Raw genomic sequence first — 46,191 nt, 5'->3', positions numbered from 1 at the left:
ATTGTCGAAGGATCGAGGGCGGTGGCATCGCAGACCGGCAGGCCGGCACTGATGGCACGGTATTTGACGGGTTGCGGCCCGTAGCCGGTCAACGTGCCATTTTCGTAGTTCAGGCAATAACCGCCGTGATTGATGAACAGATGGCCGCCTTCGGTGTCGAGGGCTTTCAGGATCCAGGGGGAAGGATCGAACATGATAAAACTCCGGAAACAGGAGAGCCGCGAAGGATCGCGGCCGTGTTGAAATAAGGAACGGGAAGGGATTAGCTGACGCTTCCGGCCGAGCGACCGGCGGCGGCCATGGCGGACGTGCGCCATTGGGCGAACCAGTCGACAAGGTCTGCGCCGCTGACCTCTTCGTCGGCGTCGAATTGCGGCCAGGCGTCGATGGCGGCGACGACGACTGACAGGAGTTTGTCGGCGAGGAAGGGGTTCACGCCGAAGAATTCCTCGGGGATGGACACGACTGGGCCGCTATAAGCGGCGTCGCGGCCTTTCCAGATGCCGGTGACGCGCGTCGGGCCGCAGGAATCGTAGTCCTTCTTGGCGCTTTCCCAATTTTCTTCGTCGATGGCCATTTGACAGGCGGTGGCGACGTCGGGAGCGTGGTAGGTCCTTTGCACGTAGACGGGCAGGTCGTAGGTGGTTTCGATCGTGAAGAGAGGCATGGCGGGTTCTCCGAAACAATGAAGGCCGCGTGGGCGTCACGCGGCCTTGGGTGAGGGGAATTGCGTGGATGAGACGCTATTCCGCGGCGTCCTTTAGAAAGGCCGGGATGTCGCCGTCGTCGTCATCGTCGTGTGCGCCGTCATCCTCGAGACTGTCGGGATCGTTGTCCGTGAGGTCGTCGGCCATCGAATCGTCGCCGGCCTCGGCGTCGAGCTCCATGTCAGCATCGGGATCGATGTCGTCATCGTACGTCGAGCCGTAGGACAGGTGATGGTTCTTGCGTTCGATGTATTCCCCGGTGAAGGCCATGCCGTCGGGCAGCCAGATCGAGGTGTGGCTGGCGATATCCGCCGTGAGACCGGCGGTCTTTTGCGGATCGTCGCCGAACGCGTGTTCCATGGCTTCGGCGATCTGGGCCTTCTTGTCTTTCGCATGATCGTCCGACCAGGTGGAGCTGATTTGTTCGCCGGCGACTTTGAGCGCGTAGCCCTTCTTGACGCGCTTCCAGTAGTGTTCAGCGTTCGGCCTCCAGCAGGATGCGACATCGACATCCATGCGCTTGCCGATGACCTCCAGCACGGGATTGGCATGAGGGTCGGTGGAAAGCGACTGGTTGACGCCGTATGCGGCACACCAGGCGAAGAGATCCTGCTTGGCACGGGGCTCGAGCGCCGACATGGCGTTGAAATCGTGCGGCTGGTCGAGATTGAGCCATTCGAGATTGAGCTTCTTCTTCAGCTGCTCGAGCATGGACTCGCCGATCGTGCCGGTCAGGACTTCTTTCGAGCGATGGACTTCGGCGGCCTTGACCGAGGTGCTGATCGGCTGGTTCGAGTAGGAGTGACCGAAGATGCCGACAACCATGGAATAGAGCAGGGCGTCGAACGCGGTATTGAAGTCGGCCGACAGATGGGCACGCAGGACCTGGTGACGGATGGCACGGATGTCGTCGATGACCGATATGGTTTCGCCGGCCGCGCTGCGGGCGGACGTCGCCGGATCGACGGAGGGGGAGTCCATTGGGGATGCCGGGCGATCTTCCGCCTTGGGCTTATCGTCGGGATGGACGAGGCCATACTCGATCCGGAACTCGCCCCTGTTGGAGTCGATGGAGACGATGACGCCGGCGATGACCTTCTGGTGTGCCGTGAAGGTGACTTCCTGGCTGTCGCTGATTTCTTCGTCGCGCTCATGGAGCTTGTTGTACTCCTGGTCGAGTTCCTCGGACCATTCGTCTTCGCCGACCTCATCGAGCTCGCGGATGCGCGAGTGGATCTTTTCCTGCTCGGCAGCGAGATCGTCGGAAAGAGGCAGAGGCTCGGGATAGACGCGGCCGTAGGATCGGAATGCGTCATAGGGGATGGAGAGCATCACGTCGGCCCATTTCCATTCGGCCTTCAGTTCGTCGGCTTTGGCCTGCAGCTTCTCCATGGCAAGCCTCTCGGCGAGGGCTGGATCATCGTAAAGGACGGAGTCGTCGTCGGAGAACAAATCGCGTGTGATGGTGCCGCCGGCGGCCTCGTAGGCGGCGTGGTCGATGAAGCGGGCAACAGACGAGGAGCCGCTGATCTTGGTTTTGGAGAGGGCGCCTTTGATGGACCATACGGATCCGTAGCGGCCTTCGCGCTCGAAGACTTCCTCCTGACGCGCATGATCGTCGGTGATGGTGTAGGCCTTGACCTGGTCGAGGTCGATCTGATGGTCGCGGAAGGCCTGGAGGATCTTGGGGGAAAGACGGGCGAGACGCATCCGGCCTTCGACAAAGCGGGCGGTGACGCCGAAGCGGTTGGCAACGGCTTCGATGGTGTTGCCCTTCTGGAGCAGACGATCGAATGCGAGAAATTCGTCGATCGGGAGCATTTTCAGGCGATGGAAATTTTCGATGAGGGAGGTCTCTTCCGCCTGCTCCTTGGATTCCACGAGGCAGGGTACCTTGTGATCCTTGGGGAGATCACCGGCGTCCTGCATGGCCCTGAGGACCTGTAGACGGCGGCCGCCGGCGTGAACATGGTATTCGCGGCCGACTTTATGGACGACGAGGTTCTGTTTGAGGCCGTTTTCCCTGATGCTGGCGGTCAGTTCGGCCATGTCGTCATCGCTGGGTGGCTGCTGACGAACGTTGAGCTTGCTGAGCTTCAGGCCTTTAAGGGGAAGCGAGACGAGCTTAGTGGTCATCATATGGCTCCTGGGAGCCGGGCGGGAGAACCTCTCTCCACTTGTTGAGCCCGGCATACCGGGCTCGCGTGCCTCTCACTTTCTCCGCTGGAGCCTGGTGCGGCGCATCAGATAGGGGATTTGCCCTGGAAGTAGGCGGGGCGCGCGGCGATCTCGCGGGCGATGAACTCGTCCGCGAAAAGGGGCGCAAGCCGCCTGACGCGCCGCTCGAGATTGCGCCGGCGCGCTGCTGCCTTGCGCTCGTCGCTCCAGCGCTTGATGGGCGCGGGAGGTGGAAAGTCGATGCAGATGGCATATCCGGCGCCTGGTTTCCAAAGGGCCATGACGGAGTCGGGACAAGGCCTGCCGGCGGGGACGTCTGCCCGTGCAAGTTCGCGGGGACCGGGCGGAGACAGGTGTGGAAGGCTCCAGCGCAAGGAATAGGTCCATAAGGCTGCGTTCATCGCAATCCTCCTGGTTCTCGGATGGACAGTTGAATGCCGTGGTGAAGATCGATCCCGTTGCCGATCGACCGGCGGCAGGATCAGGTGGTCGTGGTTCGCCGTTGCGTCAGGTAGGCTTTGAGCTCATCCTGGTTGTCGCGTACCCATTCGAGCGTTTTCAGCACGGATTCGAGCCGGAGATTGTGTTCGGCGATAACGCTTTCATCGCGGCCGCGGGCGCGTTGAAGATCACGTCGATATTGCTCGAGCAGTTCGCGCACTTCGTCGATCTGGGCATAGATGGATCGCTTCGGCATTGGTCGTTACCGCCGATTGATCCGAGCACCAGGCCGGAACAGATGAGGGCCGGCGGCCTTGACGACGCGTTCGAGGAAATGAAGGCTGAAGCGCCCGCGAGGGGTCTGGTTGGGATTGAAGACATAGGACAACTCGACGATGTCGTAATTGTACTCACTGACGGTGATCCAGGCGGGCCTGGATGGGGATAGGCCGGCGCGTCTGATTTCGGTCTCGGGGATCTCGATGGCGCGCTGTTCGGGGTGCGGCGGTTGAGATGAAACCGACAGGAGCGCGATGTGCGTATAGCCGCCCCTGTGGCGTACCGCCATGACGCAAGCGGTGCGCGGCTTTTTTGCGTTGACGGAGGTTAGAGGCCGATTTTCTGCGACAGCCTTGTTGCGTTCGTGGCCCCAGACATAGTCGTAGTGGAGAAGGGTGCCCTTTTTCAGTAGGTCGTGCGGCGAACTAGTCGTCATATCCCTCTCCACGGCCGAGCGCGTCGAATTGTTCGGCGAATAGGTCGGCGATATCGGGTGGAGTTTCACCTGCGAGGTATACGCGGCGCGGATCGTCGTGAGGGCGCAGCTCGTCATATTGTTCGGCAGTCATGATGACAAATCTCCTTTTGCCGTGACGGGTGATGTCGACAGGGCCGGTGTAGGCTGCCGCGACGACTTCACCGCATTTGTTTGCGAGTTCGGTGAGGGTGAAGGAGCGCATGGTGGATAGATCCTGCTGGGTGATGTTATCTCCATTAAATTAGGGAAAATCCCGAAAATCGGCAATGGTAGTCGGTCGATCTGCTGACCGGACACCGCGAAATTCGGGATTTTATGGATAATGTAAGTGGACGTCCGGACGGTCAGGCGGCGCGGCCGTCGAGGGCATTGTCCTCTTGCCTGAGTTGATCGGACAAGGCGATGAATCGCTGCCGATCGGCATGACCGCGCCTTACGCGGAACTCATCATCGACAACGTCGTTGACGCGTGCCCATTGGTTCCACGCGAAATGCCGGCCGAGGCCGATCGTGGTCGAGCTGCTGGGGAAACGGTCGGCGGTGTGGACCAGTTCATCCCAGCTAGCGCCGAATTCGACTGCGCTGAAGCGGCTATGCCGGCCGGTCAAGGCATTGCGCTCGAGGTGCAATGCCCGCTCAAGGAGATCGGGGTGATGGCCGGCGAGCCAGTAGAGCTCCCAGATCTTCGATGCCGGGCAGAAGAAGCAGGCAGATTTGATTGGCACCATGTCGGGGCCAAGCACATGCGAGATGATGCGCACGCAATCGGCGCGTGTCCAGCCGAGCAGTTGAAGCGGATAGACATAGTCGAAGTCGTTGTCGGCATTTGGCAAGGTCCGCGACCGGCGCATATCGGCGCGGCCGCAATCATAGCCGATCAGCTTGACGATGCGTTGGCCGCGCTGACGTGCTTCGAGCCAGATCGGATGCGGCTGGCAGGCATTGGGACCCGACTTCGCACCCTTGATGACCTGATCCTGTGGTTTTTGCTTCCATTTGATCGAGCAGGATTTTAGGCCGAAGGCCAGCGACGGCAGGGTTTCGTTGGCTATGCAGTTGCCATAGAGATCGTCATAAGCTGTCGAGGGCAGAGGCACCTTCCGGCAGATGGTGACAGGTGGCCAACCCCATTCGGCCAGGACTGCCTTCATGCGGTCGAGATGGATCATGGTCTCGGGTTTCTCGGCTGCGAGGTCGGCGAAGGAAATCAGATGTGGTCGGATGCCGGCGAGACGAAGTGCGATCAGCATGGCGGTGGAGTCGACGCCGGAGCCGTAGGAGACGGCAAGGAGCCGTCCCGCGAGCGCACGGTGCAGCCGAACGCGTTGAGAAGCTGTGAGCAGCATGAGAGTCTCCTAGCGGGCATCGACTTCGTCGGTCGGCGCGCTTGCGATCGAGCCGACGGGAATCTCGTCGATCTCCTGCAGATCGACCTGGTGCACGACGCCGCTTTCGTCGGTGATCTGGAATACGTTGGCGATCGAGCCGGGAGCACGCATCTGCTCCCAGGCCCAGCGGGCGGCTTCGACCGGATCGGCGAACTGTTCGGGACCGATCTCCCATGTGATGAGATAATTTGGCATCATTGGGCTCCCTTCGCCTTGTTTGCGAGCAGCCGTTCAAGCGCGGCCGCGCGCTGTTTTTCGTCCTTGATCAGGAACAGCGGGACGAAGCTCGGGACATCGAAGGTTGGTTCGACATAAGCGTCGTCGACCACCTTGGCCGGCAGCACCTTTTTGATGTCTGGCGTGTCAGCCAGCGCTGGATCGCACAGGCCGGTCAGGAATGCCGCCAGCTCTTCGCGATTGTCGATGCTGAGAGGGATTGTCGCGCTCGGTTTCAAGCCGAGTTCCTTGCGGTATGACTCGGCATCCTCTTTCAAGGCATAGAAGCGACGCTTGACGTTATAGACTTTCATGACGAGGCCTCCTTGGTCTGGGCGCGAGCCGCCGCCCTGGTCTTCAGGTCGATCTCCCAATCGGGGATGATCTCGACGCGAGGGCCGCGTGTCCTGGTCGCGCGCCGCCGGCGGATTCGTTTCTCTTTGTAGGCTGTGGCCCATTGTTGTGCCGTTTGTTCCTGGGCCTCGTAACGGGCGTTACGGGCTGTTTTCCAGATAGTGTAGAGCAAGGCGTATTGGACGCGTTCGGGCAGGCCGATTATGGTGGCTTCGAGATCGCCGCCGTCATAGAAGGACGGAATGCTAAGAACCTCTCTGCCGGAACCATTGTGCATCAGGATGTAGAGGTATCCGCGGGAATGGACGCCGGACATCCGCGCGAGTTTGATCGCATGGCTGGCATAAGTGACGGCGTTGCCGGAACCGCGCTTGAACACGCGGCTGTCACGCGAGGCGTTGTCGAATTCACCGAGAGGCGCGGCGATGATATCGAAGCCGTCGAAGGCTTCACATCGGCCGCGGTCGCTCTGTTCGTAGCCGTGGCCAAATCGGATAAATGCAGAGTCCATGACGTAGTCCTCTCTATTGCTCATGGGTTCAGGGCGGCATCGATGGCGATGCGCGACACCAGGGTGAAGTTGCAGGCCAGACCGCCGCTTTCCTGGCCACCGTCGGTTGTGAAGCTGATGTGGGAGCCGGCGGATTTGGAGACCGGCGTGCCGATCTCCGTAACGGTGGCGCGCATGAACGGCGCGGGACCGGCTTGCTGGCCGGTTGATCGAATGAAGGCGACAGCGTATGCGATGCGATCGCCGACCTGAAATTCGGGAGGGGTTCGCCGGGCCATCGGTCAAGCGTCCTCATTTTCAGTATCGGCCTGGACGCCATGCGTCGTAATGATGCCGATCTCGATCGCGTGGCGGATCGTGCTCTTGATGGCCTGGGGTTCGATGGTTTCGTGCCAGTCGCGCCAGAGCTGCCGCCGCCGCTTGTACTCGGCGCTGCCCTTCCATTCGTGGTAGGAGGCGAAACCGAGTTCCTTTCCCTGGTCGGCGCCAATGAAGGGAGGCTGATCAGCGAGTGGGGGCGAATTACCGGGATCAGGGAGACAACGGACATCGAAGACGCCGTCGGTGCCGTGCGCATTGTCGTCCTGGCCGTCATCATGGACCGCGAACCAATAGGTGCGTGGACCCTCGTGGAGGTCGTCGTTCCTGTAGACGTGATAGATCTCGACGCCCTTGTGTTCCATGAACAGCTCTGCGGGGCGGGATTCGGTAACGTATGGCATTTCTGGTCTCCTGAAACAGAAAGCCCGGCTCGATTGGCCGGGCTGGTGGGGGTGATTTTCGTGAAAGCTGGCTAGGTGCCGCGCGCCTCGCGATTGATGCGTGCGATCTCGCGCCGGAACGCCGCAAGCGGGCGTTCGCCTATGTCGAGCTTGCGCCCGTCGGGCAGGGGCAGATATCCGATGTAGCCGCGCATATTGTAGCAGAGCTCGCCGAAGCGGACGCCGTTAAGCATGATGTCGTAGCGCATCTTCGTTTCGAGCATTGAACGACGGCGCGCATTCTCGCGCAGAGCGACCTTGTGAGTCATGTTGAAGTCTCCTTATGGTTTAGCGGGAAGACGGGCCGCGATACGGCGATAGAGTTCGTCGCGGGCGGCATCGAGGGCATTGGCGCCGTAGGGAACAAACGTTTTCCAGAACGCGTAGCGCTCTTCCTCGGATGTGCCGATCCCGGCGAGCTGCTCGAGTTGACCGAAGGTGACAGCGTTTCGTGCGGCGTTCGGCCTCGGCACGGATAATGCGCTCCGGTGCGCCTTATGGACGGTCATGGCCGGTCTCCGGTATTGTTACGGAGATGATTGGCCAGCCAGGCGTTGGTGCTGATGCTATCGACGCATTCACGTCTGGTCAGGTCGATGAGATAGGCAGTGCCGCCAAAGGCGTCGAACCGGGGTTTCGAGCATGTTTCGGCCGTCTCGAACCCCCACAAGCCATTAAGATCGAACATTTCGGCGCAGAGCAGCACGAAGTCGACCACTGCGTCGGCACTGCCGGACTCCTCATCGTAGATCCACAGGGTCGAAGTGTTGTCGCAGAAGGGTTCGAGACGAAAACGATCGGCGTAAGGCTCGTTGGTCTCCTTCTGCAGCGAATAGGTATGAAGCTGGATGGCCGCGAGGGCATTCTCGGGCGTTTTGACGTCGAGCGTGACGGAGAAATGCGTGTAGTAATTGGCCATGGCAGGCGCTCCTCATTTGAGTTTTCGGTGTGATGAGCGGGCGAGAATGATCTAGGCGGCGTTCTGGCGCTGATCGGAGGCGGGCTGCAGGCCGTGCAGGAACCGTACGGCCTGTTCAGCGTGGGAAGCGGCCTTGAAAATGGCGCGCTTGTCGTTCTTCAGGCACTTGATCCAACTGGCGATATAGGCCGCGTGGTCTTCGCGCGGATGGTCCTCGATGCCGAGATCCGCGCAAATCATTGCAGCGCCCGTCTCTGCCACGGCTTCTTCCAGGGCATAGGCGTCATCGCCCCATTTCTTGCTGCCGAAATCGCGGGCGAGGCGATCGGCGTGCATGGTCCAGTGAACATGCTCATGCCCGAGGACGGAAATATATGAAGATGCCGATTCGAACGCCTCGAATACCGGCATGGCGATGAAGTCGCCGGAGGGCATGTAATAGGCGCGGTCTCCGCCGTGCTTAACGATTGAGCCGGTGTTTTTGAAGAATTCGTCGGCGTGCGGGATGCGTTCCTTCGCCGGCGTCTGTACGATGGGGGCGGGGTAGAACCGTTCGGGGAGATTGTCGATCTGGTCGCAGTTGAAGACTGAATACCCTTTAAGAAAGGGAATACGGCGCTCGACCTCTTCGCCGTTGTCGGCTTCCTCCGAACGTTCGATGGCTCCGGCGTAAACGACAAGGGTGGACTTGGAACCCTTGCGGACCTGCCCTCCGATTTCCTGGGACTGGCGATAGGTCATCCAGTAGGGCGAGGAGAAACCATTGGCGTTGCTCGACATCCAGAGCAAGACGGTGTTGATGCCGCGGTAGGGAACGGCGTTATGGCGAAGGGGTCGGTGCGACGTGCCGATTGCACCCCACGGCTGATGCCATGGTCGAACGCCGGCCTCGAGCTGGGCGATGATCGCGTCGGTAACGCGCTGATAGATGTCGGTGAGCGGCTTGGTCGATTTAGTCGAAGGCATGGACGGCTCCTCTGGTGAGGGCCGGAGGAGAGCCTCTCTCTCCCACGACGGCCCGTCACTGCGGGCCGGCCTGACTTTTACTCGACGGTTGAGGGAGGGCGGGGGCGGCTGCTGACGGCCGCCAGCCGGATCGGGAGCGCTCAGGCGAGATCGGTAAGGCTGAAATCATCACCCTTGTAGATTAGCCGCAGGCGGTGCTTCTTCGCTGCCGCATAACGAAGCGCGCAAAGCTGGAGCGCCAGTCCAAGCCGGGTGTCGTTGCGCCGCCGCGTTTCGAGTAGGCGACGATCATCCTCATCAAGGCTCCAGTACCGGATCAGGGTGTCGTCATCGGTGGGCAGGGCAAGAAAATTCTGCCGATCGGCATCCGTCAAAATCATGCGGCGGGGCATTGGTTCTCCGTCTGTCACAAAAAGACCGGAGATAACTGTTAACGGAGCTTACTTTGCACGACGGGTTATGTGACAATCTACAGGCTTTGGCGTTGCCTGTGACCTTGATCGCTATTTGGCACTAATTATCAGCGCTATGTGGCACCGTCGTGTAGCGCTCATTCAGCTGCCCTGTGGCTTCGCGGAGCGCATCCGATACACCAAATCTCGAAGGGATGCCCTTCAGTTGCCTCCTGCGAGCGCGCGTAAGCCACGCATTCTCACTCCGTTTTCGACCGTAATCGCGTGGCGTCTGAGCCCTGCGAAGAAGGTCGCGAAATCAGGAGATTCATAAACAAACATGTTCTTGCCAGAGCGTTCACCTTTGGTGTCATCGAACAGCACGATTTTGGGCACCGTGCGGCCCTCGCGATAGTCGAGGCAGAGCCAGATGTCCGAACCATGACTGCTGATCGGTATGAGATGATCGATGCCGGGAATATAGCTGCGCCAAGCGTCATCCGCGTCACCGAAGTCTATGCCATCAGAGAAACTGCCAAGAGTTTGCAGGCGTCCGAGCGGCGTGATATCCATACCTGGAAGCGCTGACAGCCAGATATTATAAGCTTCGTCGGTATCCGCGTCCGACGAGCCACCGAATTCATAGGGTGGGTCTTTCTCGTTGCTGGACAGATAGAAATCGGTATGCCCTCCATTCTGGAGAATGTAGAGATCGCGCAGGATCCGTGGAAATTCTATCCTAAGCCGCTGCTCTGTCGATCGGATTGCCTGTTGGGCTATCGTGACATCCCATGGCTTTTGCTCGTTCGAATAGTGCCGTGCGTAAAAGAATGTCGCGACCGTCGGGCCATCGCGCTCAATAACGATCCGCTCATCTGCCTGGGGGGCGCCACCGGCATCTCTCAATTCGACAAAGCGGTTGGTTAGAACGTCCTCGACCGCTCCGAGCCGCGTTCTGAGCTGATTGAAAACCTCGGGTGGCAGAAAAGCGCCGGGCTTCGCACCAAGCCATTCTCTGTTCAACCGCTCTCGCAACGGACCGATTTGGGCTGTCGAACTTGCGGTGTTCGCTTTGGCCTCTATTTCATCAAAAACAGTTTTGATGTGAGCCTCGAAGCTCTCCGCCGTCCACTCTGCTGCCATCGCTCCATCCTTCCAAATCGTGACAAGAGGCACTCCCGCAAAGTATGTGAGCACCGCACGTCGCGTGATCATGCCTGCCTCGCCACTTCGCGCTCTAGCGTCGCGACCTTCGCCACCTCGTCAATCTAGTCGACGATTTGACGAAGCGGAACATTGGACTGAAAGTGTTGGCTGGCGAAGGCGCGTCGATCGACACCTCGACCGCCAATGGGCGGCTCGTGTTCGGGATATTCGCCGCGCTCGCAGAGTTCGAACGGGCATTGATCATCGAGCGGACGAAAGCAGGGTTGGCGGCAGCCCGCGCGCGTGGCCGAAACGGCGGAGCACCATTTAAGATGACGCCGGCCAAACTGCGGCTCGCCCAAGCAGCGATGGGGAAGCCCGAGACGAAAGTAGCCGATCTCTGCGAAGAACTCGGCATTGCCAGGCAAACCCTTTATCGTTTTGTCGGGCCAAAAGGTGAGTTGCGAGCAGATGGAGAAAAGCTACTCGAACGACGCAAGGCCACAAAGATATGAATTTTCGGTCGTGCGCCATCGCCCCAACATTCCCCTGGGGCCTGCTGGGATTGCACTGCACCGGCGTACACATTTTTGAATTCATTTGCCTAAAGAGGAGCCTGTCCTGTGACCGACCTTGCCGTCTTTTACGGGACGACCATCGCTTTCGACCTTGACGGAACTCTCGTCGAATCGGCCCCTGACCTGATCGGGGCAGTGAACGCAGTTCTAATTGCGGAGGGCTTCAATCCCCTGACCTATGACCAGAGCCGACCCTTCATCAGCCGCGGAGCGCGATGGCTATTGCAGTGGGGACTTGAGATCGCCGGAGAGCAAGAACCAGCTGCCCGCACCGCGGCCCTTTTCGGTCGTTTCATCAGCTACTACAGTGCCCATATCGCGGATGAGAGCCTGCCGTTTCCGGGTGTCATCGACGCCCTAAGAATTCTCAAGGCGGCAGGTGCCAAGCTGGTGGTCTGCACGAACTAGCCTACAGATCTATCGCGTAGTCTACTGACCAAACTAGACATGATGGGACTATTTGACGGTGTGGTAGGCATTGACGCCGTCACAGCGCCCAAGCCTAACGCCGCGCACCTGATCGAAGCCGTAGACGCCGTGGGCGGCGATCTGGCCCGCACTGTCATGGTTGGTGACGCTGATACCGACGCCGGAGCCGCGAGAGCCGCAGGAACGGCGTTGATCCTGGTCAACTTCGGTTATACCGAGATCCCAGCGGCCGAACTTGCGCCCGACATTCTGCTACATCATTTCGACGATTTGGTGGATGCCTGTGCCGCCCTGCTCGATGGGTTGCGTCCTGTCAATCTGCCTTGCGAAAGCACCTCATAAAGGCCGGTTCCGCACCCAATCCGCAGACTACCGTATATCTATGCCCCTTTAATGTTCAGAGGCCAGATACGCCTTCATGCAGCCCGTGACGGCCTCGAAGCGCACCATCGGGGTGACCTAGAGCATTGCCTTGGCTTCCCTGGAGCTGTTTTTCGAATTCTTCGTAACCAGGTTCTTCAAGGAGGATGGCGCAGAAGACGGAGGCGTCAACGAGGCTCATGCGCCATGCTCCCACAGATCGTCCATGATCTTTTTCATGTCGAGGTCGCGGGGCGGCGGCCCGAGTTCGTTTCGCAATTCCTTGCGGATCGCCGCAAACTTCTGGCGCAGAGGCACCTCGGCTTCACCTCTCTCCTGTTCGTGTCGCAAAGCTGTCCTGACCGCATCTGTCTTCGTGCGTGCGCCGAGTTGCACGCGCACTTGTTCAGCCAGTTCGTCGACGGTAGAAACCTTGATGTCGAGCGGCATTGGCCATCCTTCTTTTCATATCCGTATATTCTATAAGGATATCCTCAAAAGGCAAAGACGCGATACAGGTGCTGGTTGGCGCGGTGGTATGCGAGCGCGATGGCGCAGATCTCGAGTACGGTCGCCGGCGTGGCTTTATTGGAGCGCCGCTTGAAGTCATCGAACAGATCCTCGTTCGTCGTGGAAACGTGTATCCGACCGACGAGCCAGGATATCTCGCTCACCGGGATTACCGGGTCGGGCGTGAATTCCTCGACATTGAGGGTGCCGCCGCGGATGCTGGCATGTCGGGAGGCTTCCATGGCGTGTCCGCTCTCGGTGAATAGGGCGAGCGGCAGCTTCTGATTGGCGGCGAAGCCGTCGGGCACGAAGACGTTCTCGCCGTTCGGAGCGACGTAGAGCAGCCGATCGTCATGGACGCGGCCGTCATTGTAGAATTCTTTTGCGCAATAGAGGGTCATGGCGCGGGCCTTTCAGGATCAGGCGCCGGCCTGGAAGAGCCTCTCTCTTTCCTCAAGGGCCGGTCGCTGGACCGGCCTGCCTCTGTCTCTGATGGTGTTGGGAACACCCGGAGGTTGGTGCGAATCGGATGAAAGACCCTATTTTCGCCAAAGGAATCTGCACGCAAGGCACTTACATCGAAGATCGGTTCGAGTCATAACGCGTTTGGGCTTGAAAGGGTGATTTGGAATGCCGCGACATCGAAGTGATGGCAAGCACAAGGCAGATTTTGCAGCAGACTGGAATGACGATGAGCGGCTGCACAAGCGCTTGAGCAAGGCACTCATTCATATTCGGGATTTGAACGGCCTGATGAACAAGGAGTTGGCCGTGCGGCTTAAAGTGACGGAAGGGTATATGTCTCAGGTCCTGCATGGCCGGCGCGACGTGCGCTTATCGATGTTGAACCGAATGTCGAAAGAGTTCGGGATCGAGGCGTACGAATTGCTCGAAGACAAATGGGGAGAGGGAGAACCGCGGAGGCGACGCGCTAAATCCTCGCGAAAGCGAGGGGAAGCGGCCTAGAACCGCGCGGTTTCTACAGGAAGCCGCATGTGAACGGTTGTTCCTTTCTGAATGGCGGAGTGTAGGCGGAGCTTGCCTCTTAGCGTTTCGACGATTTCCGTGCAGCTGGTCAGGCCGAGCCCCATATGGCGGCCGGACTTGGTCGAAAAGTATGGGGTCCGGGCTTTGCTTAAAATCTCAGGCGACATGCCGCGGCCGTTGTCGGTCACTTCGAGATTGAGTTCAGACCCCCGCCATAATCGAGCGGGTTTGACGTCCCCTCGGATCGTGATCGAGCCGTTTGCAACGCCGTTGACGGCGGTGCGGGCGTTCGACACGAGTTCGCTCAAGAGCAGGATAAAGAGCCTGGATGGTATCGGCAGATCGCGGGCGGCGGGGCTCACGTCGATGATGAGACCGTCGGCGTCGTTCTGTCTAAGCTGCAACAGAATGTCGCCAAGGGGTTTCGTCTGATTGTCGCGCCTGGCCGCCGTGATGGCGAGGAGCGTATCGTTGATCGTTTCGAGTTCTGTTGCTGTCCGATGAGCGGCCTCGACGAGCGTTGGAGAGGGCTTCCGCGATCCAAGCGATTCGGTGAAGAGACGCAAGGCGCTGACACGCGTATGGGTCATATGCTGATAGAGGACAGCGAGCGACCGCATTTGCTTGTTATGGCGATCCTTGAGCACGTAACGCTGATGCAGCGCCAGGGCGCAGATCGCGACCAGGGCAAGGGCAATGCCGAAGTAGTACCAATTCCGAGTAGCTGCGATATCGATCAGGGTCTGTTGCTGCAGGGTCGAGCTGTGATTGACCGTCGAGCTGGATATCTCGATCATTTGTTTTTCCAGAGCCTGCATGGTCGCAAGGGCATTCGGAAAGTTCTTCCGAGCTGTAAGCGTAGGGGCAACTTCGGCATTGATCCTTGAATTCAGCTCCTTCAGCATCTGCCGCTCTCGTGTCGGCATGAAGGTTTCGACGTAGGGCAGCGCCAACAGCTGCTTCACATTGACGTCGATCAATTGAATTTGGCGGTGAATGTCGGGGTCCAGAATGCCGGCCTTGTCGGCCACTTGCAGGTAGCCTGAGACACGGATGAGCCGCTCGCGGACCTGGGCGACGCGCCACTGGATTTCATAGGTCTCGCTGAGAATTTCTTCCGATTTCAGGCGGTACTGATCCGCGCGGAAGTAGGACCATGCTCCAAGGCTGAGAGCGACGATAAGGCCGAGATACGGGACAAGCATCAACGGCGAGAGTCGGGGGAGGCTCATTGTGGCGATGGCCGAGCGGCAACGGGAAAGAAGACCCAGATCGAGTTTCTGGCCGGGACATAGGAGGAGGGGAGTTTGTCGAGCGGCCACACGATAAAGTGCGGGCCTTTCTCATCGAGGTCGATCGCCCTGAATTGCTGACCTGCCTGACATTTGCCCTTGGTGACGTCCGCTCTTGTGCAGCTGCGTTCGAGTGCCAGGATCGGCCCATATGACCGTATTTCGTCGAGCGTGATATCCGAAATGAAATCGTCGTAGGCGACGATCTGGACCGATGAGAGCGTGTCCAGGCCGCCGCTATGAAGAAGGTCGAGAAGCGGCGGGCCGCGCCATTGGATTTTCGCACCGTCGGTGCTCCAGGGCGTTGTTGTGGTGATCGTCACAGTCTTGAACTCGGTGCGGAGCTGGTTCGACGAGAATAGTTTGACGGTTTTTCCGCTGGCGTCTTCGATTGCAAACGACTCCGGGTCGACGCTTGCACCCTGGGCGGATGTTGCGACCATGATCGATATGCCGATTGCCGCAAATGCAGATGCCTTCATTCGAGGTCGTCTCCTGCCTGATATGTGCGTGGACGGTAGTCTTTGGAAAACAGCACGCACGGGCCGCTGGATCCGCGAGGATCATAGGCAAAGCCCTTTGCGGTCATGCTATGCATGATGTCGCGGACCCCTTCGAGACCGTAGAGGTGATCGTGCAGCTCCAGCAGGATACGCTCGACGCCATTCAATTTGGCGTCTCGGAGCAGCTCGCGCTCGGCGCCCTCGATATCCATGACCAGGACATTGATCTCGTGGGCGTCGATCTCCCGATCGATATCGCGCGATTGAAGGGTGATGACGGATTCGTATGGTCCCTGCTCCGCGATCAGGGACGACATCCACAGATCGCGGCGGACGTAAAAGTCGTAGCTGCGTGGAGCGCCAGCGGTCAGCAGGCCAGCTTCGATCCGGATGTTGTCGACATCGTTGGAGGCGATGATGCGTTTTGCGAGGTCAACGGTAGCTGGATTGGCCTCGTAAGCCCGCACGGTTGCGTCTGTGAGGGAGGCGATGACACTGGTGACGATACCAAGGCCGGCGCCGAGCTCCAGCACGCGGTCGGTGACTAGAATGGACCGCCTGATGGCTTTCACTTCCTTCGCCTCATAGCGGCCGGACACGAGCTCGTCCCAGATGACCGGGGAAACGTCATCTCGGCTTAGCGGAAGATGGATGTCGTGTACGACCAATTATATGTCTCCAAGAGGGTGTCCGCGCATTCGCAGTTTGCGAATGGCGCTTTTGAAATACTGCTCGGCGGTCGAGGGCTCGATCTTGTATATTTCGGCCGCAAGTTGGTAGACGTCTTTTCGTTTCTGGCCTTTTGGGCGTTCCATCATCAATTCCATCACCTGACGTTCCCGCCGCGTGAGATCCGTGAGGCTGAATTGCCGAGGTCGCGAAGAAGTATCGGCCAACTCCTCGGCCAACTGTACGGTGAAGTTGCCGGGAGTGGCCTTGGCCAGCTGAGCCAGGAGTCGTGTGCGCGACAGGCCTCTCTTTGCCAGATAGCCGTTGATGCCGAGCTTCAGCATTGCCCCTGCCTCCGTCTTGCTGTCAGTGCTGGTCAAGACGATGTGTTTGGCCCCATGTGATGCCTTGACGATCCGCGAGACGACGTGAAGCCGGTCTTCCTCGACGTCGACCCTGAATCCCGGCAGACCGGGATCGATGATCACCAGATCGAATGAATTGCTGCCGATGGTCGAGAGCGCCTCTTCCAGCGTTTGCGCCCCTTCCACGTAACAGCCGTCATAATGCTCGGCCAGGATGTCGATGACCATCAGCCGCATAAGGTCTTCATCTTCGATGACGAGAGCGCGATCCATCCTCCACCATGCAAATAGCACTGCGGTGTAAGCGCCCCGATCTGAAAAATAGCCAGACTGGAGGAGAGGGGCAAGTCCGGGGAAAATTAGGAGGGAAAACGCCCCTTTCCTTTTTTGCAACTTTTCGTAGTAGTTCGCTCATGCGGCTCGAACTTGTAAGCACGAATTCGGCGGAAGATGTGGGCGATGGTCTTGATGCGGTCATAGCTGCGCATCGCCGCAAAGTGCGCGATCTGGTGAGTTTCGCGCGCGATTGCGATCAGAACCGCAAAGCCGACCGCTTTTCCGCCCTGCGGATGGAACGGCTTTCAAAAGATGAGCAGCTTGCACTGACAGTTGTTGCGGAGGCGGTTGTATCATCCGCTGCCGAGCGTCGGGCAAAGGCGATGTATCTGGCGGAACTGCTCCATGCAGATGCGGAGTGCATGAGACCGGAGGATCTCGTAGCGGCTTTTCGAACGCTGGCCTGAGCCATTTTTTAGGGCAGTCAGACTTACTCATTGAACAGGCGAAGCCGACGGAAAGCAGCGTGCTCGAGCACCCAGTGCTGCAGATCAGCGCCGAGCGCCTGGGCGTTTCTCCGGCCCATGTCGTCCGGCGTGATTTCATAGAGTGGCCCGATTTCCTCCATGCGCGGCAGCGTTTTTGCCTTGGCTTCGAGGTATTGGTCGGTATCCATGCCCATGGCTTCGATGACCAGGCGAACCGGAGGATGGTAGCCATAGGCCGTTTCAAGGATAAAATCCGGGCGGCAGAGACCTTTCGGCGTCGAGATGGCAAAGAGCGGCTTGGTGATGGTGATGCGAAGTCGCGGGGCGGCCTCGAAAAGGGACTTCTGAAGCCAGATCAGCAGATCGGTGACATCGCGCTCGAACCCGGATTCGACCGGAAACAGCGTATCGCCGTTGAAGACGGGCTGTGCATAGGATTGCACTGCGCGCAGTTCACCGTCGTCCTCGTCGCCGAAATCGGTGTTGGCTATCACAAGATAGGGACCGCGGCGTCGGGGATCACCGCGCAGTGGCTGGCGCACGCGCGAATGAAGCTCGATCGGTTCCGAGATGGCGGCTGGGCGGATGAGCTTTTCGGTCACGCTGGGAGCAAACAGGATCATGAAACCGGTGCGGCGCTGGTTGGGCGCCCAATCATTGCGCGACTTGCGCAACAAGCGCTGGAACCGGGAACTCTTGTCTCTGTAATCGCCTGCCCAGGTGGTCGACAAGGCGCTGAAGCGCCAGGTGCGCGTGACACGCCAATTGACGCCGGCGTTGTGGAGCGCGGCGAGTTGGTCCTTCAGACGGTAAGGGGAGGGTTGGTCCTGAAGCGCCTTGAGCACATTGACGGCGGCGGCATCCATGAGCCGCCAAAGCACGATAGCGAGCTTCGAGGGACGGTCGTTACGTTCACGGTCCCGGTCGGGAGGGGTGCGGTTCGGGTCGGCGAGCCGGGACGGAATGGCCGGCAATGCGTCGATATAGGCCGTGTCGCGATGGCGCACGGGTCGCAGATTGAAGGCGCGATCATGTGCCGGTGGCTCGAAGTCGCGGTCGACGTGGAACGGGCAATTATCAGCATGGTTCGGTCGATCGACGCGCGCATGGGGATCGCCGTCGGCGGGCGTGAGCCGCCGCAAAGTAAACGTCCGCTCTTGCTGTTGCGGCGCGAGGAGGGGTTTGAAGTCGCCTGCGATGCAATCGCACTCGATCCAGCCATCCTTGGTTTTGGCGCGGCGAATGACGGCGAGCGCAATGGCGTCCTGCTCGGCGGATGAGGAATGGCCGTACCAGGATCGAAGCGCCTCGGCTTCACCGGCCGTGATCTGGTCGACGTGGTAAGCTGGGGTGCCGCGAAGAACGATGCGCATGACGGCTCAGTTCAAATGACGCGAGAAGATCTTGCGGGCCTGGGATTGCAGTTGCCGGCGCAGATTGAGGCTGCCGGCGGCATAGCGATCGCACAGGTTTCGGAAGAGCCCGCCGGCGGATCGGGTGATCTCGCCGTCGGCTTGGCGCTGCAGGACGTGCGCGAGCAGGACCGCCGCCGGCGCGCGGCCGATCGTTTCGCAGGTTTCGGCCCAGAATTCTTGTTTGATGCCGGCGCCTGGGCGCATTTTCGCGGCGGCATCGACCAGATCGTGCATCGTGCGCAGCCTTCCAAAATGATACTCGCGTAAAATCGGGCAGGCGTCCAGCACAAGCGCGACCTCGATGACCGGCGCACTTTTCATTCCCGGCTTGCGGCCGGAGGCCGCTCCACTTTTTTGACAGGATTGTGGATGGAATGCTTGGTTGTCTATGTGGCTGCCGTCCAAATTGTCAGGCGCGGCCGTCACATTTTCAGAGCATGAAGCATCGTCGTCATGCTCGTCTCTGGCGGCATCGACGCGATCATCGAGCATTTGCAGTTCCGCCAGCAGCTGCCCCAGGACGGCAAGGTCGGCGTGGATGTGGCGGCGCGGCCGTCTTGCCAGATCTCCGTACCGATTGATGATCTGATCGAGGTGAGTGGCCAGATCCGGCCAGTCAGGGGCATCGGGGTGATCGTCGGTCGCGGCCATGAGCTTCTGCTTGATGGCGGTGCGGGTGGCAACGATCAGGGAGACAAGCTCGTGGCGCTGCTGGCGCTCGGCCGACATGCGTGCGGCCAGAGCCTGCAACTCGGCGTAGCGAACCGCTATAGGCGCGAGATTGAAGCCGTAGGCGGTGCCGTCGCTTGCGCGATAGCGCTTTCGGGTGGCGCTGTCGTTCATGGCGACCAGGCCGGCGTCGATAAGGCTGTTGGTGGCGCGTGCGAGGGTGCGTTCGCTCATGCACAGCCGGGCGCAGATGATGCGGTTTGACGGGTAGGCGACCGGCGGATGTGCCGGATCGGACCAGTCCTTGTCGCTTGTGACGCGCAGCAGGAAGTCGAGGAGCTGGCGCGCGCTGGCATTCAGGTTGAACGTCGGGATCACGTCGTCCCAGATCGCCCAGATTTCGGCTTTCGTTCGAATATGCTCGCCGCCGTACTGGCGCGCGACTTCGGCCGCTTGATCGTGGGCGGCTGTGGCTGGTCTTAGGCCAAGATACATCGTTGTCCCCTTTCCTTGCGGTGCGGGAACGCAGGCAAAAAAAACCCGTGGCGCCTGAAGCGCAGCTATTGATTCTTTGGAAGAGATTTCGTAGGATGGACCCAAGATTTTTTCAGAGCTCGCAATTCTGAAAATATGGGTTCGGGTTGCCACCCTACGAAAAGCTCCCAAAAAGAAGGTCCGGCAATGCCGGGCTTTTTTTTTGCGCTCTCGTCTGTCTCCATGAATGTGTTGTTGTCGAACCAGCGTTGTATACGCTGAGTTGCGACCGTACGTGATTCACCCCGGTGCTGTCCATAACGGATTACACTATGGTAGAATTATGGGATAGTGTGTTAGGATCCGGCGGAATCAGGCATGGCGATTAAGCCGGCTTAGCAAGGCCGCGTCACAAATTCATCTGAACGGTTGATGGAACTGAACCTAATGATATCCGAAGATGATGATGGCCGGGGCTATCTTTCGCCGGGTTTCGGAGTCATACATTTTGCGGCGGATGGGCACGAAAGCGAAGGATCGTGATGCCGCGTCATCGGGGAGAGGGTGGACGGAAGGCAGGTTTGGGCAAGGTAGCGGACGACGAGAAATTGCATCGACGGTTGAGCAAGGTGCTCAGCAGGATTCGCGATGAGCAAGGGCTTCTCAACAAGGATATGGCGGAGCGCCTTCAGGTGACGGAAGGCTATATGTCCCAGGTTTTGCGGGGCCGGCGGGACGTTCGATTGTCAATGCTCAATCGCATGTCCAAGGAATTCGGGATTGCCGCATCGGACCTGATCAAGAACGAGGATGGGGACGATGATGACAATGGGGGCGGCAGCGACGGACCCGCGCGCGAACGCAAGAAGCGCTCGAAGCCGCCTGAGCCCACGTCGGGGACGGAGGCGGTAGCCAGCTGGTAAGGTCCGGGAGATCGGTTCTCGAAATTGAAAATGCCCGCCGAAATGGCGGGCATTTGCGTGATGGGCGATGGAAAGTCTCAGTGCCTCAGATTGAAGAAGAAGCGCTGGACCTTGCCGGTGTCCTTGTTGCGGATATCGAAGTACCAGGGATCGGGGCGCCTCGGGCGCGGGATGTCGAGATAGGTGTTCGTCCGATATCCGCGGCCATCATCGAAGACACGATCGATGTGCGCTTGAATGGGCTTGCCGTCAATCTGGACGGTTGCCGTGATGATACTGCCGCCATCGCCGCCGCCGTAGCGCTGTCGGTTGTAGCTGACCGATTGGGGCAGTTGGCTGGCGTCGATACGGCAACGAGCGGCCTCGCGGAATTGGCCGGGCCGGTCGCCCGGCGCTGAATAGGGGCTCCAGCCTTGCGGGCAATCCTCATATTGGGCATAACCCGGCTTGCCGGTGCCTGCCTCTGGACAGGAGGGCCAATAGCCGGGGTGGACCTTGCGGATCGCCAGCAGTTTCAGCACGGGCGGCACGCAGTAGGGCACGCCTTGCCAGGAAGGGTTCTGGGAAGCGACGCATAGCAGGATCTTGCAGCCGAAAGAGGCGTCCTGGGCCTTGGCGCCGTGGGCCGTGAGGCTGATGACGGCTCCCGCGATAGCCGGAAGCAGGTATCGTAAGGGCTTCATGGGGTCTCTCCTTGTTGCATCAATTCTGCGCTGTCCAAACGCCGTCGATTTTAACGAAGTGAAAAACCTTGCGGAAAGTGAGGTTTTGGTCGTCCGAGACCGTGAGCGAACAGGTGACGGCACCGGGGGCAAGGCTGTCCTTTTGGCACTGGTCGATGTTGGCCTTCGTTAAGCTACTACCGGACATCATGCGTTTGCGAACGGCGGCGAGCGCTTCCTCGTTAGAGGGGGCTTCCACCTTGGCGGCCGCCTCGTAGTCGTCGACCTTCTTCTGCAGCGTTGCGATCTGGCCGGTGAGATCGGCAAGCTTGTTCGCCTGGATCGAGTTTGTGTAGGCGTAGCTGCCGGCCGCGCCGACGATCAGCGATACGAGTCCGGTAAGGCTGAGAGTAACTGTCTGGTTCATTGGGACTATTGCCTCATTAAAAGTCGGTGATGCCGATTCGGCGCAGGACCTTTCGCGGATCGGTCTCGCAATCATGTTTCCAGTCCGGGTGCTTGACGCAGGCATCGGCATAGTAACTAAGGGCAACCATGGGGAGATTTGATATTTCCATGCCCTTGGCCACCCACTCCTGGACGTCAGGAGGCTGGCACCCCATGCCGCCGGCGCCGCATTGATCGGGATCGAATTTTTGGGTTGGAGCAGGCTGCTGCTGCGCAGTCTGCGACGATGCCGGCGATACGAATGGCGTGCCGGCTATGGTGATCATGAGGGCGAAGAGCAGCTTTCTCATCTTAGCCTCGTGGTGAATTGTCGGCCTGCCCTGGAGCGGGAGGTGGAAGGGGAAGGCCAGGTTCCGGCGTGTCCGTCGGCGTCGAGCCCGCCAGGGGAACAGCCGGTTTATCGGGTTTGTAGTTCCATGGCGGGGCGAGTTTCGGATCGGACCAGATGCCGAAGCCGAGGCCGCGCGCGCGTCGCTCGATATCGAAATAGGCCGGAACCTGCGGTTCGCCAGGATAATTGAACGCGTATCCGATCCCTTCGGCGATCGCGGTCGCTGCCAGATTGGTCTCTTCGACGAAACAGTGGGCGAGAATGGTGCCGTTGGAGTCGGTCGTGACCGGGGCGCAATTGACGTCATGTTTCAGGGTTCGCAGGATCAGCCAGTCGCGCGCCACCTGTCCGGCGGGCCATTCGACGCTGTCCGTCGTGGCGACCTGATCGAGGCGAGGCGCAAGATAGCCGGCGAAGCGCACGAGCTTCTTCGGTTTGACGAACTCGACCGTGGATCCGTCGAGCACTTGCACGCGTCCGTAAATTTGCCTTGGCAGCGTCGCGTCGGCCGAGCTCTGCGCGCTGGCCGGCAGCGTGGCCGCGAGCAAGAAGACGAACGAGATGGCTTTGACGTGGGTCATTGTTGACTGGCGGCGTTTTGCGAGGATTGCTGTTTGTTACGGCCGATCAGGATGGACACCGGATGCGGCAGATCGGAATAGGCCCAGAGACCTTCTCGCGCCTCACGCGCGCCTTGCTCGACCACGCGATAACCGGGAACGATGAGCTGGCCGGTCGCGTTGGTGGCGGCAAAGCCCCATCCTTGCGCGATCATGTAGGTGGCGAGGTCGTAACCCGTTTTCCCCGTCGTTGTCTGACAGACAACGAGAAGATTGTTGGAGTCGAGCTCCCGGATCGTGGTGCAGACCGGCTTGCTGTCGCGGATAATGGCCTGAGCCATGATCAGGTTGAGCTCGCCGCAATCGCGCTTGACGCCGGCAGCGATCGTCACCGAGGTGCCGCGCAGGCAGGCCTGCAGGCCGTAGAGACGATAGCGCTTGCCATCGGCGATCCAGCTGTCGCCGGTTTCGAATTGAGCCGTCGCCGGGAAGGGCACGAACTTGCTGGCGTTCCTGGGGGCCTGGCTGCTCTCGGCCTGCGCTTGTACAGGGATGACCTTGGCCCTGGGAGGTTCGTCAATGTTCGGCAGCCCGACCGCGTAGAGGTAGGCGAGGGAACCAGCGACGGTGACGATCAGCATGATTAAGGCAACTCGCATCAATTCATCTGGTTTAGTCGGAACCGCTCGCCATAGGGGTGAGGGAACGAGGGGTTTGCCCAAATGCCAACGCGGGCCTTGGCGGCGGCGGCTTCGGCCGCCGCGTATTCAGGAAAGAGTGCCGTGCCGTTCGGTGTGCGGGCGGCAAAAGCCAGGCCGCGCCGGATGAGATATTCGGACAGCGATTGAGCCTTGTCGTCGGCGCCGATGAAGAAGCATTCCGCGAAATGAACCGCCGGCGTTCCGGTGTTCATGCCAAGAAAATGGCACGGGAAGGCACCCCCTGCGGGGGCCGCCGCCGTTTGCAGGGCGGCATTGAGGCCGGCGAGGGAAATCATGGTACAGGATGATTTCATATCGCCGAACTGGAGCTGTTTAGTGGACTGGCAACCCTGGACGCCGGCCAGCTTGATGACGGTGTTGTCTTCCTCGGCGAATGCGTTGCCGGTCAATGCGGCCTCGGGAATGACGGTTTCGAGCTTGAGGCCTGTTGCCAGGCTGGTCGGATCCAGCGGCCGCTGCGGTCCGGGTATCAGGTCGCGACCGTTAGCGTAGGCATTCTGGTAATATTCGACGAATTTGGCAGGGCTCGGCGCCGTCGGTTTCTGGGCAGCGACGGGCGCGGCCGAGGCCGCGAGGACAGCAATGCAAGTCGGCACGATCGCGCGCATTTTGAGTTCGGTCCTTTTGAAACCGATGAGAAAATGCTATAAATGAAAATTACACGACAGTGCAAGCGCGTTTAAATGGCGCGGCTGCAATTGGTGCGCAAAACACGGCCGAATTGAAGAGGCGGCACAGATGATCACGGCCATCAAATACACGTACCGTACGATCAAATTCACGGCGCTGGCGTTCTGGATGCTTGCCGGCCTCGTCATGCTTCTCGCCTGGGTGGGCTTCGTCGGGTGGCTGCTTTTGTGGGCTGCATCGAGCGCTTACGGCTGGGAGTGGGGACAGTCCATTGCTGTTGGCTTTTATAAAATCCTCCTGGGAAGCTTCTGGCTGAAGCTGCTCCTCGTCTTCGCGATCCCGTCGTTCTTCGGTTTGTTCCAGGGAGAGGAATCGATCCCGCGCACCGTACCGGAGCTGGAGAAGGCACTTAAAAGAGCGCGCCATGCAGAAGCGCTAAAAGCGCTAGAAGAAAAGCGCAAAAAAGAAGAAGAGTGGCAAATGGCCGCCATCCACGGCGCCATCGGCGCGCGCAATATGGAAGAAGACAAACGCGCGCATGAACAGTCGTTGAACTATCGCTGGTAGAAGCGCTGTCTGGCGACATAAAAGCCGAGCAGGGCGGCGCCGGCGGATAGCGCCAGGCTGGCAAGCGTCAGCCGGTAGCTCCAGAACAACAGGGTTTGGCCGATCGGATCCTCGACGCGCGGGATCAGCCAGCGCAGCAATAGCACGACGATTGTGAACCCGATGGAGGTGAACGCGGCAAGCGCCGCGTTCGCTTCCGCCTGCCGGCGTGTCTGTTCCTTCCAGGTCCTGACGCGCCTGAGCGGCTTCGGCACGAAATGCAGGAGCGTGTCGTAGGCCAGGATTGCGACCGGATAGATGGCCAGGAGGAGGAGCGGACCGCCGATCCCGAGCCACAGGAGACGGACGGGTTCCAGGAGGGTCTCGCGTGTCGGGAGAATCCAGTAGACGGCGCGGATGAACAGGCCGGCCGAGAAGAGGAAGCCGAACAGGCGCCCGAAGAAGCCGATCGCTGACGGCGGGTCGGCTGACCGTCCGTTGTTCAGCACCACGGCGCCCGGCCGTGGCCATAGGATCGGGCAAGTCTGGCGTCCATGAGGGCCGACCCGACGTCGCCCATTCGGGTTTCGACTTTCACGAGCGTGCGTCCGTAGCGATCGCGGCCGAAGGCCGTCATGGAGACGATGCCCGATTCAAGCAGTCTCTGCAGCATGTAAGTCGCGGCGACGCCGGTCTGATATTCCTGCTGGCAGTTTGCGCCGCCGGCGATCTCGGGGGCGTCGATGTCTTTCAGCCGATATTTTTGGCCGCCCCGCCAGAACGTGTCGCCATCCACGACGCACTGCGTCCGCTTGCCGTAGGAGCAGATCGGGAACGCGCCCGATTGCGCCAGTGCCGGCGTTATCGGGCTGAGGAGGGAAAGGGCGGCAAGGATGAGGGCGAGGAGGCGCATGTGACGAGAGTGTAATCGGCCGGAATCGCCAATGCAATGTTGGCGGGTCTCGGCCTGGCGCGGCGGGTCCGGGATTGCGCTGCGGTCTCCGCCCCGGCCTGCCGGACCTTCCGTTTCCGGGAAACCTGAAGGATGCCGTGGACGGCGTGGATTAATTGAAGCGCTCACGAACGGGAATGTAGCATTGGGCACGATTGTCGGCGTTCCAGTAAGGTGGACGCCAAGTGTCCTCGGCCTGTGGGCTTGCTGGATCGATGCCGGTGGCGCAGTCCCGTTATTGGCGGGATCGACAACATGACCGGTCGGCTGGTGTGGATGGTGGCGAATCGGGCAGCCCCGATCGCGGGGTCGGAAAATACATGATGGCGAGTTCACGCTTGGAGCAGACAGGGCAGTGCCCCGTTTCGTGGGGATCGATAACCTTTGGCGACGGAGCCTGGCGGTGTGGTTGCTGTGCAGTCCCCCGCTTCGCGCGGGATCGGAAATGGCGAGACCTAAATCGAGTACACGCTGGCGAGAGCAGTCCCCATGTGGGGATCGACAATGAGTTGTGGAGGGTATCGACAGAGCAGTCCCGGCGGGCAACCCGCCGGGATCTTCGTTCATGCGCTTTGATGCCGGTGAGCAGGCAGCGGGGCCGGTGGCGGCTAGGAGGCCGCCACGGTCAGGGTGGAGCGTTCCAGGGCGAGATCGAAGCCGGCTGGGGAGCCGTCGCGCATCCTGGGGATGATGACGGGCCGGTAGCCTGTGATACGGGCGGCGAGATCCTGGGCGGCGATCGTCGGGGTGAGGCCGAAGGGCGTTGCGTTGGCGTCCTCGGGTGATTTGCCGTCATCGGCGAAGATGACGGCGCGGCCGGCGAGGAAAGGCAGCTTGTCGATCTGGAACAGGCCGGAGGTGTAGCCTTCGAAGCAATGGGCGTCATGCCAGACTAGATGGGCGGCGCCGTCGAGTTCGACGGGCAGGACGTCGAGGCCTTTGGCGTTGAGGCGGAGGAGCATCTGGCTTCTGGTATCGTGTCCGAAGCGGTCTGCGGGATCGTGGATGGTCACATAGGACAGCACGCCGGCGGTCGGATCGATAAGGTATCCGGTTGTCTGGTTTGGCATATTGGTCTCCGGAATTGCCAATAGGGGTGAAGGCGGGCTCACGCCCGGCCTTCTCCTTGCCGGCAGAAGGGGGGATGGCTGAAAGGGTCAGCGCGGGTGCGCGGGTGCGCATGGCGGTTGCATCGCAGATGCGACCGAGCTGCTGCATCCCGCGCGCCAAGGTGGCGCTTTGCGACGGAAAGGGGGGCTTGCCCCCCTTAGGGTCGCGTCTTTCGACGGACCTTTACGCATTTGCCGGTTAGATTCGGCTGGGCCTGGCGCGAAGGGTGGCGCATGAGCGCTGGCCTCGGCGTCGCAAGAGCGATTGTAGCCCGCAGGGCCGAGACCCGCTTGCGGGGCTCGGGGAGCTTGGCGATCGCGCCCGCGCAGCGGGTGCGGGAGCCTTAGCGGAGGTAAGCGCGGTCGCAAAGCGACTTGCACAGTAGTGTAATTTTCTGGAAGAATTGCCGGGACGGCCAGCGGTGGAGATCCGGCCTCGAAAATTGACTATTGATTCGGTGATCGCCGGGCAAACAACCCAACCGACGAAATACAACCAACGCCAGAAAACGAAAGAACATGAAATGCTGAATACGGCGATAAATCAAGTGCTTCTGGCGGAAGACAATCTCGTTACCTTAGAAAGAACGTCGCATGCGATACGGACTTATTTGTCCGAAAGGAAACTTGAAGTGGCGGCGATGGACGAGGCGCGGATAGTTCGTCTGGCCTACGAAAATATAGTCATGCTTGGCTTGATAGGAGCCTCCTACGAACAAATTTTCGATGCCGTCCGGCAGGAGATTGAATCGGAGACACACCAAGCAATACATGCGGTTACGGGAACAGCCTTGATGATGAACGACACGTCGTTGCGCATGAGAAGCAAGCGTTTCTGGTGGCAGACCGAGCAGCGGCGCAAGTCAGTTATCGTAGTGCTCTTTGTGCTCTTAGCGATCGTGGGGGCGCTCGTGACATGGCAGATTTCAGGTCTTTTGTCCGATGATGGGGACGGGGGAGAGGTCACGGTAGAAGACTTCGTGCCGCCTCCCTTAATCTTGAATCCTGGGAGGCAGGAGAACTTAACGGAGCGGTCATCGCCGGCAGAGACGGACATATAGAAGCGAGCGCGGCCGTCAGGCCGCGCTTGGGGACGCATTCTGCTTGCTTCACTGGAATTGCGGTCGAACGGATTATACGCTAGTGACATCAAGAACGCAGATGCGAGGTCGACATTGGCGGATAGCGAGGACCCGGCAGCGCCCGGCGATGAAGGGAAGGGCTATACGATCCAGGCGAAAGGGGTGAACGAAGACGTCCTTCAACTGGCGACGGCGTGGTTGAATGCGAGCGAAGGCGATGCGCTGAGGGCGTTGGTCAACCTGGCGGCCCGGACCGTGCAGATCGGGTCGGTTATGTCGAGCGGGATGGCAAGAGGGGCGTTGAGTGTCTGGCCGGACGAATCTGAAGCCAAGTGAGAGGACAGTGTCGGCCGCTAGCGCGGTGTGGTCGATGGACTGGTATCTCGTACCGTTTCAGCACGATTGTCAGCATTGCGGGGCGCAGGCGGATGGATACGGGCTGGTGCTCGGCCCGAACACGCAGATCTCGGAGGGGATCGCGGCCGAGCATTGGAAGATCGAGCGGCTCGGAACCTATGGCGTGGTGCGCGGCTGGAAGAATGCGAGTTGGCGGGGATGCGAATTCGTCTCGAACATGAGCGAAGGCAGGCTGCGGTTCAGCGAGGGTGAGCTGCGGATCGTGTGTGAGCATTGCGGCGGGGAAACAGGGCTTGAGACTGTTGCGTCGGCGGTGATGGAGAATTTCGTGCAATGGGGATCGTTGCGATCGATGCGCAATGAAAGACGCATGATCGTCTCCAGGGAAGCTGACGTCGCGCAGTTTCATGATGGGACGGTCATTGATTTCGATGAGGCGATAGGGCCGTCCTTCGCCGTGGTGGCCCGCGGAAGCTGCAGCAGGGAAGACGGTGTTGAGGGCCATATGGATATCCTGCTCGATCTGGCTGCGGGGCTTTACGCCTGGTCGGCCCGGTTCGGGGCGCAGAGGTCGGAAAAGAATTGGTCGGCACTGTCGGCTGTGTCGGGCAGAGAAATCGCAACCATGCTGGAGCAACTGGAAGAGGTGGGGATTGGCCTGGCGTCGTTGAGTTGCGTCGATGAAGAAGGGCCGGTCTGCCTGTTCGCATTCAAGCAGATCATCGATGGATTGATGGATGATGGCTACGAGTGGGCCGAAAGGGAGAATTAGATGAAAGTTCCGGTCATAGCGGCGATAGCGATGGGGATGTTTGTGGCCGGATGTGCGTCTCGGGTCCCGCTTGCCTATTACGTCCCGCCACCATGGTCGGGGCTGAAGCTTACAAGATGCAAGGCGTATGGGACGTTTTCGGAATGCCAGCTGGTGCAAACGTCGTCAGCTTATGGGCCGTATCGGCTGGGGCCTGTGCAGCAGAAGAACCGTCAATTTCAGACCCTGAGCGATGATTATCAGTATCAGATCATGGGTTGCCACGAACTCCGACGGGTGAACCGGCCGTTGCCGAACTATCTGTGCCGGATCGTCAGGTATCGGACGGGAGCGGATGCCGGGTCGGTCTTCGTCAAGGGGGGCACGGCGGTCAATCTGGCCAAGTATCTCGGTGTCCGGGAGCAGTTGCGTTATCGGTGGAAGCGCGATCCCTGGGAACGCAAGAACCCGTAGGAAGGAAGCCGTCGCTCTGTAGCGCGGTTGTTTAACGCTGTTGATCGACGCGCTTTTCCAGTTCCAGCGTGCGTTGGCTGATATCGGAGAGTTCGAAGTCTTGAGAAACGATGAAAGCCACCGAGCCGTTATCGGGATCGGCGGCGAGCCTGTGCGTTTCGTTGAGATGGTGCTTGAGCCACACGCGCTGTTCACGTCGCAACCTGTCATGTTCGGCGTGGCTGCCGTGGTGCATCAGCGTTTGATAGGCCGCGTTGAGGCGTTTGTCCCATTTGTCGATTTCGATCTTGCCGCATTTCAGCATCTCGGTCGAAACACCGCCCGAGCGATCCACACATGCCTTCATTTCTGCAACAGATTGCGCGGAAGCAGCCTGGACCATCGGCAGGAGGATGAGACTGGTGGCAAAAAGCGTCCTGAACATGCGTGGTTGTCCATAAGCCCCGGACGTGTCCCCGATCCTTGGAAAGGTGCTTGCCGGGCCGCCAGAAGTATCGGCCGACATCCGATCTTCCCTGCGGCAGGCAAAGAGGAAAAGCGGGCGCCGTCTTGCGACGGCATTGCCTGAGATCGCCTACCCGCCAACGGGCCCGAAGGTCCGCCGCACGAACTGAATGACACAAAATGGTGATTTCCGCCACTGACCAAATATTACAGCACAAGACGTCGATGCTGAGCAGTGGCACGACGCAGCGCATGACAGGAAATTACACCAAGGGCGAATTTTTGGGCTTGACCGCAGCGAATTAGATTCTACTAGAGTGTAAGTAGAGCGTCTAAAAGCGTTCAGGGTCAGATATGCCGTTTTTATCAAGGAGAGGGGCGCGACTTTGGAGCGTCTATGGCCTGGGTGCCGCCGCACTGTTGTGCGCGGCAACGCCTCTCCATGCCTTTGGCGAGGAGCCTGATTCGGCACGTTTCGGCACTGTGATGCCGTTGAGCGATCAGGCGTTTGCCATGCGCGCCGGGGGCGGGAAAGCGGCGTCGAGGACGGCGGCGTCCGCTTTCTCCTCGTTGAGCCGGGCGAAATCCGTCCGGGCCAGCGCCAATGTTTTTGCCTATCGGGATGAGCCGATAAAGGTTATGCCGCCGCGTGATCTGACGACAGGAAGTGCGTCGGGCGATGCCGGCCGGATGATGTCGTCAGGGATTGGCGACGCGGATTCGAAGGTGCGGCCGGACCTGCTGGCCGGGATGCCCGACGATGTTGCGCGGTTGATCGTCGAGGCGGCGCGCGAAGAAGGCGTCGATCCGAATCTGATGCTGTCGATCGCCAGGGCCGAGAATGGTGCTTTCGATCCTGAGGCGGTCAGCGGGGCAGGGGCGGTCGGGATCATGCAGATGTTGCCCGATACGGGGGCGGCGTTTGGTGCGAAGGACCTGACCGATCCGGCGCAGAATGTTCGGGCGTCGGCGAAGTTCCTGAAAGTGCTGGTCGAAAAATACGCAAATCCGGTTCTTGTGGCGGCCGCTTATAACGCCGGTGAGCCGAAAGTGGATGTGCGCACGTCGATGCCGCTGATCAGAGAAACGGCTGATTACGTGACGCGTGTGGTGGGACTTTACACGCACGCTTACACACCCGGCGACATCGAGGCAGTCGGCAGAGCGCGTGAAGGATCGCGATCCAGCGGGAAGGCCAAATTGGCGAGGCGACGCGGCTCCAGCCCCGCGCGATCGTCGATGCTGGTGTTTTCCGCATCCAAGCCGGATTTCGAGAGAGCATCAACATTTGAGAAGGCACGGGATCCGAACGGGCCTGTGAAAGTGAGAAAGGAAGGCAGCCTATGAACAGCTTGATGACGTTTTGCGGCGGATTGAAGGATGCCGCCAGGAAGGGGTGGAACTCCCCGTGCGGCAAGAAGGTGGTCGTACATTCCACAATGGCAACAATGTGCGCGGGGATCCTGTTCATGTCGGCGATCGAACCGGCAGCGGCGCAAAACCTGCAGGCCCTGGAGAATGCGGCCAACCGCATCGTCCAGTTCTTCACGGGTCCGTTCGGTCGCTCGATCGGCGCCATCGCCTTTATCGGCATGTTTCTGGCCGCTGCTTTCGGCTACTGGAGCTGGGGGGCGCTTTTGCGGGTTGGCGGTTCGCTCGCCGGCATGTTCGCGGCGGCCGAGCTTGTCGACTTCCTGGCGCAGGGCTCCGGGGGATAAGGGGCCGGTATCGTCATGGCGAGCAGCGACGAAGACGAGATCGTGGAAACCTATCCGGTCATCCTGGCGATGACGCGGCCGCCGACGGTCATGGGCATCCCGTACACGTTCTTTCTGGCGGAATGCTTCACGTCTCTGATGCTGTTTCTGGCGCTGGGGTCCATCTTGTGGTTCCCGGTCGCCTTCATCGTCCAGCATTCGATCTTGTACGTGGTGAGCACCAAGGTCGATCTGTGGTTCTTCGACATCCTGCAGAAACTTTCCGCATGTGGGGTCAATCCGCTCGGACGGCGGATTGGCGGCCGGATCAGGACATACGGTAAATGACGACGGTAGCGAGTGCATTGCGGGCGAACCTCAGTCGAGGATGGGAGATCTTCGCCGACAAGGGGATCTCGACGCATGTGCCGTACTTCGCGCCGATCGAGAACGGCATCATCCGGTTAAAGAACGACTGTCTTGTCACGACGGTGCGTCTCAACGGGTTTTCGTTCGAGACGGCGGATATCGACTACGTCAATCTGTTGCAGCGGCAGCGTAACACGGCGTTTCGGGCGATCTCGAGCCTCGGCAGCTTCGCCATTTACACGCATGTCGTGCGTCACAAGGTGAAGCCGTCGCTGCCGGGCAACTTTGCCGATCCCTTCATGGCGCGCATGGACGAAGTCTATCAGGCGAGCATCTCCAATAACGAGATGTTCGTGAACGACACCTATGTGTCGCTGGTGGCGCGGCCGGTCTTCAAGAAGGGCTCTGTCTTGAGCCGTATAGCGGGCGTCGGCGGTAATGTGGTGGCGCGGGAGCAGCTGCGCCACATGCGCGATAAGCTGCTCGAAGCGACGCGCGCTCTGGAAAAAAGCCTCGATCCATACGGCCCGCAGGTCCTGCGCGATGTCAAGCGCGTCGAGGTGGCAATGCCGGATGGCCGGCGGATCTATCGCGACGTCAGCGAGGATATGGTTCTGGAGCCGGATGCGCGGATCGTCTGGTTTTCCGAGCAGTGCGAGTTTTTCTACACGCTTCTCAATGCCGGTAAAGTTCGGCCGATGCTGTTGAGCAACATGCCCATCGACGAGATGGTGCCGTCGCGTCGGACCACATTCGGCAATCGTACGATTCATCTGGAGGGCGACACGCGGGGCGAGGATCGCTATGCCGCGATGATCTCGCTGAAGGAGTATCCGCCGGAGACGGGCGCCGGGATGCTCGACTATGTGCTCAAGCAGCCGTTCGAGATGGTGGTCACTCAATCTCTGTCATTCGTCGACGATCAGGGCGCCCGCTACAAGATCGACCGCCTGGATCGGCAATTGTCGAAGTCCGATGAAGGCGGGTCGTCGATCCAGAGCGATCTCGATTTCGCGCGCGACCAGCTGGCGCGAAAGAATGTGGCGTTCGCCGAGCATCATCTGACGGTGATGCCGATCGCCAGGAGCATGGATGCTCTGGATGAGGCGGTGGCCGTGATCGGCTCGGAGTTCGGTGCCCTCGGCGCCAGCTATGTGCGCGAGGACCTCAATTGCGAGCCGTGCTATTGGGCGCAGTTGCCCGGCAACCAGGCCTATATCGCCAGGCGGGCGACGATCTCGACGTTGAATTTTGCCGGCCTGTCGTCGTTCCATGCCTATCCCTATGGCAAGCCGGACGGCAATCATTGGGGGCCAGCGATCACCATTTTCGAGACGACGTCGGGAACGCCGTTCTTCTTCAATTTTCACCAGAGCGATGTCGGGCACACGACGGTGTTCGGTCCAACCGGCTCGGGCAAGACGGTGCTGATGTCGTTCCTGATCAACCAGGCCTACCGCGTCAATCCGGACCTGAAGGCGGTGATTTTCGACAAGGACCGGGGCCTGGACATCATGGTGCGCGCCGCAGGCGGCTCGTACATGACGCTCGAGCCGGGCGAGCCATCGGGCTGGAACCCCCTGATGATGGAGAACACGGAAGAAAACCGTGTGTTTCTCTATCGCCTTATCAGCTTCATGCTGAAGCCGAACCGCGAGGGGGAATCGCTGACCCCGCAGGAGGAGCAGATCATCCGCTCCGCAATCAAGCAGATCATGTCGTCGGAAGACACGAAGTTTCGGCGTATGTCGGCATTGCGCTCTCTGCTTGCGGGATCGCAGCGGACCGAGTCCGGCCTGATGGCGCGGCTCGATAAGTGGGTCGAGGACGGGCAGTACGCCTGGCTGTTCGACAATGCCGAGGATCGCCTCGACATTTCCAGGCCGATGGTCGGCTTCGACATGACGTCGATACTGGAGGACCCGCAGGCGCGGACGGCCGCGCTTCTTTATATGTTTCACCGGCTCGACAAGATCTACGACGGCAAGACGCCGGTCATCAATCTGATGGACGAAGCGTGGAAGCTCCTCGACGACGATGAGTTCAAGCGCTCGATGAAGGACTATTTCAAGACCATTCGTAAGCGCAACGGGATGATCATTTTCGGCACGCAGTCGCCTGACGATGTGGTGAAGTCGAGCGTGTCGCGCACCATCATCGAGCAGACCTCGACGAATATTTTCTTTCCGTTTCCTAAGGCGGACGAGGACAGTCTCAAGAAGCCGTTCGGGCTGTCGGACGCCGAATTCACCTGGGTCAAGGAGGGTGATCCGGCGGAGCGCTTCGTGTTGATCAAGCACGCGCGCGACAGCGTCGTTGCTCGCGTCGACATGAGCCACATGATGGATTTCGTGAAGGTGCTGTCCGGGCGTGAGGACACGGTGCGCCAGGTCGAGATGCTGCGCGAGGAATATGGCGAGGATCCGCGCGGCTGGTTGGACAAATTCTGCGACTGGAAGGGGTGAGACGATGCTGCGACCGATAGTGTTGAAGATGCTGGCCACGGCGTTGATTGCGGGTGCGATGCTGCCGTCGTCGACATCGTTTGCCCAGGTGCCGGTGATCGACGCGGCACGGTTGACGATTCAGAAGACGACGCAGCAATGGTACGACAAGTACCAGAAGAACCAGCGGACCACGCGCGGCAATTCGGGTGACACGACGAACAGCTATGCGCCGGGGCAGGGCGTTGGCGGGATGGACTGCTCGTCATTCGGCGACGGCAATGGATGGGGCGGCCAGGTTGCGCCGAACAATCCGCGCAATGCGAGCCAGGAGCAGATTCGGCAAATGGTCGCGGAAGAGGCTCGGCGCCAGGGCGTCGATCCGAATTTCGCGATGGCGATCGCCGAGCAGGAAACCGGGTTCCAACAGGGGTTGGTGTCGAAAGCGGGGGCGATCGGCGTGATGCAGCTGATGCCCGACACAGCCGCGGGTCTTGGCGTCAATCCCTACGATCTACGCAGCAACATCCGTGGCGGCGTGGCGTATCTGAAGAAGATCCAGGGCATGTATCCCGGCCGGTACGATTTGATTGCTGCCGGCTATAATGCGGGTCCGCATAGGCAGTCCTTGCGCAATGGCAAGGTGCCGGCGATCCATGAGACGCAGAACTACGTGAAAGCGGTGAGCAAGTTTTATAATCGCAACAAGAAACAATATGGCGATCAAAGACCGATGGGAGCGCCGGTGCCTCAGACGGTATCGGCCCCGGCCGGGTGCGGCGAGGCGATCAAGGAGGCGGTGGACCGCAACACCGAGGCGCAGCTTCAGCGGGCGCAGACATGGAACAGCCTGGTCGGCAAGGCGCTGGAGGCGAACCAGCTCAAGCAGCAGTCGATGCTGCGTGACCTTGCTGCGACCTCGGCGTTCGTTAAAGGGTCCGGCGGCGCTCAGAACGGCAATTTCGGCGACGGCTCGGGCGAGATCAAGCTTGCCGCGATCGCCTGCCCCAGGACGGTGGTGAACACGGGATCGACGCGTTGCTATGCGGTTCCGCCGCAGATGACGACGTCGGATATCCGCCGTCTGCTGCAATATTTGCAGGAGCAGGCGCGTACCCAGGGGCTTACGGCGACCTTCGCGGCGATGGAGGACAATGAGGTTGGGCTGGTGGCGATCGTCGATAGCCGGCAGGCGCAATGATCGATCTGAAGGGAAAACAGCGGAAGGAAGTGAAGCGATGAAAAAGATCATTCTTGGAAGTGTCATGGGGCTGCTGTTGACGACGGCGGCCTATGCCCAGGTGCCTGTCACGGATGCCGCCAACATCCAGGTCGACGAGCAGATCAAGGCGCTGACGTCGCAAATCCAGTCGGATACGACGGTCATCAAGGACAATACGACGAAGACGCTGCAGGCGATCACCGGCGACAGGACGCAGGATGCGAACAAGTTTTCGTCGTTGGCGACCGGCGGCGGGTTCTCGATGAGCCAGGCGCCGGATTTCGGCTCGATCCTGCAGGGGAATCAGGCGTCGTTCGGCGGCATTGGCGGGCAGTTCCAGAATATGGCGGCTCAGGTGATCAACGGCTTGAACCTCGTCAAGATGGTGAAGGATGCCGTGACCGGTGGCGATCTCAGCGGCGCCAACCAGGCCTACAATCAGGGCGTCCAGACCGTCACGACATTGACGGCGCTGACCGATGCGATGAACGCGGCATCGAAGGAGCGTACCAACGCCTTCTCCAATGCCGCGGGCCAGATCGGCAAGGCAAGGGACATGAAGGGGGCTTTGGAGCAGAATACGCAGATGGTGCTGCAGGGCAACCAGACAGCCAACGAGGCGGTCGGCGCCTTGAACAATGCGGTCATGCTGGAATCGCAGCGCTACAAGGCGGCTCTTGCCGAGCAATCGCAGTTCCTGAAGGCGGCTTCTGGCGGGGAGGAGCGCAGGCGAAACCGGCAGAACGGCCAGCCGCAGGATGGGCAATCGGTCAGGGACCAGTTGCAGGAGTTCGAGGCTCAAGCGCAGTGAAAGCAGCCTGTTTTATCACAATAATCGCCTGCGCGACCGTGTTGAGCGGCTGCGCGGGCTACAAGGAGCGTCTGGCCAAGTGTTCGGCCGACGAAAACCCGGTTGGCGCGCTGGCGTATGGAGAGAAACCGGAAACCGGTAACGCTGGTGCGATTGTCGCCCAGCAGATGACGGATGAATGTGGTCCGATGAGACCGGTTAACCAGTTCTGATCGGAAGGTGTTTGGATGGATCCGCGGGATGGGCTGACCGATTTCTATGGGCGAGCGCTCAGTTATTTCGACAAGATCAACGAGGACACGATCGAGCGGGCGTGGGGACTGTTCGCCGAGCATCGGGGCCTTGTGACGTCTCTTCTGGCGCTGTTTTTGATCATTTATTTCCTTTGGGGGGCATTGGGCCGCTCGCATATCAGCATCCAGGATATGGCGATCACCGGATGCAAGGTCGCCCTGGCCTATGCGTTCATCATGTCCTGGTCGATCTTTCATGAAGACGTAGGCAAGTTGATCCTCGAGACGCCGGATCAGCTTGGTGCCGCGCTGTCATCGCGCATGGCGGGGATTGCTGGCGGGGACACTATGGCGGACCAGGTCCGTCAGGTCGGCGACAAGGTCTATATCTTTGTGTCCAAGATAGTGGATGCGAACTCCGGTGGATGGATCGGGCCGGTCGTCGGAACGCTCTACTATATATTGATCGTCGGCTTCGGATTGATTCCGATGATGCTGATCCTGACCGGCGTCACGCTGTTCGCGAAGATGATCGTCGCCGTGATGCTGGCGGTTGGTCCGATCGCCATCCTCTGCAATTTTTTCGGCATTACCAAATTCGTTTTCGAGGGCTGGTTGAAGGGCATCGCATACGGCATATTTGCCATTCTCTTCACCTATGTCATTGCCGGCTTCTGTTTCGGCTTTGTGCGTTCCTATCTGGATTCGATCGATATCGCGATGGCCACGAATGAGGGGTCATTGGCGGTGGCTGCTGGGCTTGTCGTGTACATGCTCGTCGTGGCCTTTTTCGTGCTCATGGTGCCGAATCTGGCGCAATCTTTCGCGTATGGGACGACAATGGGCATCATACAGAGTGGCGGCGGCGTGGTTGAATCATTAAAGGCCGGAAAGGAGGGGGGGTCGAAAGTCGCGGCTGCTGCAATGATGGCGTCACCGGCGGGTATCGTTGGCGGCGCGGCGAAAGGCGGGTTGGCGTTGGCAGGCGATACGGGGAGAGCTGGGGCGTACGTCGCCGGCCGTACGGCCAGAGGATCGCGTGCCATGGGCCGGATGCTCGCGAATCGAATGCGGAACCGCGGACCATGAGAATCGAGGTGTGGCGGCGCTGCACCACTTTTTCGCTTTTCTTCTACTCTAGTGTAATTTAGGGTGCCCTTGGCATTGCTGCGGGCTTTATGTTTGCGGTGATTCTCGAGATCGATGCGGAGATGAATTCGGGTGGCGTTTTTCAGGAAGAAGGCAGTCGGGGAGCCTGAGGGGAAAGTACCAGGTCCTGAAGAAATCTATCAGCAGCATTTGACGTGGGGGGCGCGACAGAAATCGCTCCTTTCACTGCTGGCGTTCGTGCTTGGCGTTGCGGCCGTGGCTGGCTGGGCCGTCGCCGGCGTTTCGGTCTGGTCGTCGGCGCAGCTGTTTCCTCTGAAGTCGACTGAGGTGGTGCCACTGATCGTCGACAAGGCCACCGGCTACATGGAGACGGTGACGACGCTCGACAAGAACAAGACCGTCTCGGAACTGCAGGCGGTGCGGGCGGCGTTCATCGGCAATTACGTGATCAAGCGGGAGTCGTACGATCCGCGTTATCTTTCCGACACGTTCGACATGATCCAGCTATGGTCGGATCCCAACGCACGGGCATTCCACGACTATGAAGAGCTGATGAATCCGAGCAACCCGCAGTCGCCGGTCAAGAGGATCGGCGCGGAGGGCGATGTCCGGGTGAACCTCTTGTCTGTCAACCCCTTGAACAAGGAGACGATGAACGTCCGCTTCGAGACCGAGGAGCGCCGCCAGGGCGGCGTGGCGCGTGTGGATCGATGGTCGGCCACGGTCCGGTATCGGCAGGGCAATCTTCAAATGACCCAGAGGGTGCGGATGTTCAATCCGCTCGGCTTCCTGGTCACGGATTACACCAGGGTCCCCGAAATGATGCCGAGCGGGTTGCCGCAATGAGGAAAATCGGGCTGACAGCGCTGGCGTTGGCGTTGAGCGCGACGCTGGCGCACGCGGAGCTGGTGGCGCGACCCGGGCGTTACGACCCTCGCGTTCGCACGGTCCCCTATTCCTCGGAGCAGGTTTTCGAGGTCACGGGCACCTACGGCATGGTGACGGTGATCCTGTTTGGCAAGGACGAGGAAATCACGCAGGTCGTCGCCGGCGACACGGTGTCCTGGCAGATCCTGACGTCCGCCGATCGGCGTTCGCTCACGTTGAAGCCGATGGAGAAGGATGCGTCGACCAATCTGGTCGTGATCACGACGAAGCGGACCTATTCGTTTGAGCTTCTGGTCAACAATTCCAGGAGCCAGAGGAACCAGACCTACAAGCTTCGGTTTTCCTATCCGGAAGACGCCGGAATGAAGGGCATGGCGGAGCTTTGGAAGCAGGCCCAGGAGGCGCAGAAGAATCCGAACATCAAGAACATCCGCCGCGACAAGGTGAACTACGATTACGGCTTCAAGGGCGATCCCGGCGCGAAGCCCGTATGGGTGTTCGATGACGGGATCAAGACCTTTATGAAGTTCTCGGGCAAGACGCCGGCGATCTATACCGTCGACGGCGAGCGCCGTGAATCGCTGGTCAACTATCGTCGTGAGCAGGATTACATCGTGATCGACGCGGTGTCGCGCCAATGGACACTTCGCTTCGGCACCGAGACCGAAACATGCCTGTTCAATCTACGTACGACGCCGGCGGACGTGCCGGCGCCGATCGAGGGGGTGGTCGGGCCGAAGCGGCTGGGAAAGGGCGGCGTGTATTCGAAGATGCCCTCAGACAGGAGCGGAAGGTAGTCTGATGTCCGATCCTCAATACAGTCATAGCATCGAAAACGAAGGAACGATCGGCGGCTCGGTGCGGCGGCGCGGGATAGGCATCGGGCGGCCATTGGCGCTGCTGGCGGCGCTTGGCGGCGTTGGGGTCGTGCTCTATCTGGCTTTCTCGACACCGCCTGAAAAGGTGGCGACGAACCAGTCGGAGCCGGAGACGTTCGAGCCCGTCAGGGCGCCTGAGAGCCCGGCCTTCAACACGCCGCCGCCGCCGCCGCAGATCCCGACAGTTCAGGTGCCGGAGGCTCCACCGCCTCCTCCGCCGCCGCCTCCGGCTCAGCCGGCAGAATTGCCGCCGGCAATGGCGCAGCCGGTCGATTGCTCGAACGGCAACAATCCGGATGATCCGAAGTGTATCGAACTGGCGCGTCAGCAGAAGCTGCTCGAGCGCGTGAAGGCGAATGCGATGGTCTATGACCAGTCGCGGAACCAGCCTGGCGCGGATATGGCGCAGGCGTCAGTGCAGCCTGGTGGTGGTGGTGATCAAGGGATGTTCGGGCTGAACGGGGGCAAGGATATTCCTGGGCAGGGCGGTCCTGACGGGTCGGGCCGTGGTGGTGCGGGCCGTGGTGGTGCGGGCGGCGATGCCAACAGGTCTTTTCTGGCGGCGATGGGAAACCAGGACGTTACCGTTTCGCGGGCCGTGAAGAACAATCGGACCGACGCATGGATCCCGCAGGGGACCATGATCAGGGGCACGCTGGAAACGGCCATCAATTCGGACCTTGCCGGCATGGTCAAGGCGACCGTGCGCGACGATGTCTATTCATTCGACGGCCGCCGCATATTGATCCCGGCCGGGTCGAGCCTGATCGGCGACTACAAGGCCGACATACAGCAGGGCCAGGAGCGTGTGTTCATCGTCTGGACGCGCATGATCCGCGGCGACGGCGTGTCGGTGCAGTTGGGGTCGTTCGGAACGGACCGCCTCGGCCGATCGGGCATGACGGGCAAGGTGGACAGGAAATATTGGGAGCGTTTCGGACCGCCGGCGCTGATGACGATGATCGGCGGCGCGGCGCAATATGTGGCGACGCTTGGCAATCCGAACCGCGACAACGACATCACCATCGTCAATCCCGACGGTACGGTGACGCGCATTCCGCAAAACACCAATGAGTCGCCTGAAGATCAGGCACGCGGCATAGCAGCCCAGACCATCGCGGCCGGCATCCAGCAGATGGCGTCGGAGGCGTTCAACAACACCAAGGACATCCGGCCGACCATCCACATCGATCAGGGTTCGGACATCAACGTGTTCGTGACGCGCGATCTCGATTTCTCTGATTTGTACGAGGATCCGGTCGTCGAGGAATTCGAGCGGCTTAAACGGCTGAAGCGAGCGAGTAAGTAGGATGGATGCGGCCAGCGATGCGAATTTGAATGGGTCGGCCGGCAAGAAGGTGGTGACGCCGCTCAAGAAGGTCGATGCCGCGACCAGCAGAAGGGATATCGACCTTCATTGGCTGGGCGAATCGCTGAAGCCGATCAGGAAGTGTCTGGACGATCCGGAGGTCGTCGAAATCTCCTGCCAGAAGCCCGGTGAGCTGTGGCTGGAGAAGGCCGGCAGTCTGGTGATGCAGAAGATCGAGGTGCCGGCGCTGACCGAACATGCGGTCGAGAACATGGCCGTGCGTTCTGCCGCCTTGACGTCTCAGGTGATCAACCGGGAAAATCCGTTGCTGTCGGCCGTCCTGACGGGCGGCGAGCGCGTCCAGTTCGTGCTTCACCCCACCTCGGCGACGGGCAATGCCTTTTCGATCCGCAAGCAGTTCATCCGGCGTCTGTCGCTGGAGGATTACGAGAAGCGCGGCGCCTTCGACCATGTGAGGGTGACGGGCGATGACGATATTGACCAGGTCGACCGGGAATTGTCGGTCCTGTTGCGCAACAGGCAGATCCGGAAGTTTCTCGAGCTCGCGGCGAGGGAGCATCGCTCGATGCTGGTATCCGGCGGCACGTCATCGGGCAAGACGACGTTCCTGAACACGATGCTGACGGCAATCCCCATGCACGAGCGATTCGTTACTATGGAGGACACGCGCGAGCTGGAGCCGATGCAGGAAAACGTTGTGTCGCTTCTCGTATCGAAGGGAGACCAGGGCGAGGCGAAGGTGACGATGGAAGGCTTGCTGGCGACGGCGCTGCGTCTCAGACCGGACCGGATCTTCATGGGTGAGCTGCGCGGCCCGGAGGCCTTCGACTTCCTCAACGCGATCAATACGGGCCATCCCGGCTCAATGACCACGATTCATGCAAACTCGCCGCATCAGGCGTTCAACCGCTTGTCGACGCTGATCGTGAACGCCGGCGTTCGCATGGAGCGGGACGATATCCTCCGATACATCCGCTCGATCATTCCGATCGTGGTGCAATTGCGTAAGGGCGACGAAACAACAAGCCGGGGGGTGAGCGAAATCTATTTTCGGGATGAGGTCAACGAAGATGGCGAAAGGGTTCACAGCCAGGCCTATTGATGGCGGGCGTCGCGACCTGGGCGATGACGTAACGGACGAGACTGAACGCCAGATCAAGGTGACGCGGCAGCCGGCCAATGACCGGCCGGTCAGGTATTCCGACGATAGCGGATTGCTGCAGGATCCTTTTGCGATCGACGAGGCAACGCTGCGCCAGGCCGCCGAAGAGCCGCCACGACAGAAGCAGCTGACGCTGCTTCAGCGGTTTTCGTTCCTGATATTTCCGTTCGTGATCGCGACCGCGGTGCTGATGTGGCTCGCGATGTTCGTATTCATCTACGAATTGTATTCGACCTCGTTCGGACAGGCCTCGTTTATCGACTATCTGAGCCGTGCGCCGTTCATGGATGGTGTGAAGCAAATAATGGTGACTGTGTTCACGCGCAACACGGTCGGGCTGTCGCTGCTTGCGCTCGTGGTCGTGTTTCCGTTCATTTATGTCTGGCTGACCTGGTGGATGCTGAAGGGCGGCCGCTCGCTGTCGCGGCTGATCCTGTATCTCCTGCGTGTGCGATCGGTCTTCAGCCTGCTGACGACCTCCGGCATGGTGTTCGCGGCTTGCTGGGCCGGTGTCGTCGCCTATGGGGTGGTCTTTTATCTGATCGCCAGCAAGGGGCTGACATTGAGCGACGTTGCGAACTATTACGGCAGCGCGCTGACGGCTATGTATCAGGCGCCCTTTGGCGGGACAAGTTCGGCCGGCCAGTTCATCGCACCGGCGAAACTGACGGTCCTGGCCGGCCTTGGCGGGCTGGCGGCGGCGGGGCTTTTGATCGGATTTCCGATCGGCAAGGCGGTGATGCGCCGGGAGTTTCAGGTTTTCGGCAACTCACGACTGGCGACGCTGCAGGATGCCTACGATTACCGATTGCGCGAGAAAACAGGGGTGGTGCTTGGCTACAAGCAGGGGATGCTTCTGTGTTCGGGCAGCGATCAGCATATCATGGTGATCGGTTCGCCGGGGCAGGGCAAGTCGCGCAGCTTTGTCATGCCGACGATGATGAATTACCCCGGATCGATGTTCATCCTCGATATGAGCGGGGAGCTCTACGAGAAGACGTCCGGCTACATGAAGAAGAAGGGTTATGAGGTCTACCTCATGGCGCCGGGGCAGCACGGGACGCACTGTTTCAATCCGCTGGATGTAATCAGCAAGAATCCGCACCAGCGCATCACCGATCTGCAGAAGCTGGCGCAGATGCTGATGCCGGAACGGCTGCGCTCGGACTCGAACGATTTTTGGGAGGAAAGTGCCAGGATCCTGTTGGTGGCAATGCTGGGCTTTGTGATCGAGTGCCCGGATACCCGCAAGTCGTTGAGCGAGCTTTATCGCATCCTCAACTCCATGTCGGATGAACGCACGGCGATCGCGCAGCTACTTCAGCGCTACGGCGATCATCTTTCCGACCAGACGCGTATGCAGCTGACGAAGTTCATCGGCCGCCATGAAAAGCTGGGTGAGGGCATCGCGGCCGAGATCGGCGCGAAATTCAATTTCCTGCAAAACGAGCTCATCGAGGCGATGACGTCGGTGACGACGATTCCGATCACCGAGATCCGCAAGCGCAAGATGGTCATTTATTTGCAGGCCGACTGGAACATCATCCAGATGTATGAGCGGCTGATTTCGATCTTCGTGCAGCAGATGGCGGACAATCTGGTGCAGTTGGGACCGCTGCGCAGCGGCGAGCACGAGGTCCTGATGATGCTCGACGAGTTCGGCAATGGCGGCCGGCTCGACACGGTGCTGACGCTTGCGCCGCTGATCCGCAAGAACGGGGTGCGGTTCGTGTTCATCCTGCAGGACGGCGCGCAGCTGGAACGGCTTTATCAGCGGCCGGGCCAGAAGATCCTGATGGGGACGTCGACGATCAAGCTGTTCATGAATTTCCAGAATGTCGAGGATGCGCAGGCGGTGACGCAGATTGCCGGCGTGACGACGAAAATGCTGCCGCAGCCGTCCTATTCCTATCGCCACGGCCGTCGCGACCGTGGAGGCTCGATGATGCCGATGCGGGTGGAACTGCTGCCTGTTCACGAGCTGATGCAGATGAAGCCCGAAGAAGCGATCCTGCAAGTGACCGGTATGCCGATCATGCGGATATTGAAGCTCGACTCCGGCGGTGAGCGGCAATTCCGTGCGATGGACAAGTATGAGGAAATCCGCAAGCCGCAAATACAGCCGCGCGCCTGGACACTCGAGGATGACGAGGCGTTCAAGGAGCGGCCGGAGGCCTTCGAAGGGGTGATGACGCGCCAGATGCTCTATCCGGATGTTCGCGTCGTGCGGCAGCGGGTGGCGGCGCTGAAGTCGGGGGGCGTAACCGGCACGGCGCTGAATGAGCCATCCAGGACCCGTCCGGTCGATCTTCTGTGGCAGGATATCGACGGCGAGCGGCATATCTTCTTTTCGTCGCTCGATGAGTTGACGATCAGGCTGAACCTCGATGCGACACGCGTTCCCGGCGTGATGCCCGGTGAAGCGGCGGCGCAACCGGAGGATCGAGCGGCGAGCGATGGGGCGAGAAAGAAGGCCCGCGAAGGAGAGGGTCGGGGGCCGGCCGAGGAAAAGCCGGAAGCCGATAAGAAGGAAAAGCGCGCTTCGGATCCTGATCTTCCCGACGTCGACACACGAGCGCTTATGGGGGGCGATCGGGGTGATGATGACGATCTCGAGGTGAATGTCCAGGCATTGATGAAAAAGGGCTACATTCCACCAACGCACAATGATCGGTCGCCGTCCTTGTCGCGGCAGGACGTAGCGAGGGACGAAGCCGATGTCGTGCGTTCACCGGTCCTGAAGCGGCAGGAGGTGAGCGGCGAGTTCGGCAAGATGAACGCTTCGTTGAACGCGATGCTCAAGGAAAGCGCCAAGCCTGTCGAGGATGTCGACGCCCTGGCCTTCAATGATGGGCTGGAGTCGATGTGGCAGACGACGATCGACCGGATGGAAAGCGAGGAAGATAGGGAACTTGTCCGAGCTCATGCTGCCGTGGTCATGGATCCGCTCCAGGAAGATCGGGGAGGGGGGTAGTGAGCTGGTCGCGGATCTGAACCAGGTCGATAGACGCGTTCGAAGCGAACCTAACCGAAGTCGTGGCCGAGGAGTGGCTTCATGGCTTTGATGAAGAGAGGGAAAAAGCATGTTTGTCGTCTGGAAGGGATGGGGAATTTTGACCGTCCTCATCGTCGTCATCGTGGCCGGCGCGGTTACGATGGCTCTGAGCGTGGCGTTGGCTGCGGCAGGTCTGACCGACACGTTGGAGCTTGCCGCGATCGCGATCGGGCTGTTCGCGGCGGCGGTAGCCAATTGGTATGCGGGAAAGCACTTTAACGATGTGCCTGGTCGTGAACTGGTTGATCCGAAAACGGGACAAACCGTCGTATTAAAGCCGCGGCACGATCTCTTTTTTATCAAGATGGAATACTGGTCGATACCCGTCGCCATCGCCGGCGTCCTCGTGCTTCTCGGCTATTTCGTAGGCTGATGGGGCGAGTGTCGTCGGTGCTGCGCAAACCACCTTCACCGAATGAACCGTTTCGCCTGCTGTGCGCCCGATGCGGCCAGCCGGCGGTCGTATTCACCGTTACAGAGCCTTACGTCTACCTCTGCCCCTTATGCGATGCTCCTGACAATCTCAGGCCGGCCGATAAGGCGACCGAGGTTAAATCGTGACGCTCGTGTTCCGGCTTGGATGCTCATCTGGGCGATTGCTGTTCGCAATCATTGCCGCGCCAGCGATGGAGGGATGAGAAGGCGGCCGAAAAATTGCTGGGTGTGCCTGTACGGATTATGGTGGTGCCTGACAGGTTGTAACGTGAACCTGTCCCGTGATGGTCACTAGCGAAGAAAGTAAGGACACCATGATCCTCTATGCCTTTTCTCCGGAATCCGAGTCGGACGAGGACCGCTGGAAAGATACCGGCATCCGCGAGCTGTTTTGTAAGCGGTTAGCTCATGGCGTGTCGGGGGTGAAGTTCCAGGGCATGAGCTGATCGATGCGGGAGATTGTCCAGCCGCCGGCGATCCGCTCGAGGGTCTGCTGAAGCCAGGCGAGCGGATCGACGCTGTTCATTTTTGCTGTCTGCAACATCGTGGCTATGGTTGCCCAAACCCGTCCACCCCCTTCGCTGCCGGCAAAGAGACTATTTTTTCTGATTATTGTCTGGGGCCTGATAGCGCGCTCGACAATGTTGGAATCGATTTCGACCCTGCCATCGACGAGGAAGCGCTCGAGCGTGGCGCGGCGTGAAGTGGCATACCGGATCGCCTCTGCCAATTTCGACTTTCCGGAGATGCGAGGCAGCTCCTTTTCCCATAACCTGAACAGGTCGGCAACGATGG

60 protein-coding genes and 3 pseudogenes (1 of these 63 running past the window's edge) are annotated in these 46,191 nt (G+C 60.0%); 24 read left to right on the top strand and 39 right to left on the bottom strand.

Going from position 1 to position 46,191, the window contains the following annotated elements:
• The 19 genes and pseudogenes from M9924_22115 to M9924_22025 form a co-directional block, all read right to left on the bottom strand.
• A partial coding sequence (locus M9924_22115) for a hypothetical protein (GenBank protein MCO5067064.1) occupies positions 1 to 194 on the bottom strand: 194 nt, incomplete at its 3' end.
• Positions 195 to 262: 68 nt separating this feature from the next.
• Entirely contained in the window at positions 263 to 667 is a 405-nt protein-coding gene (locus M9924_22110; GenBank protein ID MCO5067063.1) for a hypothetical protein, read from the bottom strand.
• A 76-nt stretch (positions 668 to 743) separates the two neighbouring features.
• Complete coding sequence (locus M9924_22105; protein ID MCO5067062.1) at positions 744 to 2,843, bottom strand: ParB/RepB/Spo0J family partition protein; 2,100 nt, start codon at positions 2,841 to 2,843, stop codon at positions 744 to 746.
• Between the two features lie 107 nt (positions 2,844 to 2,950).
• A complete protein-coding gene (locus tag M9924_22100; GenBank protein ID MCO5067061.1) occupies positions 2,951 to 3,286 on the bottom strand; it encodes a theronine dehydrogenase in 336 nt (111 codons plus the stop codon).
• Positions 3,287 to 3,366: 80 nt separating this feature from the next.
• On the bottom strand, positions 3,367 to 3,582 hold the full coding sequence (locus tag M9924_22095) for a hypothetical protein (GenBank protein ID MCO5067060.1): 216 nt from the start codon (positions 3,580 to 3,582) through the stop codon (positions 3,367 to 3,369).
• 6 nt (positions 3,583 to 3,588) lie between these two features.
• Positions 3,589 to 4,041, bottom strand: a complete 453-nt coding sequence (locus M9924_22090; GenBank protein ID MCO5067059.1) for a hypothetical protein — start codon at positions 4,039 to 4,041, stop codon at positions 3,589 to 3,591.
• Positions 4,031 to 4,285: a type II toxin-antitoxin system prevent-host-death family antitoxin gene (locus M9924_22085; GenBank protein ID MCO5067058.1), complete on the bottom strand. Its 255-nt coding sequence runs from the start codon at positions 4,283 to 4,285 to the stop codon at positions 4,031 to 4,033. Before M9924_22085 ends, M9924_22090 begins: the two co-directional genes overlap by 11 nt.
• A 142-nt stretch (positions 4,286 to 4,427) precedes the next feature.
• Positions 4,428 to 5,429: a hypothetical protein gene (locus M9924_22080; protein MCO5067057.1), complete on the bottom strand. Its 1,002-nt coding sequence runs from the start codon at positions 5,427 to 5,429 to the stop codon at positions 4,428 to 4,430.
• Positions 5,430 to 5,438: 9 nt separating this feature from the next.
• The gene (locus tag M9924_22075) at positions 5,439 to 5,666 is read right to left on the bottom strand and encodes a hypothetical protein (protein ID MCO5067056.1); all 228 of its coding nucleotides are present in this window, start codon (positions 5,664 to 5,666) and stop codon (positions 5,439 to 5,441) included.
• Positions 5,666 to 6,001 carry a hypothetical protein gene (locus M9924_22070; protein MCO5067055.1) on the bottom strand — a complete coding sequence of 112 codons (336 nt, stop codon included), beginning with the start codon at positions 5,999 to 6,001 and terminating at the stop codon, positions 5,666 to 5,668. Before M9924_22070 ends, M9924_22075 begins: the two co-directional genes overlap by 1 nt.
• A complete protein-coding gene (locus M9924_22065) occupies positions 5,998 to 6,552 on the bottom strand; it encodes a hypothetical protein (GenBank protein ID MCO5067054.1) in 555 nt (184 codons plus the stop codon). Before M9924_22065 ends, M9924_22070 begins: the two co-directional genes overlap by 4 nt.
• 20 nt (positions 6,553 to 6,572) lie before the next feature.
• Positions 6,573 to 6,830, bottom strand: coding sequence for a hypothetical protein (locus M9924_22060; protein MCO5067053.1), 258 nt, complete (start codon positions 6,828 to 6,830; stop codon positions 6,573 to 6,575).
• 3 nt (positions 6,831 to 6,833) lie between these two features.
• Complete coding sequence (locus M9924_22055) at positions 6,834 to 7,274, bottom strand: hypothetical protein (GenBank protein MCO5067052.1); 441 nt, start codon at positions 7,272 to 7,274, stop codon at positions 6,834 to 6,836.
• A 71-nt stretch (positions 7,275 to 7,345) separates the two neighbouring features.
• Positions 7,346 to 7,582: a hypothetical protein gene (locus M9924_22050; protein MCO5067051.1), complete on the bottom strand. Its 237-nt coding sequence runs from the start codon at positions 7,580 to 7,582 to the stop codon at positions 7,346 to 7,348.
• 12 nt (positions 7,583 to 7,594) lie between these two features.
• Positions 7,595 to 7,822 carry a hypothetical protein gene (locus M9924_22045; GenBank protein MCO5067050.1) on the bottom strand — a complete coding sequence of 76 codons (228 nt, stop codon included), beginning with the start codon at positions 7,820 to 7,822 and terminating at the stop codon, positions 7,595 to 7,597.
• Complete coding sequence (locus tag M9924_22040) at positions 7,819 to 8,232, bottom strand: hypothetical protein (GenBank protein MCO5067049.1); 414 nt, start codon at positions 8,230 to 8,232, stop codon at positions 7,819 to 7,821. Before M9924_22040 ends, M9924_22045 begins: the two co-directional genes overlap by 4 nt.
• 51 nt (positions 8,233 to 8,283) lie before the next feature.
• Positions 8,284 to 9,198, bottom strand: coding sequence for a zincin-like metallopeptidase domain-containing protein (locus M9924_22035; GenBank protein MCO5067048.1), 915 nt, complete (start codon positions 9,196 to 9,198; stop codon positions 8,284 to 8,286).
• Positions 9,199 to 9,410: 212 nt separating this feature from the next.
• Positions 9,411 to 9,590: pseudogene (locus M9924_22030) on the bottom strand (DUF4158 domain-containing protein).
• A 222-nt stretch (positions 9,591 to 9,812) separates the two neighbouring features.
• On the bottom strand, positions 9,813 to 10,733 hold the full coding sequence (locus tag M9924_22025) for an SMI1/KNR4 family protein (protein MCO5067047.1): 921 nt from the start codon (positions 10,731 to 10,733) through the stop codon (positions 9,813 to 9,815).
• 101 nt (positions 10,734 to 10,834) lie between these two features.
• Here M9924_22025 and M9924_22020 point away from each other — a divergent pair.
• Together M9924_22020 and M9924_22015 are read left to right on the top strand one after the other, a co-directional pair.
• Positions 10,835 to 11,251 (top strand): annotated as a pseudogene (locus M9924_22020) (recombinase family protein).
• 198 nt (positions 11,252 to 11,449) lie between these two features.
• Positions 11,450 to 12,085, top strand: a pseudogene (locus M9924_22015) (HAD-IA family hydrolase).
• Positions 12,086 to 12,140: 55 nt separating this feature from the next.
• Here the strand turns inward: M9924_22015 and M9924_22010 are convergent.
• The 3 genes from M9924_22010 to M9924_22000 are packed head-to-tail and all read right to left on the bottom strand — an operon-like array spanning position 12,141 to position 13,014.
• Positions 12,141 to 12,305 carry a hypothetical protein gene (locus M9924_22010; protein MCO5067046.1) on the bottom strand — a complete coding sequence of 55 codons (165 nt, stop codon included), beginning with the start codon at positions 12,303 to 12,305 and terminating at the stop codon, positions 12,141 to 12,143.
• A complete protein-coding gene (locus M9924_22005) occupies positions 12,302 to 12,553 on the bottom strand; it encodes a type II toxin-antitoxin system VapB family antitoxin (GenBank protein ID MCO5067045.1) in 252 nt (83 codons plus the stop codon). The genes M9924_22010 and M9924_22005 overlap by 4 nt, the downstream gene beginning before the upstream one ends.
• Before the next feature lie 44 nt (positions 12,554 to 12,597).
• Entirely contained in the window at positions 12,598 to 13,014 is a 417-nt protein-coding gene (locus tag M9924_22000) for a hypothetical protein (protein ID MCO5067044.1), read from the bottom strand.
• 229 nt (positions 13,015 to 13,243) lie between these two features.
• On the opposite strand from M9924_22000, the gene M9924_21995 reads away from it, so the two are divergent.
• Positions 13,244 to 13,579 carry a helix-turn-helix domain-containing protein gene (locus M9924_21995; protein ID MCO5067043.1) on the top strand — a complete coding sequence of 112 codons (336 nt, stop codon included), beginning with the start codon at positions 13,244 to 13,246 and terminating at the stop codon, positions 13,577 to 13,579.
• On the opposite strand, the gene M9924_21990 is transcribed toward M9924_21995, so the two are convergent.
• Genes M9924_21990 through M9924_21975 form a run of 4 tightly spaced genes read right to left on the bottom strand, consistent with a single transcriptional unit; the run spans position 13,576 to position 16,666 of the window.
• On the bottom strand, positions 13,576 to 14,832 hold the full coding sequence (locus M9924_21990) for an ATP-binding protein (GenBank protein MCO5067042.1): 1,257 nt from the start codon (positions 14,830 to 14,832) through the stop codon (positions 13,576 to 13,578). The two genes, M9924_21995 and M9924_21990, sit on opposite strands and share 4 nt — an antisense overlap.
• A complete protein-coding gene (locus M9924_21985; GenBank protein ID MCO5067041.1) occupies positions 14,829 to 15,335 on the bottom strand; it encodes a hypothetical protein in 507 nt (168 codons plus the stop codon). Before M9924_21985 ends, M9924_21990 begins: the two co-directional genes overlap by 4 nt.
• Before the next feature lie 35 nt (positions 15,336 to 15,370).
• Complete coding sequence (locus tag M9924_21980) at positions 15,371 to 16,063, bottom strand: FkbM family methyltransferase (GenBank protein MCO5067040.1); 693 nt, start codon at positions 16,061 to 16,063, stop codon at positions 15,371 to 15,373.
• Positions 16,064 to 16,666 carry a response regulator gene (locus M9924_21975; protein ID MCO5067039.1) on the bottom strand — a complete coding sequence of 201 codons (603 nt, stop codon included), beginning with the start codon at positions 16,664 to 16,666 and terminating at the stop codon, positions 16,064 to 16,066.
• 44 nt (positions 16,667 to 16,710) lie between these two features.
• On the opposite strand from M9924_21975, the gene M9924_21970 reads away from it, so the two are divergent.
• On the top strand, positions 16,711 to 17,172 hold the full coding sequence (locus tag M9924_21970; GenBank protein MCO5067038.1) for a hypothetical protein: 462 nt from the start codon (positions 16,711 to 16,713) through the stop codon (positions 17,170 to 17,172).
• Positions 17,173 to 17,195: 23 nt separating this feature from the next.
• On the opposite strand, the gene M9924_21965 is transcribed toward M9924_21970, so the two are convergent.
• On the bottom strand, positions 17,196 to 18,566 hold the full coding sequence (locus M9924_21965) for a hypothetical protein (GenBank protein MCO5067037.1): 1,371 nt from the start codon (positions 18,564 to 18,566) through the stop codon (positions 17,196 to 17,198).
• Between the two features lie 6 nt (positions 18,567 to 18,572).
• The gene (repC, locus tag M9924_21960; protein ID MCO5067036.1) at positions 18,573 to 19,772 is read right to left on the bottom strand and encodes a replication initiation protein RepC; all 1,200 of its coding nucleotides are present in this window, start codon (positions 19,770 to 19,772) and stop codon (positions 18,573 to 18,575) included.
• Between the two features lie 560 nt (positions 19,773 to 20,332).
• Here repC and M9924_21955 point away from each other — a divergent pair.
• Positions 20,333 to 20,674: a helix-turn-helix domain-containing protein gene (locus tag M9924_21955; protein MCO5067035.1), complete on the top strand. Its 342-nt coding sequence runs from the start codon at positions 20,333 to 20,335 to the stop codon at positions 20,672 to 20,674.
• Between the two features lie 77 nt (positions 20,675 to 20,751).
• On the opposite strand, the gene M9924_21950 is transcribed toward M9924_21955, so the two are convergent.
• The 6 genes from M9924_21950 to M9924_21925 are packed head-to-tail and all read right to left on the bottom strand — an operon-like array spanning position 20,752 to position 24,025.
• Positions 20,752 to 21,357, bottom strand: a complete 606-nt coding sequence (locus M9924_21950) for a hypothetical protein (GenBank protein MCO5067034.1) — start codon at positions 21,355 to 21,357, stop codon at positions 20,752 to 20,754.
• Between the two features lie 19 nt (positions 21,358 to 21,376).
• Positions 21,377 to 21,763 carry a hypothetical protein gene (locus tag M9924_21945; GenBank protein MCO5067033.1) on the bottom strand — a complete coding sequence of 129 codons (387 nt, stop codon included), beginning with the start codon at positions 21,761 to 21,763 and terminating at the stop codon, positions 21,377 to 21,379.
• A gap of 16 nt (positions 21,764 to 21,779) precedes the next feature.
• A complete protein-coding gene (locus M9924_21940) occupies positions 21,780 to 22,094 on the bottom strand; it encodes a hypothetical protein (GenBank protein MCO5067032.1) in 315 nt (104 codons plus the stop codon).
• A 1-nt stretch (position 22,095) separates the two neighbouring features.
• Positions 22,096 to 22,716, bottom strand: a complete 621-nt coding sequence (locus M9924_21935; GenBank protein MCO5067031.1) for a thermonuclease family protein — start codon at positions 22,714 to 22,716, stop codon at positions 22,096 to 22,098.
• Complete coding sequence (locus M9924_21930) at positions 22,713 to 23,336, bottom strand: thermonuclease family protein (GenBank protein MCO5067030.1); 624 nt, start codon at positions 23,334 to 23,336, stop codon at positions 22,713 to 22,715. Before M9924_21930 ends, M9924_21935 begins: the two co-directional genes overlap by 4 nt.
• Before the next feature lie 17 nt (positions 23,337 to 23,353).
• Positions 23,354 to 24,025 carry a thermonuclease family protein gene (locus M9924_21925; GenBank protein MCO5067029.1) on the bottom strand — a complete coding sequence of 224 codons (672 nt, stop codon included), beginning with the start codon at positions 24,023 to 24,025 and terminating at the stop codon, positions 23,354 to 23,356.
• 130 nt (positions 24,026 to 24,155) lie between these two features.
• On the opposite strand from M9924_21925, the gene M9924_21920 reads away from it, so the two are divergent.
• Positions 24,156 to 24,614: a hypothetical protein gene (locus M9924_21920; protein ID MCO5067028.1), complete on the top strand. Its 459-nt coding sequence runs from the start codon at positions 24,156 to 24,158 to the stop codon at positions 24,612 to 24,614.
• On the opposite strand, the gene M9924_21915 is transcribed toward M9924_21920, so the two are convergent.
• The 3 genes from M9924_21915 to M9924_21905 all read right to left on the bottom strand — a co-directional run bounded on the left by M9924_21915 (position 24,602) and on the right by M9924_21905 (position 26,615).
• Positions 24,602 to 25,102 carry a hypothetical protein gene (locus M9924_21915; protein MCO5067027.1) on the bottom strand — a complete coding sequence of 167 codons (501 nt, stop codon included), beginning with the start codon at positions 25,100 to 25,102 and terminating at the stop codon, positions 24,602 to 24,604. The two genes, M9924_21920 and M9924_21915, sit on opposite strands and share 13 nt — an antisense overlap.
• Positions 25,096 to 25,506, bottom strand: a complete 411-nt coding sequence (locus tag M9924_21910) for a thermonuclease family protein (protein ID MCO5067026.1) — start codon at positions 25,504 to 25,506, stop codon at positions 25,096 to 25,098. Before M9924_21910 ends, M9924_21915 begins: the two co-directional genes overlap by 7 nt.
• A 647-nt stretch (positions 25,507 to 26,153) precedes the next feature.
• Positions 26,154 to 26,615 (bottom strand): hypothetical protein, encoded by a 462-nt coding sequence (locus M9924_21905; protein ID MCO5067025.1) that lies wholly within the window; start codon positions 26,613 to 26,615, stop codon positions 26,154 to 26,156.
• A 482-nt stretch (positions 26,616 to 27,097) separates the two neighbouring features.
• On the opposite strand from M9924_21905, the gene M9924_21900 reads away from it, so the two are divergent.
• The 4 genes from M9924_21900 (at position 27,098) to M9924_21885 (ending at position 29,318) form a co-directional block, all read left to right on the top strand.
• The gene (locus tag M9924_21900; GenBank protein MCO5067024.1) at positions 27,098 to 27,715 is read left to right on the top strand and encodes a hypothetical protein; all 618 of its coding nucleotides are present in this window, start codon (positions 27,098 to 27,100) and stop codon (positions 27,713 to 27,715) included.
• Between the two features lie 114 nt (positions 27,716 to 27,829).
• Positions 27,830 to 28,072, top strand: a complete 243-nt coding sequence (locus M9924_21895) for a hypothetical protein (GenBank protein ID MCO5067023.1) — start codon at positions 27,830 to 27,832, stop codon at positions 28,070 to 28,072.
• A gap of 7 nt (positions 28,073 to 28,079) precedes the next feature.
• Positions 28,080 to 28,865: a hypothetical protein gene (locus M9924_21890; protein ID MCO5067022.1), complete on the top strand. Its 786-nt coding sequence runs from the start codon at positions 28,080 to 28,082 to the stop codon at positions 28,863 to 28,865.
• Complete coding sequence (locus M9924_21885) at positions 28,866 to 29,318, top strand: hypothetical protein (protein ID MCO5067021.1); 453 nt, start codon at positions 28,866 to 28,868, stop codon at positions 29,316 to 29,318. It begins immediately after the preceding gene.
• Positions 29,319 to 29,349: 31 nt separating this feature from the next.
• Here M9924_21885 and M9924_21880 read toward each other — a convergent pair whose 3' ends face one another.
• The gene (locus M9924_21880) at positions 29,350 to 29,742 is read right to left on the bottom strand and encodes a lysozyme inhibitor LprI family protein (protein ID MCO5067020.1); all 393 of its coding nucleotides are present in this window, start codon (positions 29,740 to 29,742) and stop codon (positions 29,350 to 29,352) included.
• 533 nt (positions 29,743 to 30,275) lie between these two features.
• Here M9924_21880 and M9924_21875 point away from each other — a divergent pair.
• From M9924_21875 to M9924_21810, 14 genes are all read left to right on the top strand, one after another.
• Positions 30,276 to 31,109 (top strand): transglycosylase SLT domain-containing protein, encoded by an 834-nt coding sequence (locus M9924_21875; protein MCO5067019.1) that lies wholly within the window; start codon positions 30,276 to 30,278, stop codon positions 31,107 to 31,109.
• A 122-nt stretch (positions 31,110 to 31,231) separates the two neighbouring features.
• Positions 31,232 to 31,480 (top strand): TrbC/VirB2 family protein, encoded by a 249-nt coding sequence (locus M9924_21870; protein MCO5067018.1) that lies wholly within the window; start codon positions 31,232 to 31,234, stop codon positions 31,478 to 31,480.
• A gap of 15 nt (positions 31,481 to 31,495) precedes the next feature.
• Complete coding sequence (locus tag M9924_21865) at positions 31,496 to 31,807, top strand: VirB3 family type IV secretion system protein (GenBank protein MCO5067017.1); 312 nt, start codon at positions 31,496 to 31,498, stop codon at positions 31,805 to 31,807.
• Positions 31,804 to 34,293 (top strand): VirB4 family type IV secretion/conjugal transfer ATPase, encoded by a 2,490-nt coding sequence (locus M9924_21860; protein MCO5067016.1) that lies wholly within the window; start codon positions 31,804 to 31,806, stop codon positions 34,291 to 34,293. Before M9924_21865 ends, M9924_21860 begins: the two co-directional genes overlap by 4 nt.
• Before the next feature lie 28 nt (positions 34,294 to 34,321).
• The gene (locus M9924_21855) at positions 34,322 to 35,473 is read left to right on the top strand and encodes a lytic transglycosylase domain-containing protein (GenBank protein ID MCO5067015.1); all 1,152 of its coding nucleotides are present in this window, start codon (positions 34,322 to 34,324) and stop codon (positions 35,471 to 35,473) included.
• A gap of 37 nt (positions 35,474 to 35,510) precedes the next feature.
• A complete protein-coding gene (locus tag M9924_21850; GenBank protein ID MCO5067014.1) occupies positions 35,511 to 36,305 on the top strand; it encodes a conjugal transfer protein in 795 nt (264 codons plus the stop codon).
• Entirely contained in the window at positions 36,302 to 36,517 is a 216-nt protein-coding gene (locus tag M9924_21845) for a hypothetical protein (GenBank protein ID MCO5067013.1), read from the top strand. Before M9924_21850 ends, M9924_21845 begins: the two co-directional genes overlap by 4 nt.
• Positions 36,518 to 36,532: 15 nt before the next feature.
• Positions 36,533 to 37,627 (top strand): type IV secretion system protein, encoded by a 1,095-nt coding sequence (locus tag M9924_21840; protein ID MCO5067012.1) that lies wholly within the window; start codon positions 36,533 to 36,535, stop codon positions 37,625 to 37,627.
• Between the two features lie 132 nt (positions 37,628 to 37,759).
• The gene (locus tag M9924_21835) at positions 37,760 to 38,494 is read left to right on the top strand and encodes a VirB8/TrbF family protein (protein ID MCO5067011.1); all 735 of its coding nucleotides are present in this window, start codon (positions 37,760 to 37,762) and stop codon (positions 38,492 to 38,494) included.
• Positions 38,491 to 39,333, top strand: coding sequence for a P-type conjugative transfer protein VirB9 (gene virB9, locus M9924_21830; protein MCO5067010.1), 843 nt, complete (start codon positions 38,491 to 38,493; stop codon positions 39,331 to 39,333). The genes M9924_21835 and virB9 overlap by 4 nt, the downstream gene beginning before the upstream one ends.
• Positions 39,334 to 39,337: 4 nt before the next feature.
• Positions 39,338 to 40,723, top strand: a complete 1,386-nt coding sequence (gene virB10 / locus M9924_21825; protein ID MCO5067009.1) for a type IV secretion system protein VirB10 — start codon at positions 39,338 to 39,340, stop codon at positions 40,721 to 40,723.
• Between the two features lies 1 nt (position 40,724).
• A complete protein-coding gene (gene virB11, locus M9924_21820) occupies positions 40,725 to 41,846 on the top strand; it encodes a P-type DNA transfer ATPase VirB11 (protein MCO5067008.1) in 1,122 nt (373 codons plus the stop codon).
• Positions 41,815 to 44,880: a type IV secretory system conjugative DNA transfer family protein gene (locus M9924_21815; GenBank protein ID MCO5067007.1), complete on the top strand. Its 3,066-nt coding sequence runs from the start codon at positions 41,815 to 41,817 to the stop codon at positions 44,878 to 44,880. Before virB11 ends, M9924_21815 begins: the two co-directional genes overlap by 32 nt.
• Positions 44,881 to 44,989: 109 nt before the next feature.
• Positions 44,990 to 45,334: a hypothetical protein gene (locus M9924_21810; GenBank protein MCO5067006.1), complete on the top strand. Its 345-nt coding sequence runs from the start codon at positions 44,990 to 44,992 to the stop codon at positions 45,332 to 45,334.
• A gap of 468 nt (positions 45,335 to 45,802) precedes the next feature.
• On the opposite strand, the gene M9924_21805 is transcribed toward M9924_21810, so the two are convergent.
• A protein-coding gene (locus tag M9924_21805; protein ID MCO5067005.1) for an IS66 family transposase crosses the window boundary here: on the bottom strand, positions 45,803 to 46,191 show its 3' end. It continues 1,243 nt past the right edge of the window; 389 of the gene's 1,632 nt are visible here — the last part of the coding sequence; its start codon lies beyond the right edge, outside the window — the gene reads right to left on this strand; the stop codon is at positions 45,803 to 45,805.

It is taken from the genome of Rhizobiaceae bacterium (assembly GCA_023953835.1).
In the GTDB taxonomy this organism is placed as follows: domain Bacteria; phylum Pseudomonadota; class Alphaproteobacteria; order Rhizobiales; family Rhizobiaceae; genus Mesorhizobium_G.
This window is presented reverse-complemented; position numbering and strand designations above follow the sequence as displayed.

Bases quoted from the DNA above. Each gene is read 5' to 3' on its own strand.
- M9924_22110 (MCO5067063.1), bottom strand. From the start codon at position 667: ATGCCTCTCTTCACGATCGAAACCACCTACGACCTGCCCGTCTACGTG.
- M9924_22105 (MCO5067062.1), bottom strand. From the start codon at position 2,843: ATGACCACTAAGCTCGTCTCGCTTCCCCTTAAAGGCCTGAAGCTCAGC.
- M9924_22100 (MCO5067061.1), bottom strand. From the start codon at position 3,286: ATGAACGCAGCCTTATGGACCTATTCCTTGCGCTGGAGCCTTCCACAC.
- M9924_22095 (MCO5067060.1), bottom strand. From the start codon at position 3,582: ATGCCGAAGCGATCCATCTATGCCCAGATCGACGAAGTGCGCGAACTG.
- M9924_22090 (MCO5067059.1), bottom strand. From the start codon at position 4,041: ATGACGACTAGTTCGCCGCACGACCTACTGAAAAAGGGCACCCTTCTC.
- M9924_22085 (MCO5067058.1), bottom strand. From the start codon at position 4,285: ATGCGCTCCTTCACCCTCACCGAACTCGCAAACAAATGCGGTGAAGTC.
- M9924_22080 (MCO5067057.1), bottom strand. From the start codon at position 5,429: ATGCTGCTCACAGCTTCTCAACGCGTTCGGCTGCACCGTGCGCTCGCG.
- M9924_22075 (MCO5067056.1), bottom strand. From the start codon at position 5,666: ATGCCAAATTATCTCATCACATGGGAGATCGGTCCCGAACAGTTCGCC.
- M9924_22070 (MCO5067055.1), bottom strand. From the start codon at position 6,001: ATGAAAGTCTATAACGTCAAGCGTCGCTTCTATGCCTTGAAAGAGGAT.
- M9924_22065 (MCO5067054.1), bottom strand. From the start codon at position 6,552: ATGGACTCTGCATTTATCCGATTTGGCCACGGCTACGAACAGAGCGAC.
- M9924_22060 (MCO5067053.1), bottom strand. From the start codon at position 6,830: ATGGCCCGGCGAACCCCTCCCGAATTTCAGGTCGGCGATCGCATCGCA.
- M9924_22055 (MCO5067052.1), bottom strand. From the start codon at position 7,274: ATGCCATACGTTACCGAATCCCGCCCCGCAGAGCTGTTCATGGAACAC.
- M9924_22050 (MCO5067051.1), bottom strand. From the start codon at position 7,582: ATGACTCACAAGGTCGCTCTGCGCGAGAATGCGCGCCGTCGTTCAATG.
- M9924_22045 (MCO5067050.1), bottom strand. From the start codon at position 7,822: ATGACCGTCCATAAGGCGCACCGGAGCGCATTATCCGTGCCGAGGCCG.
- M9924_22040 (MCO5067049.1), bottom strand. From the start codon at position 8,232: ATGGCCAATTACTACACGCATTTCTCCGTCACGCTCGACGTCAAAACG.
- M9924_22035 (MCO5067048.1), bottom strand. From the start codon at position 9,198: ATGCCTTCGACTAAATCGACCAAGCCGCTCACCGACATCTATCAGCGC.
- M9924_22025 (MCO5067047.1), bottom strand. From the start codon at position 10,733: ATGGCAGCAGAGTGGACGGCGGAGAGCTTCGAGGCTCACATCAAAACT.
- M9924_22010 (MCO5067046.1), bottom strand. From the start codon at position 12,305: ATGAGCCTCGTTGACGCCTCCGTCTTCTGCGCCATCCTCCTTGAAGAA.
- M9924_22005 (MCO5067045.1), bottom strand. From the start codon at position 12,553: ATGCCGCTCGACATCAAGGTTTCTACCGTCGACGAACTGGCTGAACAA.
- M9924_22000 (MCO5067044.1), bottom strand. From the start codon at position 13,014: ATGACCCTCTATTGCGCAAAAGAATTCTACAATGACGGCCGCGTCCAT.
- M9924_21995 (MCO5067043.1), top strand. From the start codon at position 13,244: ATGCCGCGACATCGAAGTGATGGCAAGCACAAGGCAGATTTTGCAGCA.
- M9924_21990 (MCO5067042.1), bottom strand. From the start codon at position 14,832: ATGAGCCTCCCCCGACTCTCGCCGTTGATGCTTGTCCCGTATCTCGGC.
- M9924_21985 (MCO5067041.1), bottom strand. From the start codon at position 15,335: ATGGTCGCAACATCCGCCCAGGGTGCAAGCGTCGACCCGGAGTCGTTT.
- M9924_21975 (MCO5067039.1), bottom strand. From the start codon at position 16,666: ATGCGGCTGATGGTCATCGACATCCTGGCCGAGCATTATGACGGCTGT.
- M9924_21970 (MCO5067038.1), top strand. From the start codon at position 16,711: ATGCAAATAGCACTGCGGTGTAAGCGCCCCGATCTGAAAAATAGCCAG.
- M9924_21965 (MCO5067037.1), bottom strand. From the start codon at position 18,566: ATGCGCATCGTTCTTCGCGGCACCCCAGCTTACCACGTCGACCAGATC.
- repC (MCO5067036.1), bottom strand. From the start codon at position 19,772: ATGTATCTTGGCCTAAGACCAGCCACAGCCGCCCACGATCAAGCGGCC.
- M9924_21950 (MCO5067034.1), bottom strand. From the start codon at position 21,357: ATGAAGCCCTTACGATACCTGCTTCCGGCTATCGCGGGAGCCGTCATC.
- M9924_21945 (MCO5067033.1), bottom strand. From the start codon at position 21,763: ATGAACCAGACAGTTACTCTCAGCCTTACCGGACTCGTATCGCTGATC.
- M9924_21940 (MCO5067032.1), bottom strand. From the start codon at position 22,094: ATGAGAAAGCTGCTCTTCGCCCTCATGATCACCATAGCCGGCACGCCA.
- M9924_21935 (MCO5067031.1), bottom strand. From the start codon at position 22,716: ATGACCCACGTCAAAGCCATCTCGTTCGTCTTCTTGCTCGCGGCCACG.
- M9924_21930 (MCO5067030.1), bottom strand. From the start codon at position 23,336: ATGCTGATCGTCACCGTCGCTGGTTCCCTCGCCTACCTCTACGCGGTC.
- M9924_21925 (MCO5067029.1), bottom strand. From the start codon at position 24,025: ATGCGCGCGATCGTGCCGACTTGCATTGCTGTCCTCGCGGCCTCGGCC.
- M9924_21920 (MCO5067028.1), top strand. From the start codon at position 24,156: ATGATCACGGCCATCAAATACACGTACCGTACGATCAAATTCACGGCG.
- M9924_21910 (MCO5067026.1), bottom strand. From the start codon at position 25,506: ATGCGCCTCCTCGCCCTCATCCTTGCCGCCCTTTCCCTCCTCAGCCCG.
- M9924_21905 (MCO5067025.1), bottom strand. From the start codon at position 26,615: ATGCCAAACCAGACAACCGGATACCTTATCGATCCGACCGCCGGCGTG.
- M9924_21885 (MCO5067021.1), top strand. From the start codon at position 28,866: ATGAAAGTTCCGGTCATAGCGGCGATAGCGATGGGGATGTTTGTGGCC.
- M9924_21880 (MCO5067020.1), bottom strand. From the start codon at position 29,742: ATGTTCAGGACGCTTTTTGCCACCAGTCTCATCCTCCTGCCGATGGTC.
- M9924_21875 (MCO5067019.1), top strand. From the start codon at position 30,276: ATGCGCGCCGGGGGCGGGAAAGCGGCGTCGAGGACGGCGGCGTCCGCT.
- M9924_21870 (MCO5067018.1), top strand. From the start codon at position 31,232: ATGTCGGCGATCGAACCGGCAGCGGCGCAAAACCTGCAGGCCCTGGAG.
- M9924_21865 (MCO5067017.1), top strand. From the start codon at position 31,496: ATGGCGAGCAGCGACGAAGACGAGATCGTGGAAACCTATCCGGTCATC.
- M9924_21860 (MCO5067016.1), top strand. From the start codon at position 31,804: ATGACGACGGTAGCGAGTGCATTGCGGGCGAACCTCAGTCGAGGATGG.
- M9924_21855 (MCO5067015.1), top strand. From the start codon at position 34,322: ATGCTGGCCACGGCGTTGATTGCGGGTGCGATGCTGCCGTCGTCGACA.
- M9924_21850 (MCO5067014.1), top strand. From the start codon at position 35,511: ATGAAAAAGATCATTCTTGGAAGTGTCATGGGGCTGCTGTTGACGACG.
- M9924_21840 (MCO5067012.1), top strand. From the start codon at position 36,533: ATGGATCCGCGGGATGGGCTGACCGATTTCTATGGGCGAGCGCTCAGT.
- virB9 (MCO5067010.1), top strand. From the start codon at position 38,491: ATGAGGAAAATCGGGCTGACAGCGCTGGCGTTGGCGTTGAGCGCGACG.
- virB10 (MCO5067009.1), top strand. From the start codon at position 39,338: ATGTCCGATCCTCAATACAGTCATAGCATCGAAAACGAAGGAACGATC.
- virB11 (MCO5067008.1), top strand. From the start codon at position 40,725: ATGGATGCGGCCAGCGATGCGAATTTGAATGGGTCGGCCGGCAAGAAG.
- M9924_21815 (MCO5067007.1), top strand. From the start codon at position 41,815: ATGGCGAAAGGGTTCACAGCCAGGCCTATTGATGGCGGGCGTCGCGAC.
- M9924_21810 (MCO5067006.1), top strand. From the start codon at position 44,990: ATGTTTGTCGTCTGGAAGGGATGGGGAATTTTGACCGTCCTCATCGTC.